The organism is Aeromonas sp. 600527 (assembly GCF_049175415.1).
Classification (GTDB): domain Bacteria; phylum Pseudomonadota; class Gammaproteobacteria; order Enterobacterales; family Aeromonadaceae; genus Aeromonas; species Aeromonas veronii_A.
In genome coordinates, this window is record NZ_JAAKVA010000017.1 from 1 (window position 1) to 56,933 (window position 56,933).

Here is a 56,933-nt window from a genome sequence, read left to right on the forward strand (position 1 = left end):
TGAAACGCGGTAGCGCCGATGGTAGTGTGGCATTCGCCATGCGAGAGTAGGACACTGCCAGGCACCCAATACAAGAAGCCCCGCTCAATGAGCGGGGTTTTTTATTGCCTGAAATTCATCACGTCGCCGGATTATTAGACTTCCCCCTTCTTGTCATTCATTGATTACCCTTCTAAAGCCCCAAAAAGACCTCTTTTTCTGTTCAATATTTGCTCACCAATTCAATATGTTGGATACAAAAAGTACAGAATGTGATGCCTCTACCTTTCTTGTGATGTCTCCTCTGGTTTAATTCTTCAGTCCATATTGATGGACCAAGGAATCACAATAATTTAAGGAATAGACTCATGTTCAAGAGAACAGTAACGATGATGCTGGCGGCGGGAACCCTGGTATTAGGCGGTTGCGCATCCAATGGTGGTGCAGAGCAGGCGGGGGCAGACAACAGCGACTTCGGTGGCAAGTCCATCTACCTGCGCGGGGAGATGAACGACTGGATGGCGACTGATGAAAGCAAGGTAGTCAAGGTAGCCGACAAGCTCTACATGGCCAAAGGCACCCTCAAGAAAGAGTGGGCCCCCTACAAGTTCAAGTTTGCTGATTCAGGCTGGAGCTGCGGTACCAACTTTGGCTACAAGAGCCCGAGTGATGGTGTTGCCGTACTGGGTGGTGAGGCGGTGCCGGTCAACCCCTGCTCCAAGTATGAGGACATGAAGTTCTCACCAGATGCTGATGGCGTCTACGAGTTCTATCTGAATATGGCGGGTGAAACACCGACCGTTTACGTCAAGAAGCCCTGATCTATCTCTGAGTGTTAAATCTCTCAGCAAATTAATCAGTTAAGTGCCCTGGCCCAGAAATCTGCTGGCCGGGGCATTTTTTTAGGTTAGAATCGGCGCCCTCATGACATCAGGTGTACTATATGTTGTGCCATTAATTTTAGATGGCACCATTAGTTGTGTTTTCTGCTGTTGTCATGATGTTGATGCATTCACATAAGGTTGATTGAAAATGGCTAAATCGAACCCGGTGCTGGAGAGTGAGCTTGGCTCCCGCCTTATCCCCATGCAGGAAACGTCCCTCGAGATCTGGGATAGCAAGTATCGCCTCAAGAGCAAGGATGGCACTCCCATCGACAGCTCTATCGATGAGACCTACCAGCGGGTAGCCCGTGCTTTGGCGGAGCAGGAGCTGGAACCGGAGGCCTGGTATGAGTCTTTCCTGTGGGCACTGCGCAATGGTGCCATTCCGGCGGGCCGGATCACCTCCAACGCCGGGGCTTTTGAACACAAGCCTGCCACTTCGACCATCAACTGTACCGTTTCAGGCACCATCGAGGATTCGATGGACGATATCCTCGGCAAGGTGCACGAGGCGGGGCTGACCCTGAAGGCTGGCTGCGGCATCGGTTATGATTTTTCGACCCTGCGTCCGCGCGGTGCCTTTGTCTCCGGTGCCGGTGCCTATACTTCCGGCCCGCTCTCCTTTATGGATATCTATGACAAGATGTGTTTCACCGTCTCGTCAGCCGGTGGCCGTCGCGGCGCCCAGATGGGCACCATGGATATCCGCCATCCCGATGTGATCGAGTTTATACAGGCCAAGCGTGAAGATGGCCGCCTGCGTCAGTTCAACCTCTCTCTGCTCATCACCGAAGATTTCGTCAAGGCGGTGAAAGAGGATGCCCCCTGGTCGCTGATCTTCCCCTACACCGCTAAAGAGGTGGAGCAGGATGGCATTGCGCTGGACGATCCCGCTCAGGTGCTATGGGCCGACTGGCCCAACAAGGAAGGGGTTGTATTCAACGAGTTGGGGCAGGTCGCCTGCAAGGTCTACAAGACCATGCCAGCCCGCAAGCTGTGGAATGTCATCATGACCTCCACCTATGACTATGCAGAGCCCGGCTTCATCCTGATCGACAAGGTCAACCAGATGAACAACAACTGGTTCTGTGAAGAGATCCGCGCGACCAACCCCTGTGGTGAGCAGCCGTTGCCGCCCTACGGTGCCTGTCTGCTGGGCTCGGTCAATCTGACCAAGTTTGTGCGCGACCCTTTTACTGAAAACGCGGCATTCGATTGGCAGGCGTTTCGCAAGGTGGTGGCCATCTTTACTCGCATGCTCGACAACGTGGTGGAGATTAACCAACTGCCACTGGCCAAACAGCGCGAGGAGATCACAGCCAAGCGCCGGCATGGCATGGGTTTCCTGGGTCTTGGTTCGACCCTCACCATGCTGCAGATCAAGTACGGCTCTGCGGCATCCGTAGCCTTTACCGAGCAGGTATCCCAGGAGCTGGCGATGACCGGCTGGCAGGAGTCCCTGCGTCTTGCCAAGGAGAAGGGCCCAGCCCCCATCATGGAGCAGGAGTTTGAAGTGACTGGCAAGATGCTGCGTCTGCGCCCGGAAATGGCGGCTGATGGCATCAAGGTGGGCGACAAGGTGAAGGGCAAGGTGCTGCATGCGCGCTACAGCCGCTACATGCAGCAGGTTGCCGAAGTGGATCCTGCGCTGGTCGCCGAGCTGGCCGAAGTGGGTGGGCGTTTCACCCATCACAGCAGTATCGCGCCGACCGGCACCATCTCGCTGTCTCTGGCCAACAACGCCAGCAACGGCATCGAGCCGAGCTTTGCCCACCACTACAGCCGCAACGTTATCAAGCCGGGCAAGAAGAGCAAGGAGAGCGTCGATGTCTACTCCTTCGAGCTGCTGGCCTACCGCGAGCTGGTGAATCCGGCCGCCATGCCCTATGCCGATGATGAGGCGAGCCGTCTGCCGGACTATTTCATTACTGCCGATGACATCACCCCGGCGCAGCATGTGGACATTCAGGCGGCGGCCCAGCGCTGGATTGACTCCTCCATCTCCAAGACCGCCAACGTGCCGACCGATTTCCCGTTCGAGCAGTTCAAGGACATCTACATGTATGCCTCGGACTCCGGTCTCAAGGGGTGCACCACCTTCCGTTTCAACCCGGAGGCCTTCCAGGGCGTGCTGGTGAAGGAGAAGGATCTGGAGAACACCCTGTACGATTTCACCCTGGAGGATGGTTCCGTCATCTCCGTCAAGGGGAACGAAGAGATCGAATACGATGGTGAGCTGCACACTGCCGCCAACCTCTACGACGCCTTGAAAGAAGGCTATTACGGTAAATTCTGAGAACGACATTATGGTCAAGAAGATCGACAAAAAAATCGTCGCCTACAAGGTGCGTACCAAGGATGAACCGCAAGAAGATCTCTCTGCGCAGGATGACGTGGTGCACATGCACGAAACCGTGCTGCGCCCGGAGCGGCTGATGGGTACTACCTACAAGCTGAAGACGCCGGAGCATGTCTCCGAGCACTCGCTGTTCATCACCATCAACGACATTATTCTCAACGAGGGCACGGTGCACGAAACTCGCCGTCCGTTCGAGATTTTCATCAACTCCAAGAGTCTGGAGCACTACCAGTGGATCGTGGCGCTGACCCGCATCATCTCGGCGGTATTCCGCAAGGGGGGGGATGTCACCTTCCTGGTCGAGGAGCTGCGTTCCGTATTCGATCCCAAGGGCGGCTACTGGAACAAGGGCAAGTATGTGCCGTCGCTGATCGCCGAAATTGGCAACGTGATCGAGAGCCATCTCACCGAGATCGGCATGCTCAAGGCGCCGGGGCTGGACGAGCATCAGCAGGCATTTCTGGCCGAGAAGCAGGCCGAGTTGAAAGCCGCTCAGGAGGCTGAAGAGCAGCAGGCGAGCAGTGGTTTTCCGGCCAATGCCGCGCTCTGCTACAAGTGCCACACCAAGGCGCTGGTGCTGAAGGATGGCTGCATGACCTGCCTCAACTGTGGCGACTCCAAGTGCGGCTGACAGACATGCCCAAGTAGTTGAACGATAGAAAAAAGACCGGCCACAGTGCCGGTCTTTGTATTGCTGTTTTTATGCGCAATCAAATCAGGCGGCCCAGTGATTTGTTGCGCGATAGTAAAATCGGGCGTAGCGTTGAGGGTAATAAAACTGTCACGGCCGTGTGGTTTCAATGACATCTGAGATTCACACACGTGGCCCTTCAGTGCCAAGGAGGATGCTTATGGACAATACGGACCGAAAGCTGTTTATCCTGGATACCAACGTTCTGCTTCACGAACCCCTCGCTATCTACTCCTTCAAAGAGCACGACGTGCTCATCCCCATGACGGTGCTGGAAGAGCTCGATAACATCAAGGATCGCAACAAGGATGTCAGCCGCGACGCGCGGGTGGCCATTCGTGCGCTGGAAGATGTGTTCCGCGATGCAACCCCGGATCAGATCACCCAGGGCGTGCCGCTGGCTGGCGAAGCGAGCGGCAATATCTGCATCTTCAGCGATCACCATCTGCCGCAGGATGCCGAGGTCTTTACCGACAAGGAGGCCGACAACCGCATCATCAACGCGGCCCTCTATCTGCAAAAGCACGAGTTGAAGCGTCAGGTGGTGCTGGTCACCAAAGACATCAACATGCGCCTCAAGGCCAAGGGGGCCGGGCTTGCTCACGTTGAAGATTACCGTAGTGACCAGCTGATCGATGATATCCGCCTGCTGGCCAAAGGCTTTCAGGTGGTGCCCGGCAGCTTCTGGGAGCGGGTTGGCGAGTGCGAGAGCGAGACCCATGGCCGCGACACCATCCATGTGATCGATGCCAATCTGCTGGAAGGGGTTCATGTAAACCAGTATCTGGTGGATGAAGAGAATTTCTTCGCCGCCCGGGTGCTCAGCCACGATGGCAACAAGATCCGCATCAAGGATCTGGGCCGCGAGCGACTGATGTCTCGCAAGGCGTGGGGTGTACACCCCAAGAATGTCTATCAGGGGATGGCGCTGGATGCACTGCTCGATCCGCACATCGATCTGGTGATCCTGACCGGCCCTGCGGGTTGCGGCAAAACCTTGCTGGCCATGGCGGCGGCTTTGGAGCTGGTGATTGAGAAGGGCATTTACGAGAAGGTGATCGTCACCCGGAATACCCCGGAAATTGCTGAGAGCATCGGCTTCCTGCCCGGCACCGAAGAGGAGAAGATGATGCCCTGGCTGGCGGCGGTGACCGACACCCTGGAGGTGCTGCACAAGCAGGACGAGAACATGAGCGGCTCGCTCAGCTACATCATGGAGAAGGCCAACATCCAGTTCAAATCGGTCAACTTCATGCGCGGGCGCAGCATCCAGAACACCTTCGTGCTGCTGGATGAGTGCCAGAACCTGACCGCGTCCCAGATCAAGACCATCATCACCCGCTGCGGCGAGGGCACCAAGATCGTCTGCTCCGGTAACCTGGCCCAGATCGACTCTAACTACCTGAGCCCGGTGACCTCGGGTCTGACCTACATCGTCGAGCGTTTCAAGGATTTTGACGGCAGTGCCAACATCTTCCTCAACGGCGTGGTACGCAGCCGACTGGCCTCGTTCGCCGAGGAAAATCTCTGATTTAGCTGACTATCTTCATATGAAAAAGGGAAGCCACTTGGCCTCCCTTTTTTTATCCCGTTACCACTTCAGTGTCCTTGGGTCACTGTCCAAGGTAGCGCAGCAGCCCCGGGTGGTTGCTGTTTTGCAGAATATCCGGTTTGCCTTGCAGGGCGATGCGTCCCTCGTCGACAAACAGCACCTGATCGGCGATAAGCTGGGCATCCTCCGGATTGTGGGAAACCATCAACACGGTAATGCCCTGTTCGCAGGCGAGGCGCGCCACTTCGGCCAGCATCTCCCGGCGCAGGGCGGGATCGAGGGCAGAGAAGGGCTCATCCAGCAGCAGCAGCGGTTTGCCGCGCACCAGCGCGCGAGCCAGCCCAACCCGCTGCTGCTGGCCGCCGGAGAGCTGCTCCGGCAGACGGTTTAGCATCTCGCCAAGACCAACCCGCTCGGCTGCATCGATCACCTGTGCCCGTTGGGCGGCACTCAGGCGCAGCCCCGGGTGCAAGCCGATGGCGATATTGTCGAACACCGACAGGTGGAGGAACAGGTTGTGATCCTGAAACAGGGTGGTGACTGGTCGCTCGGCCGGGCCCAGCGGTAGCAGATCTTCGCCATCGAAGCTGAGGCGGCCTGACTCCACCGGCACGAAGCCGGCGATCATCCCGAGCAGGGTCGACTTGCCCGCGCCGCTTGGGCCGATCAGTGCGGTGATTTCCCCCTTGGGCAGGGTTGCGCTGAAGCTGACGCGCCAGTCGGGGTAGCTGGTTGCAAGCGTATCAATGTTCAGCATGTTTTCCTCCTCAAAGGGTCCGTTCCACCAGCCGGAGCAGCCGCAGAAACGCTGGCACAGGGGCGCAAGGCGTTTAGTATCTCAATGTTGCTCGCCATTTTTTCCTCCAAGACCCCGCTCCACCAGCCAGAACAGGGAGAAACAGAGTGTCAGCAACAGCAGAGCGGTGGCGGCTGCCTCGGTCAATCGATAGCTGCCAAGCTGCTGGTAGAGCAGCCAGGGCAGGGTGGTGAGCTCCTGACTGCCAAACATGGCGATGGCACCGAGATCCCCCAGCGAGAGGATCATCGACAGCGCCATCGCTAGTGCTAGCGGGCGGCGCAGCAGCGGCCACTCCACCAGTCGCAGGCGATGCAGGCCGCGTACCCCCAAGCTATCCGCCAGCCGGTCGTATTGGCGCACCACCAGCTGCATGGGGGCGGAGAGGGTGCGCAGCACGTAGGGTAGCGCCATCAGGGCGTTGACCAGCACCACCAGCCAGGGGCCGAGGGCGAACACATCAGCGAACGGCATAAACAGGATGAAGAGACCGGTAGAGAGCACCACTGCCGGGATCATCAGGATCATCGAGCCGCTTGCCTCCCACAGAGCGGCAGCCCGCCGCTGGCGGGTGCGTACCTTGAGGTGACGGCTGGTGAGCAGCAGGCCGCTGCCGAGCAGGGTCGCCAAGGTGCCCGCCGCCAGCGCAATCAGCAGCGACTGGCCGCTCGCCTGCCACAGTTTGGCGGAAGTGAGCGCCGTCAGCAGACCGGGGTGGAGGCCAGCGACGACGATGGCCAGCAGCGGTGGCAGAAAGATGGCGAGGCCGATACAGAGCGAGAGCAGATCCACCACGGCCGTGCCCGGCTGATGACGGTCCGGCCGCAGGCAGGGGCGACGTGGGGTTACCCTGCTGGCCGGGGTACTCTGCAACTTGTGCTGCAGGGCGAGCAGGGCGGCGGTCAGGATCAGCTGCACCAGCGCCAGTCCGCCCGCGGTGGCGAGATCGAAGTCAAAGCGTAGCGCCTGATAGACGGCTACCTCCAGTGTGGTCGATTTGGGGCCGCCGCCCAGCGCCAGCACGGTAGTGAAGCTGGTGAAGCAGAGCATGAAGATAAGGCTGGCCAGCCCGGGCAATATGCCGCGGATCAGTGGCCACTCCAGCAGCCGGAAGATATGGGATGAGCGCATGCCGAGCTGGCTGGCGAGGCGCCAGCTCGATTCGGGGATGCTCTCTATGCTCTGCAGCATCAGGCGGGCCGCCAGCGGCATGTTGAAGAAGACGTGGGCCAGCAGGATGCCGAACAGGCCGTAGAGGTAGTTGCCGGGATCCAGCCCCAGTGACCGTAGCAGTTGCGGTAGCCACCCCTGTTTGCCGTGTACCGCCACGATACCGAAGATGGCGATGATGACCGGTAGTACCAGCGAGAGGCCAAACAACTTGATCAGCAGGGTTCGGCCAATGAAGCGCCGCCGTGCCAGCGCGCGAGCCATCGGAATGGCGAGCCCCAGGCTCAGCAGGGTGGAGAGCAGTGCCTGCCCCAGACTGAAGCCCAGCACATGGCGCAGATAGGGGTCTGCCAGCAAAGTGCGCGGGGCCAGCGAACCGGCCTGCCACAACAGTGCCACCAGCGGCCCGAGGGATAACAGCAGGATCAACAGGGTGGCTGCACTGCCCGGCAACCACCAGAGGGGACGAGCCTGTGGTTTCAGATGAAGGCTCACTGGGTGACGGCTTGCAGCCACTCGCGGATCCATCCTTTGCGATTGGCTGCCACCTCATCGCTGCTGAAGGCGAGCGGCTTGGCTACGGTGATCATCTGCTCGAAGCCCTTGGGTAGCGGCGTGTCGATCACCGGATACATCCAGTTGCCGGTCGGGATTTCCTGCTGGAAGGCGGGGCTCACCATAAATTGCAGGAACTGGTCAGCCAGCTTCTCCTGTTTGGCGCTCTTCAGCTTGGCAGCCACTTCTACCTGACGGTAGTGACCCTCCTCAAACGCCGCAGCCTGATACTGGGGCTTGTTCTCGGCTATCAGGTGATAGGCCGGAGAGGTGGTGTAGGAGAGCACCATGTCCGCTTCGCCATCGAGGAACATGCCATAGGCCTCTGACCAGCCCTTGGTGACGGTGACCGTCTTCTTGGCAAGCTCGGCCCAGGCTGCAGGCGCCTTGTCGCCGTAGACAGACTTCATCCACAGCATCAACCCCTGCCCCGGGGTGGAGGTACGGGGATCCTGATAGATCACCTTGAGATCGGGGCGCTCCACCAGCTCTTTCAGGCTTTTGGGCGGGGTCTTGAGCTTGCTCTTGTCGTAGACGAAGGCGAAGTAGCCATAGTCGTAGGGGACAAAGGTGTCGTCCTGCCAGCCACCTGGCACCTTGATGCCATCCAGCTTGGCGGGATGGGGGGCGAACAGGCCGCTCTGCTTGGCTTCGCTGATGAGGGCATCGTCGAGCCCCAGTACCATATCGGCCTTGCTGTGGTTGCCCTCCAGCCGCAACCGGTTGAGGATGGCTACCCCATCTTCGAGGGGAACCAGATTGAGGGTGCAGCCGCACTCTTTCTCGAAGGCCTGTTTGATCTTGGGCCCGGGTCCCCACTCGGCAGTGAAGGAGCTGTAGGTGTAGACGGTGAGAGTATCGGCGGCGAACACATTGGCCGACAGCAGGCCGGTGGTGACCAGCAGCAGGGTCTTCATGGGTGGCACTCCCTATTACTTGTTAATAACGAGGTGCCAGCGGGTGAGGGCGCAAAAAATGAGCGCCATGCCTCAAATTCCTCCGCCAGCATTATCTGGATCAGGTACACGGGTATAATCTCAGCGGTAAACCGCACCCCGTTTGAGAAACGAACCGCATTGTATTAACGTTCTTTTGGGTAGACCAGCACAATTGTGCAATACCCATGAGATGACGCCCACCCAACAGAGGATGTTTGCGTGCTTACCAATACCAAGGAAAGGCGTGCCTTTGCGCGCATGGTCATCAATGCTCCGGTCACCGTCTATCAGCAGCAGCTGGAGCTGGAGGGGATCTGCCGGGATCTCAGTGCCAACGGCATGGGGATTGCGGTCTCTGAACACCAGCTCGACATCAATCAGCCCATCCGGATCAGTCTTGCCACCAACAACAACCTGTTGCCCCCCTTTGAAGCTCATGCGCGTATTATACGGGTACTGGAGGAGGAGAGCGGGTTGCTGCTGGCGGTAGAGTTTCTGCCTCAGAGTTAAGCCGTATTCTCCCCATCGGCAGAGGGAGGGGATTACCCTTTCTCCTGAACCGGCTGCACGCTCAACTGCTTGCTATCGACCAGCGTTTTGCTGGTCGATGCTATTTGCCCCGCAGGCAAGGTGGCGGGGCCTGTGGGTTCGAGCAGCAGGTAGTTTTGCCCCTGCCAGTTGAGGGTTGCATCCCCCGGCTTGGCGGGCAGATCAACGGCCAGCAGGGCATGGCCCGGGACGAACACCATCGCCTGTTTCAGCTCGGGAAAGAGCTGGGCCAGCATGGCGGCCATCAGAGTCACCTTGCTGTCGCAATCGCCGCGGTTCTGTTCCAGTACCTGGCGGGGAGTGAGAAACCCCTTGCCCTGCCGGCCGTTCAGGCTATCGAGTTGTTGGTAGGGGATGCTCTGGATAAAGGTGAGCATATGGGCCACGGTCTTTTGCCTAGCTTCCGGTTCGCTGTTCCCTTGCTGTTTGAGCTGTTCTGCCAGCGGGGCCAGGCTGGCACGGCTCTCCAGGGCGATGCGCACATGATCCTGCTTGACGGCAAGCTTGCCGTCCGGCGGGGTAAAGTACTGAAAATAGTGTTGGTCCAGCCACTCTTGCTCAGCCTTGCTGCGTTGTGACTCCAGCCAGGCCATCGCCTCGCGCGCCTTGTCCTGGTTGCGGCTTTTCAGATGCAGCTCCAGCGAGGGCCGGGCGAGGGTGAACTGCACCTCGGGGTATTTCTGACGTACCTCTCGCAGCAACACCTGCAATATCTCTTCCTGCATCCTGGCTGGACGGTAGGCAATGAGGGGCGGCAGCTTGCCCTGTTCGAGCCGGTAGGTGAGCTGTTGTGGCTTGCCTTCGCTATCCAGCCAGCCGACGTTGATCTGGCCGAGGCTGTTGCTGAAGCCGGTTTGGCTGGCCCCCGCAGGCAGGGCAAGCAGCAGGGCACAGAGCAGAGGAATTGCTGTCGGTCTCTTCATCATCCTTTCCTGTGACGCGGACCAGTTCCGGTGGCCCAAAGTGGGAAGCGTAGCGGACAGTAAAACAGGGAGCCGAAGCTCCCTGTTGATTCTACTCGTTTTTTTGCAACTGGCGTGTTAAATCCAGCTCGGTTGCTTCGCCTCAAAGGCGCTGATGGCGGCCTCGTGCTGCAGGGTCAGACCGATGGCATCCAACCCGTTGAGCAGGCAGTAACGGCGGAACTCGTCGATCTCGAAACCGAAGCTGAGGCTACCTGCGCGCACCTGATTGGCCTCCAGATCCACCTCGATCTCGATGCCCGGCTTGGCGGCCACCAGCTGGAACAGGGCATCGACCTCCTCTTCCTTCAGGCGTACCGGCACCATGCCGTTGTTGATGGCGTTGCCGTAGAAGATGTCGGCAAAGCTCGGGGCTATGATGGTTTTGAAGCCGTAGTCCGCCAGCGCCCAGGGGGCGTGCTCGCGGCTCGAGCCGCAGCCGAAGTTCTCGCGGGCCAGCAGAATGCTGGCACCGGCGAATTGCGGTTGGTTGAGCACGAACTCGGGGTTGGGCTGCTGGCCGGCATCGTCCAGGAAGCGCCAGTCGTGGAACAGGTGCTTGCCAAAACCGATGCGGTTTACTTTTTGCAAAAACTGTTTGGGAATGATGGCGTCGGTGTCGACGTTGGCGCTGTCGAGGGGGACGACGATCCCTTTGTGTTGTTTGAATCCTGTCATCTCTCTTCCCTCTTACAGTGCGCGAATGTCGGCGAAGCGGCCGGTAACGGCGGCGGCGGCGGCCATGGCCGGGCTCACCAGATGGGTGCGGCCGGCACGGCCCTGACGTCCTTCGAAGTTGCGGTTGCTGGTGGAGGCGCAGCGCTCCCCTGGTTGCAGCCGGTCGTTGTTCATTGCCAGACACATGGAGCAGCCGGGCAGGCGCCACTCAAAACCGGCCTCGATGAAGATCTTGTCGAGCCCCTCGGCTTCGGCTTGTGCCTTCACCTGCTCGGAGCCAGGCACCACCAGCGCCTGCACGCCAGCGGCCACCTTGCGACCGCGGGCGATGGCGGCGGCAGCACGCAGATCCTCGATGCGGCTGTTGGTGCACGATCCGATAAACACCTTGTCGATGGCGACGTCGGAGAGCTTCTGGCCCGGTTGCAAGTCCATGTAGGCGAGCGCCTTGCGGGCGGATTGCTGCTCCATCAGATCGCTGAAGGATTCTGGCGCCGGAATCGGTTCATTGACGGCGATCACCTGACCCGGGTTGGTGCCCCAGGTGACCTGAGGGGCGATGTCGGCGGCGTCGAGCACCACTTCGGCATCGAATTTGGCATCGGCATCGCTCTTGAGGCTCTGCCAGTAGGCGATGGCCTGCTCCAGCACCTCGCCCTTGGGGGCGAACTCCTTGCCGCGAATGTAGTCTATGGTGGTCTGGTCGGGGGCGATCATGCCCGCCTTGGCGCCGAGCTCGATGGCCATGTTGCACACCGTCATCCGCCCTTCCATGGAGAGGCTCGCAATGGCCTCGCCAGCGAACTCCACCACGTAGCCGGTACCACCGGCGTGGCCTACCTTGCCGATAATGGCCAGTACCACGTCTTTGGCGCTGATGCCCTCGGCCAGCTTGCCATTGACCGAAATGCGCATGGTCTTGGCGCGGCCCTGTTTCAGGGTCTGGGTCGCCATCACATGCTCCACTTCGGAGGTGCCGATACCGAACGCCAGCGAACCGAAGGCGCCGTGGGTGGCAGTGTGGGAGTCACCGCAGACGATGGTGGTGCCGGGCAGGGTAATACCGAGCTCGGGGCCCATCACATGGACTATGCCCTGATATTTGTGGTTGAGATCGTAGAGGCGAACCCCGAACTCTTTGCAGTTGTCGGCCAGCGTCTCCATCTGGATGCGGGCCATCTCGCCGGAGGCGGCGATGTCCTTGGTGGTGGTGGAGACGTTGTGATCCATGGTAGCCCAAGTCAGATCCGGGCGGCGCAGCTGGCGATTCATGGCGCGCAGGCCGTCGAATGCCTGCGGGCTGGTCACTTCATGCACCAGATGGCGGTCGATGTAGATGAGGGGGGTCTCCCCTTCCACTTCCCGTACCACGTGGGCGTCGAATACTTTCTGATAGAGGGTCTTGGCCATTGCTTCTCTCTTCCTTGTTCTCTGTTATGCGGCTCAGATCCGGGCGGCGATCTGGCTACCCATCTCGGACGTGCTCTGCACCGGATGGCGGGCGCTGGCCTGATGCAGGTCGGCGGTGAAGTAACCCTCGGCCAGGGTCTGGGCCACGGCCTGCTCAATGGCCTGGGCGGCAGCCTCTTGACCCAGGCTGTAGCGCAGCATCAGGGCGGCGGAGAGGATCTGGGCGATGGGGTTGGCAATCCCTTTGCCGGCGATATCCGGGGCCGAACCACCGGCCGGTTCGAACAGGCCGAAACCCGATTCGTTGAGGCTGGCGGAGGGGAGAAGTCCCATGGAGCCGGTGATCATGGCGCACTCGTCGGAGAGGATGTCACCGAACAGGTTGGAGCAGAGCAGCACGTCGAACTGGGACGGATCCTTGATGAGCTGCATAGTGGCGTTGTCGATATACATATGGTTCAGTTCGACATCGGGATAATCCTTGGCAACTTGCGTCACCACCTCACGCCACAGAATGGAGGAGGCGAGCACGTTGGCCTTGTCGATGGAGGTGACCTTGGCCTTGCGCACGCGGGCGGATTCGAAGGCTATCTTGGCGATGCGCTCGATCTCGAAGCGATGGTATACCTCGGTGTCGAATGCCTTCTCGGTGGGGCCTTCCCCTTCACGCCCCTTGGGCTGACCGAAGTAGATGCCGCCGGTCAGCTCGCGCACGCAGGCGATGTCAAAACCGCGATCGGAGATGTCGGCACGCAGCGGGGAGAACTGTTCCAGACCGGTATAGATACGGGCCGGACGCAGGTTGCAGAACAGCTTGAAGTGGGCGCGCAGGGGCAGCAGGGCGCCACGCTCAGGCTGATCGTTGGGTGGCAGATGTTCCCATTTCGGGCCGCCCACCGAGCCGAACAGCACGGCGTCGGCCGCTTCACAGCCAGCGATGGTGCTCTGCGGCAGCGGGGTGCCGTGGTTGTCGATGGCGATGCCGCCCACGTCGTGGCGATCATATTCGAAGGCAAAGCCGAACCTGGCCTGCACCTTTTCCAGCACCTTGACGGCCTCGGCCATCACTTCCGGGCCAATGCCGTCACCCGGCAATACTGCGATCCGATAACTGCTCATACACTCTCCATCCTGATATTGTCTTTGAGATCCCTCTGCCCGTTTTTCCCGACGCTGCGCGCGGTTCCCGGTTCAGACGTTCCCCGTCCTGATGTTGTCATTCCATGCCGTCTGTGTGGCTGCGAGTCCTGCTCAGACGGTTTCCGATTTGATGCTGTCATTCCATTCCGTCTGTTTGGTATCGAGTTCGGCTCAGACGGTTTCTGATTTGATGCTGTTATTGCGTTCCATCTGCTCGGCCACCTGATCGGCGCGCCAGATGCTGTTGATCACATGGAGCAGGGCATGGGCCGAGGATTCGATGATGTCGGTAGCCAGCCCCATGCCGTGGAATTTGCGCCCTTTGTACTCGGCGACGATATCGACCTGACCGAGGGCATCTTCCCCTTCGCCCTTGCTCTTGAGGGCATATTTATCGATGCGGATCTCATAGCCGGTGATGCGGTTGATGCACTGGTAGACCGCATCCACCGGGCCGTTGCCGGTGGCCGCTTCGCAAATCAGATCCTGACCCACCTTCAATTTGACCGAGGCGGTGGCCAGTACCGAACTGCCGCTCTGGACCCCGAGGTACTCCAGCTTGAAGTGCTCCGGCTCTTCGTGGATCTGGCTGAAGAAGGCCAGCGCTTCGAGGTCGTAGTCGAACACCTGCCCCTTCTTGTCGGCCAGGGTCAGGAACTTGCCGTAGAGGTGGTCGAGGTCGTAGCTGCTCTCGGCATACCCCATGGACTCCATCCGGTGCTTGATAACGTGACGGCCGGAGCGGGAGGTCATGTTGAGGTTGTTCTGGGTCAGGCCAATGCTCTCGGGAGTGATGATTTCGTAGGTATTTTTCGCCTTGAGCACCCCATCCTGATGGATGCCGGAGCTGTGGGAGAAGGCGTTGGCCCCGACGATCGCCTTGTTGGGCTGCACCGGCATATTGCACAGCTGGCTGACCAGCGTGCTGGTACGATGAATTTCGTTGTGGCGGATATTGGTTTGCACCCCGAGCAGGTCGGCGCGGGTTTTGAGGATCATCGCCACCTCTTCCAGCGAGCAGTTGCCCGCCCGCTCGCCGATGCCGTTGATGGTGCACTCGATCTGGCGGGCACCCATTTGCACCGCGCCGATGGAGTTGGCCACCGAGAGCCCCAGATCGTCGTGGCAGTGGACCGAGATGATCGCCTTGTCGATATTGGGGACCCGGTTGAACAGGGTGTGGATGATGCCGGAGAACTCGGTCGGTACCGTGTAGCCCACGGTATCGGGGATATTGATGGTACGGGCCCCCGCCTTGATGGCGGCCTCCACCATGCGGCAGAGATTATCGATCGGCGTGCGGCCCGCATCCTCGCAGGAGAACTCCACATCATCGGTGTAGCGCAGGGCGTGCTTGATGGCGCCGATCCCCATCTCCAGCACATCCTCGAAGCTCTTTTTCAGCTTGCTCTCCACATGGATGGAGGAGGTGGAGATAAAGGTATGGATGCGAAACGCCTCGGCGACCCGCAAGGCTTCGCCGGCGGCGTCGATATCCTTGGGCAAGGCGCGGGCGAGGGCGCAGACCCGGCTGTTTTTGATGTGGCGGGCGATGGTCTGCACCGATTGAAAATCGCCGGGAGAGGAGACTGGGAAGCCCACCTCCATGACGTCGACACCGAGTCGCTCCAGTGCCTGGGCGATCTGCAGCTTCTCCTTGACTGTCAAACTGGCCGCCAGGGCCTGCTCACCATCACGCAAGGTGGTGTCGAATATGATGACCCGATCTGACATGTGACTCCCCTCTTCCTAAGTTCGGTAACGTGCATCCTGCGGCGGCATAAAAAAACCCGTGCAGGGTGCACGGGTTTTTGTAAATTCCGGCTATGCCTTAGCCCGGCTACAAGGATCCCGCGCGAGTTAACGCGATTAGGGAGATTAGTAGTAGCGGGGTGGCGATACGCATGACGTTGTTATTCCTTCCAGTCGATAACGCTTTTACCAATATCGAGATTTTTATGCTGTGTCAACACGGAAGGTCAGGGGCAATCTGCTGACGTATTTAATCGGATTGTAAAGGATTGCAAATTTCCTTGTCCCATATTCGGCCCATGACCGATTATCTGGTCATTCCTGCTGTGCTCTATTCTCTGCACAACCAGATCGACTTATCAGCATTGGCTGAATTATCTGAGGTGTTAAATGGAAAAACGTAGACCTGGTCGTCCGGTCGGACGTTCTGACATTCGTGACAAGTTGCTTGCTGCCGCCCGTGAGCGTTTTCTCAATACTCCCTATAGCAAGGTGACTACACGCGAAATCGCGGAGCTTGCTGGCTCCAATCTGGCAATGATCCACTACTACTTCGGCAGTAAAGAGGGTCTTTACAAAGCTGTGCTGGGTGATGTGGCCGAGCCTCTCGACCATGCTTGGCAAGATGAGCACAGCAATCACAGCTTGAACGAGCTGCTCAACACCTACTATCAGGTGATGTCGCCCAACAGCGAGTTGACCTCGGCTATCTCCAGCGCATTGTCGACCGAGAAGAGCCCGGGCCGGGATTTTGTGCTGAGCCGTCTGCTGGAGCGTCAGCTGCCGCAGTTTGATGCCCTGCTGGAAACCATGAAGTCCAACGGCGAGCTGGGGGACGATCTGGACCCCGAGATGTTGAAGATCTCCTTCCTCAGCATGATGTGGCAGCCGTTTGTGATGAAAGATCTCTACGAGCAGGTGTTTGGCCTGAAAGTGGATGAGCACTTCATGGCCCGTCTGGCGGATCACAACTGTCGTCTGATGGAGACCGGCCTGCGCGGCAACCACTGATTTTGTCGCTACATCGAAATTAAAAAGGGCAATTAGGCCCTTTTTTCATAAATCTGTTATCCCTTGTTCAACGTCCTGTCATCCCGCCTTCCTACTCTGCAAGCAGAATTCAGGGAAGGAGGAGATATGAACAAGATCCAGCAATGGGACCTTCAGGTGTGCCGGGTCTGCCTGCTTCACGGTTACAACCGGCAGCAGGCGAGGGTGAGTCGTCTCATTTCCCGCACCGGTGATGGCCCGCTTTACGCCGTGCTGGCCGCCTTGCTCTGGTGGCTGGGGGAGGCAGAGCGTGAACTGGTTCGACTGGCGCTGCTTGCCTTCGCCATCGAACTGCCCCTCTATCTGCTGCTGAAAAACAGCCTGAAACGGCAACGGCCAGTCGGTTTGCCGGTCTTTATCACCCCTTCCGATCGCTACAGCCTTCCCTCCGGCCATACCGCCGCAGCCTTTCTGATGGCCACCATACTGGCCACCGGTTTTCCGCTCTGGGCACCCCTGCTGTTTGGCTGGGCGGCACTGGTGGGGGCATCCCGGTTGCTGCTCGGGGTACACTACCTGAGCGATCTGGTAGCCGGTGCTCTGCTGGGGGGCGCTTGCGCCGTGCTGGCGCTCGGCTGGAGCCATTCATGAGGATACTGTTCGGGGTGCAGGGCACCGGCAACGGCCACATCAGTCGCAGTCGCACCCTGGCGCGGGCGCTGCGCACGGCAGGGGTCGAGGTGGATTATCTCTTTAGCGGCCGCTCCGCCGACTGCTACTTCGACATGGAGGAGTTTGGCGCCTACCGCGCCTTTCCCGGCCTCACTTTTGTCAGTCACGAGGGGCGAGTTTCTCCGTGGCGCACCCTGCAAGCCGCCTCGCCGCTCACCTTCTGGCGGGATCTGCGGTCTCTCGACTGCAGCGAATACGATCTGGTGGTGAGCGACTTTGAGCCGCTGACCGCCCACGCCGCCCGCCGCTATGGCAAGCCAAGCCTCACCGTCAGCCATCAGGCCAGCTTCAACTGGCCCATCCCGCGCTGGGGGGAGAATGGGATCAGCCGTCAGCTGATGCGCCACTTTGCCCCAGTGGATCAGCCGCTCGGGCTGCACTGGTTTCACTTCGGCCACCCCTTGCTACCACCGGTGATCGACCCCATCGCCGCCGCGCCGGATAACGGCGAGATCCTGGTCTATCTGCCGTTCGAGCAGAGCGAGGCGATCGCAGCCCTGTTGTCGCGCTTTGGTCAGCAGCGCTTCGTCTGCTTTCATCCCGCCATTCGCACCCCGAGCCAGTGGCGCAACCTGCGCTTCGAACCGCCGTCGCGGCAAGGATTTATCGCCGTGCTGGCCGGTTGTCGCGGCGTCATCTCCAACGCGGGTTTCGAGCTCGCTTCCGAGGCGCTCACCCTTGGCAAGAAGCTGCTGGTCAAGCCCCTTGTCGGCCAGTTCGAGCAGCTGTCCAATGGCAAGACTCTGGAGATGATGGGGCTGGCGACCCTGATGGATGTGCTCGATGCCAATCTGGTGCGTACCTGGCTCGACAGCGCCTCGCCGGGTGCGGTCTGTTACCCCGATGTGGCGGGGGAGTTGGCCCGCTGGCTGGCTGCGGGTGCTGACGAGAGCGTGGCCTCTCTGTCTCGTCGGCTCTGGGCTCGCACCCTGTTTCCGGAGGAGGTGAGTGATCGCCTGAGCGAGCTGGATGGGGGAGAGCGTTTATCCGCTGGCTGGTTATCGCAAGTGAGCGTTGTTGACTAGACTGAAAGGCGACCCCACCAAGGAGAGGATGGAGCAAATGCGCTTTACCAATGAAAACGGCGAAGTCATGAACCTGGCTGACAATCTAACCCTGCACGAACTGCTCGATATGGGCGTCAGCATTTCTGTCAGTGAAGAGACAGATCCGGATCAGCAGATCTGGCTGGCAGAGCCGGATCAGGACAACTGAATCATCATCCGGCATCAAGCCCACCGCTGAACGGTGGGCTTTTTTGTGGCTGTTTTTCTCCTCTGCGGAATGATCCACTGGCCATTCCCCGACATCCTTCCCTTTTGTCTCATGGTCGCAGCGGCAAGTCATTGAATGTTAATAGCTGGTTGAAATGTATGACTGTTCTGGTCAGATAAAGCCGTGGACAAGCGTTATGAAGCGGGTTAAGTTGTTTTTTCACCCGATTTTCGGGTCAATGATGGAAAAATCCTTTTTTTCTACTGTCGACGGGGCTGAATTGGGCCGATCTGCATTCAGATAACAACAAGAAACGGATCGGGCCGTGCCGGGAAGCACGGCATCGTCGGCGGGATTCGCTAAACGGAGCAAAGCCTGGAGGGCTTTATCATGGAGATGTTATCAGGCGCCCAGATGGTGGTTAGAGCGCTGGAAGATCAGGGAGTTGAGCACGTCTTCGGCTACCCTGGTGGCTCAGTGCTCGACATCTATGACGCTCTCTTCGAAAACGGCAAGATGGAGCATGTCTTGGTGCGGCATGAGCAAGCCGCGGTTCACATGGCGGACGGTTACGCCCGTTCCACCGGCAAGGTGGGGACTGTGCTGGTGACCTCGGGCCCGGGAGCGACCAACTGCATTACCGGTATTGCCACCGCCTATATGGATTCCATTCCGCTGGTGATCCTCTCCGGCCAGGTGCCGACCAGCATGATCGGGGAGGATGCGTTCCAGGAGACCGACATGATCGGTATCTCCCGTCCGGTGGTCAAGCACAGCTTCCTGTGCAAGAAGGCGAGCGATATTCCCGAGGCCATCAAGAAGGCCTACTACATTGCCGCCAGCGGCCGCCCGGGGCCGGTGGTGGTGGATCTGCCCAAAGATGTGCAGAACCCGAAAGAGAAATTCCCCTACCAATATCCCGAGACGGTCTCTCTGCGCTCCTACAATCCGACCAAATCCGGTCACAAGGGTCAGATCAAGCGAGCTGCCAAGCTGCTGGTGGATGCCCAGCGCCCGGTGATGTACGTGGGCGGCGGTGCCATCAATGCCAACGCGGATCATCTGGTGACCAAGCTGGCGGAGCTGCTGAATCTGCCGGTGACCACCACCCTGATGGGGTTGGGGGCCTTCCCCGGCACCCATCCGCAATTTATCGGCATGCTGGGGATGCACGGTACCTTCGAAGCCAACAAGACCATGCACAATGCGGATCTTATCTTCGCCGTGGGGGCCCGCTTCGATGACCGCGTAACCAACAACGTGGCCAAGTTCTGCCCCGATGCCACCGTGGTCCATATCGACATCGATCCCACCTCCATCTCCAAGACGGTACAGGCCCATGTGCCCATCGTCGGTTCGGTGGAAACCGTGCTTGAGCAGATGCTGGAAGTGGTCCGCGAGTGTGGCTTCGATAACGACAAGGAGGCGCTGGCGGACTGGTGGAACCAGATCAACCAGTGGCGCTCCCGTCACTGCCTGGCTTACGAAAAATCGTCCACCCAGATCAAGCCACAGCAGGTGATCGAGACTCTCTACAAGGTGACTCAGGGGCAGGCGTTCGTCGCCTCCGACGTCGGCCAGCATCAGATGTTTGCCGCTCTCTACTACCCGTTTGCCAAACCGCGCCAGTGGATCAACTCAGGGGGGCTCGGCACCATGGGCTTCGGTATTCCGGCCGCCATGGGGGCCCAGTTTGCCAACCCGGATGCGGTGGTCTGCTGCGTCACCGGCGACGGCTCGGTGCAGATGAATATTCAGGAGCTCTCTACCTGCATGCAGTACGGGGTGCCCATCAAGATCATCTCCATCAACAACCGTGCGCTGGGCATGGTCAAGCAGTGGCAGAAGATGTTCTACGGCGGTCGTCACAGCCACTCCTACATGGAGTCCCTGCCGGACTTCGTCAAACTGGCGGAAGCCTACGGCCACGTCGGTATCGCGGTGAGCGATCCGGCCGAGCTGGAGAGCGCCATGGAGAAAGCCTTCGCCATGAAGGATCGGCTGGTGTTCATGGATATCTCGGTCGACCCGGATGAGCACGTCTATCCGATGCAGATCAAGTTTGGCGCCATGGATGAGATGTGGCTGAGCAAGACGGAGAGAACCTGATGAGACACATCATTTCAGTACTGCTGGAGAACGAATCCGGCGCCCTGAGCCGCGTGGTGGGTCTCTTCTCCCAGCGCGGCTACAACATCGAGACCCTGACGGTGGCGCCGACCGAGGATCCCACCCTGTCGCGCATGACCATAGTCACCATGGGGGACGAGCGGGTGCTGGAGCAGATCCAGAAGCAGCTGCACAAGCTGGTGGATGTGCTCAAGGTGTGCGACCTGAGCGAAGGGGAGCATATCGAGCGGGAGATCGCGCTGGTCAAGGCGCGCGCCGCCGGTGGGGCCCGTGACGAGCTGAAACGGCTGGCGGATATCTTCCGTGGCCAGATCGTCGACGTCACCCCCGAGCAGTACACGGTACAGCTGGTGGGCACCAGCGAGAAGCTGGATGCCTTTATCAAGACTGCCGCCCAGACCAACGAGATCATCGAAGTGGTGCGCTCCGGCGTCTGCGGCATCTCGCGGGCGGACAAGGCGCTGCGGCCCTGATGGCTGGCGGGACAGCTGATGATGCGTCAGCTGCCACAGAGTGAAAGAAAAGAGGGCTCTGCGGAGCCCTTTTTGTTTGGTTTTTCTTTACGAGGGGAGGGGGGATGTTCGGTATTCATGATCTTGCACTGTTTATGGTCTCGGGGTTGCTGCTCAATATCATGCCGGGGCCCGACTCCCTGCTGGTCATGCTGCGCAGCGGCTCGCAAGGGTGGCGTGCCGGTTCGGTCGCGACGTTGGGCATTGGCACCGGTGTCATGGTGCATGTGCTGGCGGCGGCCCTCGGTCTGTCGGCCCTGCTTAGCGCCTCGGCCGAACTGTTTGCCCTTATCAAGCTGGCTGGCGCCATCTACCTCATCTATCTGGGGTTCTCCCTGCTGCGCCAGCAGGCTACGGGTGCAATGGAGAGAGGGGCCACCCTGCCAGCCCTCTCCTATGGTCAGATTTACCGGCAGGGGGTGCTGACCAATGTGCTCAACCCCAAGGTGGCGCTCTTTTTCCTCGCCTTCGTGCCTCAGTTCATCGCACCGGATGCCCCCGACAAGGCGTTCGCCTTTATCCTGCTCGGTTGCATCTTCAATCTGGGCGGTATCATCTGGTGTCACCTGCTGGTCTTTACCACCGTCTATGCCAGCCACAGGGTGCGGTTGTCACAGCGTCTCGGTCGCTGGCTCAATCGGGGCATCGGCACCCTGTTTGTCGGGCTCGGGATCAAGCTCGCCAGCGACTAGCGCGCGGCTTTCTGACCTGGGGCAGATTATCATGCGCCGCGCTGTGATATGGTCGGCAGTCAGCTGCGGGGCCAGCCCCGCTCTCTCTTTTTCAGGTCAGCCCCACTGGCCGCAGCAGCGAGATCCCTTGCCCAGATGAACATCGCCCGGCTCAAGAACTTTACCGAGATTGTGAAGAACAACTTCAACATCTCGGCGACGGCGGAGAAGCTCTACACCTCCCAGCCAACCCTCAGCAAGCAGATGAAGATGCTGGAAGATGAGCTGGGGCTCGCCCTCTTTACCCGCAAGGGGAAGAATCTGGTCGGCTTGACCAGCGCAGGCGAGCAGGTGATGGAGCTGGCCAAGGGGGTAGTGGCGCAGGTGGAGCAGATCAACCAGCTGTCGCTCGGGGAGCAACTGGCTACCAGCGGGGTGCTGCGTATCGCCACCACCCACACCCAGGCGCGCTACAAGCTGCCAGCGGTGATTACCGAGTTCAGCCGTCGTTATCCCGATGTGGCGATCCAGCTCCATCAGGGGGCACCTGCCCAACTGGCTCAGATGGTGCAAAGCGGCGATGTGGATATGGCGATCGCCACCGAGTCCATGTATTTGTTCGACGAGCTGGCCGCCGTCCCCTGTTATCGCTGGGGGCGCAGCGTGGTGGTGCCCCATGGTCATCCGTTGATCGACTGTCAGCCGCTGTCGATGGCGGATCTGGCCCGCTACCCCCTCATCACCTATGTGTTCGGCTTTACCGGCCGCTCCAAGATGGACAAGGCTTTCAGCCGCCACGGTCTGTCGCCGAAAATCGTGCTGACCGCCACCGATACCGACGTGATCAAGCATTACGTCCGGCTCGGGATGGGGGTCGGGGTGATTGCCAGCGTGGCCTTCGATGAGGGGGACAGGGAGGATCTGGTGAGCCTCAATATCGATCACCTGATCGCTTCGAGCGCCACCCATATTTGTTTGCGCAAACATGCTCACCTGCGCGACTACATGTATGACTTTATCCACCTCTACGCCCCCCATATCAGCCGGGAGACGGTGCAGCTGCACCTTATCAACCAGCCGCCCGCCGCCAATATGGGGGAGTTGCCGTGGCTCTAGCCGCGGGTTGTTATCGTACACAGAGCAAAAATACAGAGACAAAAAAAGAGAGGCCGTGGCCTCTCTTCTGTTTTTTCAGGATGCGTGATTAAGCGCTGCGGGTCGCCAGATTGATAAAGATCTGGGCTCCGACCAGCAGGCAGTCGTCATCGAGGTAGTAGGGGTTGGCATGCAGATAGTTGCAGATCCCCTTGGCCTGACAGCCGCTGCCGAGGAAGAACATGGCACCCTTGCGGCCACGGCAGGCGTTGACCATGTAGCTGAAATCCTCGCTGCCGGTCATCGGCTGACCCTGAGCATTGATCCCCTCAGAGGGCAATACGTCGGCGGCTGCTTGCAGCAGGCGGGCGCAGGCATCGGCGTGGTTCTCGACCGCTGGATACCCTGCATAGACCATCTTGGTCTTGAAGCCGCGCAGTTCGCTCTGGGCCACGATCTCCTTGAAGCTGTTCTTCAGGATCTGGTCGGTTTCGGCATCCATGGCACGGATGGTGCCGCGCGCCTGCACATGGTCGGCGATGGCGTTGGGGATGGTGCCGCCGTTGATCATGCCGCAGCCAAATACGGCCGGGCTGAACGGACTGGTGCGCTTGGCGACGATGTAGTCCATATCCTCGATGATCCGCACCGCTTCGCGGATGGCATCCAGCCCCTTGTGGGGGGTGGAACCGTGGGCGGAGATGCCATGCACATCCAGCGTCCAGGCGGAGCCCCAGGAGGACATCACACCGTGGTTGAACTTGATGGTGCCGGTCTCCATGGCGCCGTCGTTATGGAGGGCATAGACCTCGTCCACCCCCTTCATGCAGCCCAGTTCGACCATCTTCTCGGCGCCCGGTACCCGCATATCCTCTTCCGCCATCTGAAAGATAAAGCGGACGTTGTACTGCAGGCGATCGCGGTTGGCTGCCAGAAACCTGGCTGCGGTCAGGGAGATCGCCATATGGGAGTCGTGACCACAGTTGTGAGCCATTCCCTCGTGGGTCGACTTGAACGCAACGTCGCTCATGTCGTGCATCTCGAGGCCATCCATGTCGGCACGGAAGGCGATGGTCGGCAGCACAGGGTCAACCACCAGATCGCCGTGGAAACCGGTGAAGCCCGGGTAGTCGGTGAGACGGTAGCCAAAGCCTGCCATCAGCTCGCGGCAGTAGGCCGAGGTCTTGAACTCGACGCCGGAGGCTTCCGGAATGGTGTGCAGATGGTGGCGCACTTCCTGACTGAAGTCGCGCAGGGCCAGCAGGGCCGGTTCAATGTGGATGTTGTTCATCAGATGATCCCTTGGATGGAGAAGCCGAGCTGGGCCACCAGCGAGGCGCCGAAGAAGCAGCAGGTGGAGACGATCATGAAGATCAGGATCACTTTCCAGGACATCTTCTTCAGCTCTTCCAGTTGACCGCCCACCGAGAGACCGGCAAAGGCCAGCAGCGGTACGCAGCAGGAGAGGAAGGAGATCTTGGCTACGGCGTCGATAAAGAGGCCGCGCACCGGGGTCTCCGGCAGGCAGATGAGAATGCCGATGATGGTGGCATAGGCAAACGCCGGCAGGGAGGAGGGCAGATAGCGCTTGGCAATCAGCGAAGCGAACACCACCAGCGACATGGCGACGAAGCTGTCACCCATCAGCCAGAGCGGGGTGCCGGTGGTCAGGGTCTGGGTGAACATGGCCAGCAGGATCGCCAGAAAGACGAACCGCATATCCATTACGATGCTTTTCATGCTTTCTCTCCTTTGGCAGTCAGGGCATAGATTTTTTCAGCGAGCGGCAGACCCAGATAGGTAAGGGAGAGGGCGCCGAGGGCAGACGAGAGCAGATTCGAGGCTGCCGCGATACTCAGCACCTGCTGAGCCAGTGCTTCGTCGAGACCGTTGATCAGGGCGCCGGAAGCGGCACTCAGCATGGAGCCTGAGCCCACGCCGGAACCGGCGGCCAGTGCCAGCGGGTGCAGGCCGGTGAGCGGGGCGATACTGCCCAGCACGCTGAACCAGAGGGTGCCGATGACGGAGCCGCACAGGTAGATGGCCAGCACACCGATGTACTCCTGAGAGCCGGTGCCGAACTTGCCCTGAATTACCGCAACGGACGGCTCACGGCTGATGGAGGAGCAGGCCCCGATGGCGCGGCGGCCAAAGCCGAACTTCACCGCCAGCGGAATGGCGATCAGGATCGGCAGCAGGTTGCCAATCTCCTGCAGGAACAGCGGCACGCCGACGCTCAGGATCATCTTCAGGTTGGGGATGATCATCCCCGCGTACTGGGTACCCAGGATCAGCAGGCTGAAGCCCACCATCTTGCCGCAGAAGCCCTCTTCTTTTTCGGTGAAGAGCTGCTTCCAGCCGGGGATGCGATCCTTGACCGGTTTGGCGGAGACAATCATGCCGATGATCACGGCAAAGAGCATCGGCAGGATCGGGATGATGGCGATGCCGATCTTGATCTCCTGTTTGCCTATCAGGTACTGGGCCACAAAGATCAGCATGGCGGTTGCCAATATGCTGACCGTGACCGTCTTGAGGGGGCTGGTTTGCTTCATAGTTTTTTCTCTTGTTATTCCCATGTGTGGCCATCGTCAGGATTGTCCAGACCGATGATGGGGGCATGATAGGGAGGGGCGCGGGGGATGAATGTGACCTTCATCAAGCTGGCCATATGGCATTTTTTCATGGGGTATGCCCTTTAACCCTATGGATACCAAGGGTTAAATGCCGTTAACAGAACGTCAGCATTGGCAGGACAAGATACGCAAACAGGAGGGAGATGGTGACACCGCCCTGCAGGGCGGTGACGCGTATCAGACGGGCGTTTTGAGCCGTGCACTGCGCAGCAGCAGGGGCAGTTGGTAGAGCACCAGGGCGCCGAGCACCAGTCCGGCTCCGGCCAGTTTGGCGCCGCCGAGGGGTTCGCTATAGAAGAGGGTGCTCAGGATCAGCGTCCAGACCGGTTCCAGCAGCATCATCAGGGCTGCGTGAGCGGTAGTCATCTTGCTCAGTGCATGGGTGAGCAGCCAGTAGCGCAATGTGGTGGCGATCAAGACGCTCGCCGCAAACCAGCCCCAGACGCCGTGGCTGACACCGGCCTCGGGCCACTGCTCGGTCAGCAGGGAGAGCAGGGTGCCGAGCAGACCGGTCATCGCCAGCTGAATGCAGGTGAGCCAGGTGGGGGCAATGGATTGGGCAAAGTGGCGATGGACGGCAAGCTGGATGCCGAGGGTGGTGGCCGCCGCCAGAAACCAGAACAGCGAGAGCGACACGCCCCAGTGGGTGCAGCTGGAGAGCAGCAGCAAACCGGCGATGGCAATGGGCAGGGTGAGCCAGTAGTGGCGGCCGGGTTTGGCCCGAAAGGCTGCCCATGCGGCCAGCGGGGCCATCAGGGTCGCAACGCTCATGATAAAGGCGCCGCTGCCGAGCGCATCGCTCTGGCTGATGGCGGTGACCCACAGCAACAGGCTGGCGCCAAGCAGGGTGCCACAACCGGCCGCTCGCACCATCTGGGCTCGGCTCGGTGGTGGCTCGCGCAACCAGGCCAGGGGGAGCAAAAGCAGGGCGGCCAGCAGAAAGCGGCTGCCGATAAAGGCGGCGGGCGGCAGTTCGCGGATCGCCTCTTTCGAGAAGAGCCAGCCAGCGGCAGCCAGCAGGGTGACCAGTACCATCAGCAGCAGGGGCGTGCGGTTCATAGCGCTTGAAGTAGGGAAGTGGGAAGGGGAGCATAAAGAAAGGCGCCGGGTATTGCTACCCGGCGCCTTTCATCTTTGCCCTGTTCCGCTTGTGCGGCATCAGGCCAGCAATCAGTTCATGCCGTATTATCACACCATCTGTCTAATACTGTTTTATGCGGCCAAAAAATTTAGTCTATCCATCTGATTTATATCTTTAAAGTGACATTTATTGTCTAAAGTCATCTTAAGGTATATAAGACAAGTGTGGGTTCAAGTGTGGGTTCAAAATGGCAATCTCAGATTCAAAACTCAAAGCAATGCTGCGTGGTCACGATGATGATACACCCAGAAAGGTTGCAGACAGGGATGGGCTATCTGTTCTGTGGAGGAATAGCGGAAAAGTCAGCTTTGTGTACCGCTATCGAATTTTAGGCAAGGCAAAAAATCTGACTCTGGGATCCTATACCGGCCAAGAGGGGGGGCTGTCGCTTTCCGAGGCAAGGAAAAAGGCGGCGCAATGTCGAGCTTGGTTGGAAGAGGGCAATGATCCCGCCTTGATGACTAGGATCGGAAAAGATGAAAGGCTTAAGCCTGTCACGGTTAAAGATGCACTTGAGTATTGGCTCTGCCATCACGCCGATAAGAAAAGGTTGAACAGTGAGAAGCATCGCCAGCAATTTGCTAAGTGGGTCTATCCCCGTATCGGAGATCTTCCTTTGTCAGATTGTGATACTCGTCACTGGTTGAGCGTCTTTGACGAATACTCGAAGGTAGCACCTGTGGCTAGTGGGTATTGTTTCCAAAACTGTAAGCATGCTCTGAAGTTTTGCCGTGTCAGACAGTTTGCAGTGAGTAATGCATTGGATGACTTGACCGTCGCTGATGTTGGGCAAAAAGCAAGTAAGCGAGATAGGGTTCTGACGCTAGAAGAACTGCGAACACTATGGGATTGGGCTGAGAAGCTAGGTCCGTATTGCTACTACGGAAATTTGGCCAAGATTCTATTGTCGTTCGGTGCAAGAACTCAAGAAGCTCGGCTATCAGCACCCGAAGAATGGAATCTAGCCGAAGGTACATGGACAGTACCAGCGTCTAACTCAAAAACAGGTAATAAAATCGTGAGACCAATACCTGATTTTATTCGGCCGACGATAGACGCCTTGCTGAAAGCAGCCGCCGCACAGTCATCCCCATACTTGCTAGGGGAACTCAAGCGACCAGAAGCGGTAAGTCAGTGGGGAAGGGGGATTTGGAAGCGGCTCGGGCATAGCGCCCCCTGGACATGGCACGATCTGCGAAGGAGCTTAGCGACCCGCCTTAACGAGGCTGGGATTGCCCCCCATGTCGTGGAACAAATTCTAGGTCATGCCCTACCTGGTGTAATGGCTCACTATGTTCATACGGTTCGGTTACCGGAACAAAAAATGGCTCTGGAGTTATGGGGAGGTATTTTGAAACCATCAGAAAAACCGGCAAATAATATTGTGCATCTACAAGTGGGATAGGGGAGTACAGCAGCTCTTTTCTTAAATTCGATTTTTAGACTGTGCCTATGGAGGTTACATCGAGTGTACCCTCCATTTTTACCCAGCCTGTACAGCCATGCTGGCCATGTTAGCCGCAGTTACAGAGCTGGAGCCTGTAGGCCACACTCTATCGGCATGGCCTTATCTATTTAGACGAGGAACTCATCCAGCTGACGACCTTGTTCGAGTTGTTCAGCCAAGAACTTGGGTGTGCGGCCCTGACCGGTCCAGGTATGCTCCACCCCATTCTTGACGTAACGGTATTTCGGAGGACGAGGGGCTCGTTTAGCTTTTTTGTCGATTGCAGCAAGTAGTTCAGCTGGATCAATTCCAGCCTTGTCCATCAGCGTTTGGAACTTAGCCAGCTTTTGCTCGTGTGCTGTCGGCTTAGTTTTACCCTGTTGCGTCGAGTTGAGAACCCACCCTTTTTGTGCTCCTTTACCAAAGGTGCGAATTTTTTTGCCACTTGATAGTGTAGTATCTGCATAAGCAAGTACATCTTGAATAAACAAGTCGTGAATATCATTAAGCATTTTTTGTTGATTCGTAGCCGTTTGAAGGTTAATGCGGCTTCGTGTACCTCGATACGAAAACACATCTCCATTTTTAATCTTTTCCCGCCACATCTCACCGATTGACTCCATGATATTAAAATGTTTGCTCCAGTTCTCTTTTAAAAATAAAATCACATGCAGGTAATATCCCCTGATGGAGCAGTAATCCACCTTCCATATATAACCATCAATGTATTTCACTATGGGGTTTTTAGCACCATTTCGAAACACTGCATTTCTGCCGGTACGTAGCATCATTAGCCTGTAGTCATTTACCTGAGAGGGTGTTTTCAATCTCAATTTCAACGCCTTTTCAAACTTAATGTCATACTCATCATCAAACGGGCAATTGAACCCAAGGCAAAAGCGTATGGCATGAACGCTACCATTTTTCATGATGGCATTAGCGTGCTCCATCACTGAATTCACGTTCTCCTGCACATTAAATAGTCGTTTACTGGTTGCTTTTTTATAGGCTGGTTGATTGAATATCAAATTAAATCGGTTAACGAATGCAGTAATCAAATCTATCGAAAAGTAATTTTCAAAGTCACAGCTATTTGTTATATCTATTCTGTTTGCATTAACAGTGTTGACGAAAAGCGACACCGCTGGATGCACATTGAAGTGTTGCAAAAAATCATCATGTCCCAAAATGGCGCTCACATTCATTTTCAACAAATGCCTTATTCTCTCCTTTATATTTCTTTTTTGTGCCTTGGTGAATACACGCCGTTGATTTACATTTTCTATTTGCACGTTACTTTGAATATCTGAGTTCAAATCTTCCAGACTGTTGTATGTCTCGAGTCGGCGACCAATCCGAGGGGGTGTGTGAAAATTAAATTCTCTGATAGAGGAGATAAAGCACAGAATGTCATATATGCAAAGAAATGTATCATAGTCGACTGTCAAAAATTTTTTGTCACTGTACACTGCATCAGATGATTTGTTTTCCGCTATAAATATATCTATCTCGGCATTGTTACCTGCACTCAATCCTTTTTCACCTAATCCCTCTCGTAAAAATGCACCATGTATGTTTGTCCTTGTCCGCTTGGCGGCGGCAATCCATGCATTATTGCAATCATATATTGCATAGGGTCTCGATATATTGGGCTCACTTTTTTTCTCATTCTTTTTTTTGGGGCTTCTTCTGCGTGAGGGTTTTAAGTGTGCTTTAGGGGATGCTACTTCTCCCTCATTGGATGAGCTGCCCGCGGAGAGTGAATTACTGGATGTAAGCCTATCATCTTTACTCTCTGGCTTTCTAATACTAACTCTTCGTTGGTTTTTTGCCACTTCTCCAATTTCGCGCGCCAACTTACTTTTTACTTTTTTAGCCATCTCTTCACCGCCACTCAAACAGACAATATCAAAGTAATTAAAGTGCAGGATAGCGCATTACCTCAAGGTAAGTCACGCTTGTTGACATTATTTCAACCAGCATCACATGCAAGAGCCTTAGGTATCTTTTGGTATAACATGATTGCAGTTGACAGGTTGTGTGGAATGGTCGTTTTACATGGTGTGTGCCACCGAATGGCTATCAAAAAAACCACTCAAAACCCAGATGGAGTGGTACGTGAAGCAATGCCTGACATGCTTCCATGCAATGCTAAATAGTTGCTGGCTACAATGTAATGTTTTTATTGGGCTCTAACCCGCTAGAGCTAATCATGTGTTTTTTAACGGGCCCGCTCTTCTGATGAAACAACCCACTACATCATCAGGAGTACACACCATGAACAACACCATCAAAGTCCTGCGTATCAAGGACCTCACCAACAAGATTGGCATGGCCAGGTCTACTATCTATGACTGGCTTAATCCCAAGTCTCCTCGTTATGACGAGACATTCCCCAAACCCTTCAAGATAGGTCAGTCCTCTATTGGCTGGTTTGAGCACGATGTTGATAGCTGGCTTATTCGTAAAAGCCAGTCTTGAATGCATTTTTCCATCCCTAGTGAGCTCCATAACTTCCAGCGTTATAAATCCTACCTTGATAGGCTCATGGGTTAGGGAAATAGCCATCACCTCTTATATATGTTTTTTGATATTTTCGTAGGTGAGGCAGACGTATCACGTTTAGGTTTATTTATTATTTAACATCACTACCATTCATTAAACATCACTTCTATTCAATACTATTCCTACGCTATGTACAGCCACCCATATACAACCAATAACCATTACCACTATCGCGTACCATTACACCACTCCCATGTGGTGGTCATGCTACCACCAGCATAGTTAGCCAATACCACTCCACCAATCGCCCCTATATACGCGTGTGTCTATAACACAGCGTAGGGTTACTCCTGCCTAAGCGAGGCCACCATGTTTAATTCAGTCAGACTATTAGATATCCTATCCATAACAGACCAGCTCCAAAATACAACGCTTCCTATTGTCAGGGCTGTTAATTCAGCCCCTGGTAAGTCACGCATCACTTGCATTGACCGTAGGCTATCAACCCAACTGTTTAATGCGTTGGATACAGTGTGTGATTATTTTTATTGTCATGAGGAGGTATCGTCAGCGCATCCAACGGTAGCGCTATTCCTAACGTATATGCGAGAGGTTTATGGATTGCACCTCATCCATGAGCGATATCTTGATAGTGATGTCGGTGACGAATTAGCCAGGGATCTCAATAACGCGCTGTATGCGTTTATAAGAGAGCTCAAGAGTAAGGCGCACCGTAAGTGCCTCAAGAACCTTAAACGCGTTGAAAGTCGCAATCAGCTCAGTATAGCGACGTATGTTAATAGCCTATTCGACCAGCATGCCAAGCTATTAGTCATCCGATTGGATATCGGCTATCACGAAGACTACTACGACCAGCTCACGTTAGACCTCGTGACAAATGACCGGAATGGTTACCTTCGAGAAATACAGAGAAAATATCCTGCATTGGTAGGCTATATCTGGAAACTGGAGTACGGGGTTGATAGACGTTTCCATACCCACATTACGTTCATTTTTAATGGGGCTGTACACCAACGAGATATCTCGCTGAGTAGAGCGCTGGGGGATCTGTGGGAGGATATAACCGACAATAGCGGGGTCTATTACAACTGCCAAGTCAGGCGGGAGGAATATCAACGATGGGGCACTGATGGGATTGGGATGGTTCACTACAGCGATACAACCAAGCGCATAAACCTGATTAATGCGCTGAGTTATCTGACCAAGTTGGATACGCAAGTATTGGCGGTATTGCCAGCCGGACGTCGGACCTTCGGGCGCATGGAGAGACCATCGCGCCAACCTCGCCTTGGCAGACCACGGTTATTGTTCTGTCGGTTTGATTGAAAAAGATCTCAGATAGATATTATCAAGGGAGAGTAAACAGATATCGCTGTGAAGCTGCTTGGGAGCGCCATCGCGGCCTCCCAAGTTATTGACCCTGGCATCGGGTGTCAGTCAGTCACAGATGCGCACTGCGAGCTGTTAAGACGCCAGTCGTGCCACCAGCTTATCAACCACCTCCAGCACCAGCTCTCTGTCAGCTGTCTCGAGTTTGGCCAACTGCTGGCTGAGCACAATGCCTTGTTCGGTAGGGCGGTTGCTGGTCTCACGCAGGAAGTCTGCAAGCTCACAGCCAAACAGCTGAGCCAACTGTGCCAAGCGCACTACGGTCGGCACCACGAGACCTCGCTCCATCCGGGAGACGGCTTCCATCCCTATATCCAAGTTTACTGCCACTTGCTCCTGAGTTAGCCCCGCCAGCTGGCGTTGACGTCCAATCGCTTTGCCCACGCTCTTGGCCAGCTCTTCAGAGTTGATGTTTGTCATACGTCCTCCAGTCAACCCTAATAGTTGACTATGGACTTTCATTGACATTAAGGACCCTTTGCGATGAGGATCACCCCATTAGATCTAATTCATTGAAATAGTCACCCCAACATCGAAAGGAGTTCGACACGACCTAACCTCAACCCATCCCCTTGGTGGCATTTGGCTATCAGCCAGCACCACCATTAACCCATTACGTTTACAACCGTTAGTCCGACAGGCTCGCCTCGTCGGTCGGGCATCCCTTTGCCATTTTATTAAGGAGAGATCATGAATCGCACACTGCTTTATCCTTTGCTGCTGGCCTCTGGCTTATCACTGAGTGCCTGCAATGCAGAGTCTGCCGATGGCCCAGAATTCAATCTAGACGTGGAGTACACCGCTATTGGACGGCCTCAGATCGTCGTCACCTCGCTCAACGATCAAGTCACTATTCAGAAAGTGCTGATTAATGGCGGCAAGAGTAAATGCCGGGTGATGCTGCGCAGTGACTTGATGGGTTCGGTGGGAGGAACCTATTTCCCACTCAAGCTCAATTACACCGAAAGCTGGCGGCTGGTCATGACCGAGCCGTGCCGATTGAGGGAGGTCACCCTCTTCACCAATCTGGGCAATGCCTCTTACACCATTGAATAAGTCGTCTGGAGAGTGACATGACAGAAAGAATCAAGCTGGCACTGTGGTGCACATGGTTATCGCTGTTTGCCTTACCAACCTGGGCTGAGCCCCAGTTCACGGTGCCAACGGTCACTAAGCGGGTACCGGCCAACATTGAGGGCAGACTCAATTTCGCCAGCATGCAGTTTTGGATAGAGACCTCGAAAGGGGAACGCATCATGTTGATGCCGCTGGATGAAGATGAGCCAAGGCTCATACCCAGTGTCAGCCTGCCGGTTGCCCTGAACGGTTTTATGCTCACCTATTCAGATGGCAGTCGTTACTTCGAGCCTTCCTTTGCACCTGCGTCAGCTGCCTCAAGTACCACGTCATTTACCATCGTGAAAAATGGTGATGACAGCATCGAGATCCGGCATGGGGGTGAGGTGCTGCTGCGCACCGATGAATATGACGCCATCAAACTCACGCACAGTTTGCAGTTGGCCAACGGGCAGGCGGTCTTGTTTGAGCTGCACAGTGGCGGAGTGGCATGCCCGGTGCTCTACCAGTTGGCTGTCGCTCAGACTGGTGTGCTGACCATGCTATCACCGCCTTTTGGTACCTGTAGCGACGAAGGCAAGCTGACCCCCGACCCCAACGGTTTCACCCTCGACCTGCCCGGCAATCCTCGTCAGCGCTGGGTATGGGATGCCAGCAGCTTGACGCTGCGCAAGCAGCCCTGACCACCAGCCACCACACATTCACCACCATCAGGGCACCTTCGGGTGCCCTCTTTTTTATGTCGCATTTTATTTAAGGAACGGTTCATGCCATTACCACAATCAGGGGACCACCTCGTTTCCCCCCGCATCGGTTACCAGCACCACGGTCTCTATCTGGGGGACCATCTGGTCATCCATTACCAAGGGGTCAGTGCCGGAATACATTCCGGTCAGATAGCTATCACCACGCTTGCCGAGTTTAGCCAAGGGCGGGGCTATCGCATTCAGCACCATAGCGCACGTGCCTATAACCGGGAGGAGAGTATCGACCGCGCTTATTCCCGTCTTGGAGAGGCGCACTACAGCACGCTTTTTAACAACTGCGAACACTTCGTGCTCTGGTGTATCGAGGGCTTTCACTACAGCAAGCAGATTAACCAGCTGATTGCCACGGGGTGTATCGCACATCAGGCGCTTCGCACTGTGGCTCGGCAGCCTACCCTTGCGGCCCTGCCTGGCATGGCCACCAGCACGGCACTGAATCCGTCAGCAACTACCGCTGTGACCGCTGCAGTCGGTGCGTTGCTGGGGAGATCTGCCACCTCGCTGGCGCCGCCCTTGGCTGTCACCTACGGCCTCTACCGCGCCTGGCGCTGGTTCAGGGATTAACGCGTCTCACATTCGATACGAAAGGACACACCATGATGACCATGCCATTTCACCTGGCAGGAATGGCCCTGCCAATTTCCCCCGAGCTGCCTGACTTGCTACGCAGCGTCGTGCGGAAACAACTACTCGACCTCACCAACCTCTCGACCCTGACTTTTAACTTTCGCTACCCCGGCTACAGTGCCGAAACGGGTGGCGTCCATCCGGTAGAGCTGCGGCTTATTCGGGGATTGCACGGCTGGGTCTTCGATTACATCACCGACTTCAGTTATCAGGGGCTAGGTCAGGATGCCGAGCTCTGCAAGGAGCTCGACTTCAACCTCTCCTGTGATGAACACTATCTGCAGGGCTGGGGACCACTGCCCGACGAGGAAGCGCGGGAACTGTTCGCCCTGTGGCAGAGCAATTTCATTAGCTACGCCCGGTTGGGATATTTCACTGTCACGATCAGCGGGGAGTAGGAGATATGTGATGACTAACGAACTGCCGCTCTCCCACACCTCACGTCAGTGGCTGGGGCTGGTCGCCGCAAAGGCCAAGCTGCAGCCGACTCGCCAGGGTGAACGCTGGTTGCTGCACCTGACTCCCGATAGCCCAAATGCCCGCACTGTCACGCTGCATTTGCGTTGGTCTGGGGTGCAGTGGCAACTGCTCTCCCTCACCAATGCCGAGGACTGGCACGCCATGAGCCAGCCCGTGGATGAAATCTGTGTGGACCCCAAGCGTCGGTGTTTCTGGCGCAGCCAAGCAGGACCGGTTTCTCTCACCGAGCAACCCCGTGTGCTGGGGAGCTTTTTGAGCGACCTGCAGCGTAGCTGCATTCATCACGGCTATTGCGTGGAGAGTGACCCCTTACCCCAAGAGGAGGCACATGATGCCCAAACAACCGATCGCCGTTGAGCTTGAAGCGATTAATCGCGATGGCGAGACTCAGGTAGTACGTGATAGTGGCCTGACCGTACACGGCTACAGCGTCTACCTACGAGCAGTGGAGGCCAGTGGACTGGCACTGGCGACTTGGGTGGCTGACTACGACACAATAGGCCCTGCCTATGAACTGGGAGAACGGCTGAGTTTGGCACTCGCTATCCCGCTCACCATTCTGATCCCAGAACCGCTGCTGCCAGTGAAGAGTGAATCCGCCGCCACGCAGGCCCCATAACGGCCAGCTGAACTACCCTCAAAGTGAACCAATAACCTCTCTGCATTTAGCCCCGGTATGCCTCGCGCTGCCGGTTTTTTTCTTTTTCAGGAGACCCCATGCGTTACCACAAACTCAAAGCCGGGGAATGCACCGGCACGTATGTCGTCACCGAGCCGGTGACAGAGCAAGACTTGCTGCGCATCGCCAATCAGATTGCCCGTAAACGCCTGGCCAAAGGCACCGCCATTACCAGCACCACCAAGGCCGCAGAGCGACTGCAAACCCTGCTGCAAGACCGGGAGCATGAAGTGTTTGGCGCACTGTTCCTTGACTCCCAGCATCGCGTGCTGGCTTTTGAGGAGCTGTTTCGCGGCACCTTGGACAGCGCCAGCATCTACCCACGGGAAGTGGTCAAGCGGGCCTTGCTGCTTAACAGCGGGGCCATTATCGCGGTGCATAATCACCCCAGTGGTGACCCGGAACCCAGCTACTCTGACCGGGTCTTTACCCAAGGCCTCAAAGAGGCCTTGGCGCTGGTGGATGTCCGGTTGCTTGACCATCTGGTGGTCGGTGCTGAGGGCGTCGTCTCGCTGGCCGAGCGAGGTCTGCTATGAACATTCCCCCTGGTAAATCACACCTCACCGTCCTCGATATCCTCATCGAATTGCGCTGCTGGCTTGAAGACAACGTTCAGATGCAGGCCGAGCCCGCCATCGCGGCTCACCTGCCTAACAGCTACCTGCTCACCCAGAGCGATTGTATCGAGGCCATTGATTCGCTGCTGCATCAGCTACGCCATTAGTCGCGCCAAGAAGGAACAAACGCCATGCGATTACCTAATCCTTATTCCCTGGTGGAAACCCTCGAGAAGCTGCGCCATGGCCTGGCAGCCGCCAGCAGCCAAGGGGCGCAGGAGTTGCTGGAGAAGGCCGTCGCCAAGGCCCATGATGACGAGGCCTATGCCAGGCAGTTTGAAGAGACCTTGCTGCGGGGATCCACCATCGAGATCCGCGAGTGCCTCAGTTACTTTGGCGACTACTTCGAGCGATCCAGAGACGCGCCGCCCTATTACCCGCATCACGATGCCGTCAACTGCATTGATTGTCCGCTCTACGCCATCCTGTTTGATGCTGCTCACCCAGACGCAGAGCAGGCTCACGAATAACGCCAGCATCCCCAAACCCGGATCATCAGGTCCAACACCAAGATCCGGATATTCCGATCCCCCTAACAAGGCCACCTCACCGAAGGTGGCCTTTTGCATTTCAAGGAGTCATCCCCATGTCTGCCTTCATGATCGATCGCAAGGATTACCTAGCCTTTGCCGTACAGTTACACCGTTTTTGCAATGCCTCGCTGCCACCGCACTACACCCTTGAGCTGCTGCGCTCCCTCTGGTGGAACTCACCAATGGATGTCACCAGTACCTGGACGTGGCGGGTTGACCGGCTGGTTAGGCTGATGATGCTCGCCAACCGGCGGGCAGTCTGGCATCGCTATCAGCTGGGGCGTCAGCAGGAGCGTAAGGAACCACGCCAGCACTGCTCGACCAAGCTGGGACAGATTAAACCTGCCCACCGTTACCACCAGGGACCGCTCACCGATAGCGAGCTGGTTGCCCTCTACAAATTCACCTGCTGCGCCCTGTACCAATCGAGCGAATGGAGCGGGAGCCCTGAGCAGGCTCCCCGGCTGGTGAAAGTGATACAGCAGTTGCAACAGGCGCTGGCGCAAGACGTGCTGACTCGACTGTCACTGTGGGAGCAAGCCCCTTGGGGAGAGATGCGATGAATCTCGCCATCACCCTGACGGTGACAAACTCACCGCCGAGCTCAACGGCCCATCTAGCCCAGCGTATCGCCGATGACATGGCACACCTGCATCATCGTCTGGGTGATGGGGTCGGTGATGAATTGGGCATCAGCATCAGTTACTTGGTCGAGCAGTTTGCGCTACTGGCAGCGGCTTACCGTTCACCTGCAGAAAGAGAGAACACCCATGATCGAATTCAACGATAGCTTCACTCAGGTCGCAGTCGCTCAGGCCATGAGCGCACATGGCGATTTGCATCGGCTCATTACCTATCAGCTCACCTTCCCGAAGTGGGCACACGACTATGACGAGACCGGCAAGCGCACTGGCCCCGACAAGATCAAGCCCGTACCAACGATGCACAAGACCTCGCTGTTCGTAAGTCCACTGGACATGGTGGACAACCTGCCCCGCGAGATTAACTTTGCGTGGTGGGAGCGTGAGTGCAACGACCTCGGCTATCCCGTTGGGGAGTGGCGACGCACCATTGTGGGTGCCTACGTCAACCACGGCAGTAATGACAAGCCGGATTGGAGTAGTCACACATGAGCATCTTCGAGCACATGACATGGGGACTGGGCACCCCGAACCTGCCCAAGCTGGGGGCTCGAGCCATTTTGCAGCGTGGTTATGTGGACTTCCTGGGCGACCGTGCCGGTATGTACGGCGAGCCAGACGAGGCGTGGCGGGCCGAGTGCGACACTGTGCTGCCTCACTTCCTGCGTGAGTTAACCAAGATGGCCAAGGCATACCAGATATGCACCGACATGGACGAGGTGTTTCGCCTTGAACACAAGGGCTGGGTGTGTGAAGCCAGTCCGAGGCGCAGCTACGGCTACCTCTACCTCGACATCTACCACCCCGCTAGTTAGCGGGGTGTTTGTTTCAAGGATAAATATCATGAACAAGTTCTATCACGTGGGCACACTGGCCCGCCGTGAAGTCACCGCCCTGCTACACACGCTGACACACAATACAGCCTCCAATGCCGAGGGGATCCTCAACTACGTGGGCAGCAAGCTGAACCCCTACGACCCGTGCAAAGAGAAGGCCAAGGCACGGCACACATTGCGCCGGGTCAAGAAGGCTCTGACGGTAGGGCGTATCCCGTTTGAGCTCACCGTGACGGGTTGCCGCATCGACCGTGGCAGCCATCAGGCTGACCGTTACTACTACGACCGGACGCTGCTGGCCCAGGGCTGGCAACAATACGATACCGAGGAAGACGCCTGGTATTTCGGCATCTGGATTCACACCGAGAAGCTGGAGACCTTTACCTACGCCGAAGGGGATACCAGCCATGTGATTGCACCAAACGTTGAGGCGTTTCGTGCCGAACTGGCGCGGCTCTACCAGCACCACCCGCAAGCCCCGGCGTTTATCAGTATCGACCCGGAAGCGGGCGTTGTGACCCACCACTTTGAAGCCAAGCCGGAGGTGTGAAATGGCGAAAAACATCACCATAAAGGTACCGGGCAAGCACCCGCAGACCGGTGAGCTCACCACCTTTGAACTCAAAGGCCAGCGCATGGATATCGACATCGGTGGGCAGACCGTGCCCTTCCTCATTCACGGCAGGGGCGTCGGTACGTCGCTCACCCATATCCCGAGTGGTTACCGTATCGCGCAGCTCGGTGGCTGGCTCACCGCTCGTTACGCAATACCTGAGAATAAGCCCAGCAGAACGGTCTGCGCCCAGATGGCCATAGACCGGCTGGTGGCTCAATACGGCTCGCGGCACCTATTGGACCGGCTTATTTGCAAGCCGGTTATCAATGAGACTGAGACGGCTGACTACGCACGTTGAGGTCCCACCGTCTCGCTCATCCACACACAGCATAAAGGGCCAGCCCTCACAGGCTGGCCCTTTGCATCACTGGAATCACTGAACATGACCCGTCTTATCACCGCGCTCGAGGTGCATCGCTATGCCCCCGAACTCAACACATTGCATCTGCGCAACCGGCAGACGTTACCCGCTCCCGGCATCACCACCATCAAAGAGGCCAAAGCCAGCCTGTTTGGCCACTGGCAGCCAGGGCACCAGGTGACCATCACCGTGAAACATCCCGGCTACATCAATGGCCAAAAATCTGAAGCACCAGACCTGCCCACCCGGATCTTTGTGCTGTGGGGTTTGCCCCATACCGTCACTCCGTGTTTTGGCGATCGTCTTATCCAGGATCATCATCGCCTGTACTTTTTGTCCGACCGTGCCTTGTGGGTGAATGACAGAAGAGGCAATAGCTCAGCTGGAAGCCACCTTCTCGGCCATGATCAAGAAGTTAGAAGGAAGCTCCTCATAGGAGAATTAAATACTCGCCACCAGCTCAGCATTATCATCCTGCACGGCAGGTTTAACCTGCGGAGCTGATACCTTCGGCAGCTATGGCTATGTGAATATAGTGGTCTGTCGCAAACCTAATTCTGCCATGCCACTAGGTGTTCAGTCGTAGTGGGCAGGAGTGAAAATAAATAGCATCATAAATGACTATGATTTCAAAGGTATTTGTAAGTATTTTTATATAACTTCAGAGTTTGAACTGGCGCCCTTATCATACTTACATCCAATAGCAATTTCGTTCATGTGCCTATTGGTAGGGGAGCTCTAATACTATGCTCAGGTCGTCAGAGCTCCCCGCTTATAATCTACAACGATAAGTTGGTTTGATGGCAATCAAGCTTGCTTTTGTATAATTTTCAGTTAAGTCTAGCTTTGCCTATATTTCTCTCTTTGGGTGCAAGGATATATATGCCAAAATATATAAAGCTTGTGCACTGGCTGTATGAGGAAAATCGCATGGTTGCCTTGACAGAAGTTGCCAAGTTTATGAATGTAACTTTGAGTGGCGTTCATCATTACATCAAGTCTATCCGTAAATGCGAAGATATATTTCAAGTACGGATCAGTCAAGTTGCTATAGGTGATCGTAAACAGTTCGCGATCAGAGTGTTGGCTATTAGACCTTATAAATTGATACCTGGCAGAAGACCTGTTTTAGCGGATGATCAGCAAAAAGGTCTTCAAAGTGACTATTTCAGCATGGTAGATGTTTGGCGGATTTTAGTCAGTAAACCATGGCGTAAAATTAACTTTATTATGTAAAAAGCTGTGAGGTGTGGAGGTAGGTATGTAGTACGCGCAGTGTCGATGTTTGCTTGTTCATGAGTTGTATCCCGTGTGTGTTCCATAACGTGGAACTTTAACGGATTGCATTTGCAATCCGTTTTTTTATGTCTCCTTGATAACTGCCGAATGGCATTATGCCAAGCATTTAATACTCCTCGCATTTTATTGTGTTTATTCATTTAAATTATATTTAATTATAACGTTGGTGGATTTTTTAATGGCGTTTTTATGGCTCTCCTGCCTTGCGGGATCTGTTGTTAAATGTTTGTTTTTTAATGTATTTTTAAGTATTTTAAAGGATGTTTATTAATTGCCGAAACTTGTTAGTATTTTCGTCGTTGATTGGGCGGGGTGCGGGATAAATAAGTAGTAGAAGCCTGGCCCCATGGACCCTGGTGAGCAAAGCGACTGGAACAACCTTATATGGGGGGCTCGGTTACTTTCGCTTACTTCTTTATCATTATGATGTGTTGCCACTGCGTTTTGAAATAACAAAGCAACACACGTAATGGTAAAGCAACATACGTATATGTAGCAGTAGCAAAAGCCATGTATACAATAAATAATTGATTGATAAGGTATGTAATGATGAAAAAAACTACTATTGCTTCAGCCATGATGATGTTTATGTTCTCTGCTGCTGTATTCGCTGCTGATGACCGTGAAGCGGCTGCTGGTGCACCGACTGACCAAGGTCACGGAGTGATCAAATTTGTTGGTGCAATTATTGATGCACCTTGCTCTATTGCACCAGAAAGTGTCGATCAGACCATCCAAATGGGACAAGTTGCAAATAGTTTGCTTGAGTCTCAAGGTGAGACCCCACTGCGTCCCTTTGAAATACATCTCGAAGCCTGCTCTTTGGCTACTGCAAAAACAGCATCCATTACCTTCAACGGCGTTGCTGATGATAGCGAGAAGAAACATCTGGCCATCAATGGGTCTGCCAAGGGGGCAGCTGTTGCTATTGTCAACCAACTGGATGGATCTGAAGTCGTTCTCGGCACCCCAACCAAAGGTGCCGCCTTGCTGGTGGGTGACAACCATCTGAAATTTGGTGCCAAGATGGTCAGCAATATCAAGAGCGGTGAAAAAGCCACGCCAGGTGAGTTTACCGCTACCAGTGACTTTATCATGACTTATCAGTAAGTCATCACACTTTAATGGTTCATGGGGTAATTACACACAGGGACGTGTGTTTCCTTTAGCTTGACTCAATCAATAGAAATTTTATGAAAAAATCATTATTGTCTTTGACTATTTCTTTTATTGTTATCAGTTGGGCGAAAGGTTCTTATGCTGGTGATATTGAATTCAATACTGACCTGCTGGATGTAAAGGATAAAGAGAGCATAGATTCTGGTGCATTTAAAAAAGCCGGTTATATCCTGCCCGGTGAATACACCATGCAGGTTGTGGTAAATGATAATTTGATTGGTGAGCGAAAGGTCGCATTTTATGAGCAGTCGGAGAACAGTTCGCTATTGTGCATGACAACTGAACTGGCTAGTGAACTCGGCTTGAAAGCACCTGAGTTGGAGCGTTTGCTCGCCAGCAAGCAACTTGTCAGCAGCCTAGGGGGGGAGTGTTACAACCCCGATGTGCTGGAAGGCATTGTCATCAAGGGAGATATCAGCAAAGACACCCTCACGATCTCCATTCCGCAAGCCTATCGTGATTATGTCAGTGAGTCCTGGGATCCGCCTTCCCGCTGGGATGAGGGGGTCAGTGGTGCTTTGCTCGATTACGGTATCAATCTGCAAGAAAGTCGCACTGCCCACGGTAACGGCAAGAGTACCAATGCCAGTGCTTATGGTGTGGCAGGGGTAAACATGGGAGCTTGGCGGTTTCGAGCTGACTGGCAAGGGCGCTATCAGCGCAACGACAGTCCGGAAGGCAACGAGCGTGCGCAAAGCGAGCTTGAGGTCAATCGTGTCTATGCCTATCGGGCATTGCCCGAGATGAGTTCAAAGTTGATGCTGGGTGAGCTCGATTTAGGTAACTCCATGTTTGACAGCTTCCAGTTTACCGGGGCTTCGGTGGTGACCGATGACAACATGCTTCCTCCCAACTTGCGTGGCTACGCGCCCGAAGTGGTCGGTATTGCCAAGACTAATGCCAAGGTAGTGATCAGCCAGCAGGGACGTGTGCTTTATGAAACTCAGGTGGCTTCGGGGCCGTTTCGTATCCAGGACATCAACAGCGCCTTCAGTGGCACCCTGGATGTCAGGGTAGAAGAGCAGGATGGCAGTGTGCAGACCTTTCAGGTCAACACAGCCAACATTCCTTATCTGTCACGCCCGGGCTCGGTGCGCTACAAATTCAACAGTGGCAAGGCCAGCAGCCAGTCCCACCAGCTGGATGGTCCCGCGTTTGCCAGTGGTGAGTTCTCCTGGGGTGTCAGCAACGGTTGGTCGCTGTTGGGGGGAGCGTTGCTCAGCGATGGTTATGACGCTCTGTCCATTGGTATCGGACGTGACTTGCTGCAGTTTGGCGCCATCTCGTTTGATGTCACCGAATCACGGGCTCAACTGGCCGAGGGCACCAAGAGTGGCGGCTCTTACCGGGTCAACTACTCGAAAAACTTCGAGGAATACGACAGCCAGGTAGCGTTTGCCGGTTACCGCTTCTCGGAGCGGGATTTTATGAACATGAGTGACTTCATGGCGGCCAGAGCGGCACGTTACCCCTATCGTGGGGGAGCCAAGGAGATGTACAGCGTCATGTTGAGCAAACAGTTCAAAACCGCCCAGCTGGGAGCATACATCGACTATACCCATCAGTCTTACTGGTATCTGGTAGACAGTGATCGCATCAGCCTCTCCCTGTCTCACTACTTTGACGTGATGGAGTGGCGCGGTCTGACGGCATCGCTGACGGCGTATCGCAACGAACAGAGCAACCAGACAGACAACGGCATGTATTTCACCTTGTCGGTGCCCTTTGGTCTCAACAAGCACGTGAGTTACAGCGCCTCCTCCATGGGAGGGAAAACTACCAACAGCATGAGCTTTTTCGATCGGGTCGACGATCGCAACAGCTATTCGGTGACCGCATCGACCTCACCGAGCGGCGAAAGTGCCAGCGGTTTTTATACTCATACCGGTGACAAGACCACACTGATGGCCAACGTCAGCCACCAGGCAGGCAGCTCGACGGCTGCTGGCCTCTCCATCAATGGGGGGATCACGGCGACCGGGGAGGGGGTTGCCATGCACAGGGTGGGCATGATGGGCGGCAGCCGTATCATGGTGGATACCGACGGCGTCAGCGATGTGCCTGTGCACTCTGGTGGTCCCGCGACCTTCACCGACAAAAAGGGCAAGGCAGTGGTGGCCGATGTATCCAGCTACTACCGTCAACGTACTAGCATCGATGTGGATCAGTTGGGGGAGGATGCCGAACCCATTGGTACACCTGTTTCCATGGGCACCCTGACGGAAGGGGCCATCGGCTATCGCCACTTCGACATGCTGTCAGGTAGCAAACGGATGATCGAGATAGTCAAATCCGATGGCAAACACGTGCCGTTTGCCGCTGAGGTGTTCAACGACAGAGGGCAGCAACTGGGCATGGTGGGTGATGATGGCATGGCCTATCTGGCCGGCCTGCATGAAGGGAACGCAATCGAAGTGCGTTGGGGAGACAGTCAACATTGCCGCTTCTATCTGCCTTCACCCCTGCCCACCATGGATGGTATGGCCAGACTGACTTGCCAGTAACCGATTTTTTAAAACCAGATTGAGACAACCGAGATGACGAACAAACTGCTTTCCACTCTGCCCCTGTTGCTGACCCTGCTTGCCAACCAGGCTCAGGCCGCCGTATCGCTGGATCGTACCCGGGTGATCTACCCGGGGGCAGCCAAGTCCATGAGTCTGACCATTCGCAACAACAACAAGACCCTGCCCTATCTGGCGCAAGCCTGGCTGGAGGATGCCAACGGCAACAAGATCAACAGCCCCTTCACCCTGCTGCCCCCGGTCCAGCGGCTGGAGCCGGGGATGGAGAGCCTGCTCAAGGTGCAGGCGCTACCGGCTGTTTCCCTGCTGCCCCAGGACAAAGAGAGTCTGTTCTACTTCAACGTACGGGAGATCCCGCCGCGCAGCGACAAGCCCAACACTTTGCAGCTGGCGTTGCAGACCCGGATCAAATTCTTCTACCGTCCGGCCAGCCTGCTGGTGGAGCCGGGCAGCAAGCAAGCGCAGTGGCAAGAGAAGGTAACCCTGCAACAGGTAGCAGGCAAGTATCAGCTTACCAACCCCACCCCCTATTACGTCTCCATCGTGGAGGGGGCAAGGTCGGCCAACGCCGGCGGGGTAGAGGGGTTTGCCCCTGTGATGATAGCGCCCAACAGCAGCGCTCAGGTCAATCTCGGTGTCAGCCAGCTCGGCCAGCAGCCCACTTTCACCTACGTGGATGACTACGGTGGCCGCCGCACCCTGAGCTACCACTGCGCCGGTAGCTGCCGTTTGCAGCCTGCTAAAGATGCCCGCTAAGGAGATCATGATGCCGTGCCGCTCACACCACGCAGCCACCCGCCCGTTGCGCTGGGGCACATTGCTCCTGCTGCTGGGTATGCTGACCCAACCGTCAGTCTGGGCCGGCAGTGAGACCTTGATGTTGACCATCACCGCCGAGGTGGTTAGCCAGCCCTGTTCGCTGCGCCCCGGGGATGAAACCATCCAGGTCGATTTTGGTGGCATCGTCAACAAGGCGCTGCTGCGAGAGGGTCGTACCCCAGGCAAGCTGTTTCAGCTTCATCTGGAAGAGTGTGACCCGACCATTGCCAGCAGCGTCAAGGTGACCTTTGCCGGCCAGGGGGCCAGCGAAAACAGCAGCTTGTTGGCACTGGCGGGGGATAGCGCCGCCAAAGGCATCGCCATTGGGCTCGAACAGGGTGGGCAGCCCTTGCCACTCAACCAGGCCAGCAAGGTGCAGGCATTGGCAAGCGGCAGCAATGTGCTCGACTTCACCGCCTATGTACAACTGCTGCCCTCGGGTCAGCTCAACCTGAACCCGGGGGCCTTCAATGCCACTGCCAACTTTACCCTTGACTATGACTAACCCGTACCCTGTGCTGCATCTCGAGCACGCTTGGCAATTGGCTTATGAGTGGGTTTGCCAACGGCGATGCCACTACCCGGCCAATGCCGATATCTGGCACCTGCGCTTTCATTGGCCCGCCCTTTCAAGAAGGCTGCTGGCGTCAGTGCTGGCGGGCAACTATCGCATGAGCCCCATGCAGGTGGTGGGCAAACATGCCATCTGGTCGGCGCAAGATGCGCTGGTGCTCAAATGGGTGGCCTTGCTGTGCGCTCCCTAGCTTACCTTGCATCCACGCTGCGAAAATGGCCTTGGCATGGGGGGCAAAGCCTCCAAGCGGCGGTTGCATGCATTTTTAAATGAGGCGCAAGGAGACTATACCTTTGTGGTGCGTACCGATATTCGGGGTTATTACCAGCATATCGATAAACATCAGGTGCTGGCACGGGTGGTAGGCCCGCTCCCCTCGCCAGTCTGGCGAGATCTGACCCATCAGTACCTCTATTATAGCGTGGAGCAGGGGGGCGAGTTCCATAACCCTACCGCTGGGATAGGGCGTGGCTGCGCCTTGAGCCCGCTGATTGGCGCCAGCCTGCTCTACCACATAGACGCTGATTTTGCCGGGCAGCCGGACCTCTACTATGCCCGCTATATAGATGATTTCATTATTCTGGCACGCACCCGTTGGCGGCTGCGCCGTGCCATTGTTTCCCTGCGCGGCCATCTGGCCGAGGGGCGCTTTTCACTGCACCCGGACAAGACCCGGATTGGCAAGCTGGCCAAAGGGGTCGATTGGCTGGGTGGTTGGTTTAACCCGCAGGGGCTGGTGGGCATAGCGCCCCGCTCCCTGCAACAATACCGAACCCGATCTCTGCGGCTTTATGAGCAAGCTCTGCGTCAGGGGCACTCCGAGGAGGAGTGTCAGGCGAGAGTGCGGATCTATCGGAGGAGGTGGAGAGGATGTTTTTGATGAATGACAGTCATCAGTGTTGTGTCTGTGCCGTGGCACCCCTCGCGTACCGCCCGCGTGGCGAGGCCACGCTCCGGGTGCGCTGCCCGTCAATGCTAACCCGCGGCGGAGGCTGCAGCGCAGCGAGCTATATTTGGCAAATCAGCTCGCGACGCATGAATAGAATCTATCTCGCTCTGGCGATCGCTGTTGCCGGGATGTACCCCCTACCCAACTACGCGTTAGTTCTCCAATATCCTCCACTGACCACTGTACCTGGCGAATCCGACCTGACCGGCGGATTTTGGACTCAATCCGGGTGGTCATACCAAGACTCAGTCGGCGTTGAATTAACCCTGGGCAGCCAGACGTGCAAGCTCGTACCACAGTTCCCCGGGTCGACCGGGTGGACATACAGAGAGCTAGGCGCGAACAACTTCGCGATCGCGATTGACGAGGCCCGGAGACGACTCCTTAACCGGACCCTGACGGCGTCATCCGCCGAAAGCAACCCATCTACCGCTTGCGAGGCCATAGTAGAAGCTCGCCGGGTTGACAGGGCGTCCTTGGTAATAACCGGTAAGGACAAATATCAGGTCCATTACTGGCTCAGTGCGGTACCAACGGTACCAGGGCGCCCCGTAACGTGCTCGAGTAAAACCTCGCCACTGGACTTTGGGCGTGTCAACATCCATGAGGGAGGTGCCACTGCGGATGCGCGAATCATAACCACCTGCTCAAGCGATGCCTACGTAGCCGTCACCGTGAACAATAACAAACCATACACTGACACGGGATCAGGGGCTACGATATCTTTTACTATCCCTAACTCAGTACGCGAGAGGTGCAACGTCTGCTCCACAACCGTCCATGGAACTATGCTGACGGCGCCTAAAATCCCCGGGAGATATACTTGGGCCGTCCCGGTCACGATCGACTATGAATAGCGATTCTTGTAATACGTTCGGGGGTGAGAGGCGAGGGGGGGCGATGGGGTACTAAAGCGACAACAGACCGGAAATAGACCCAGTACTCGCGATGCTGGGTTTCTGACCACATCCGGACGAGTAAGGCGAGTGGGCTGAAATCCGGCTTGAATAAACCTGAGAACCTACCAGCCAGCTTTTCATTCCCCGATGTGACTCGACGGAACCTTCTCCTTTGCGCACCAAACGCCCCGTTTGATCCCATTACACCTACGACCACGAACTTTTTCTGAGCATACGGACGTGACAGAAGGATGTCGTGACCGTATGTGCGTTGCTGAATGACCGCCATATCAATCTGCGTCTAGTTAACGCTGCCCACCTTCTAAGCAGGCTTAAACAACCGGCAATCCGAATTGGCCGAGTGCGATGATGAAGTCGGGATCATTACCACGGCCCCTGAGTTGCCCCATATCTGACCTCCGATGATTGCTCCGTGATAGGCAGAAACCCAGCGGTAAACCAATACCACCCGTGAGCAAGTGAATTTAGTTGCGAAAACCACCACGCTAATGATTCAGAGCTTGATTCGCCGGTTATGTACTCAAGCCCCATCCTCCTCGGACTAGGCAATTACAGAGATGACCGGAGTCGATAATCCCGTCGTCCACAGATAACTGCCACGCGCTAAGGATGGCCAGGAGACGAACCGTACTCAGGCGACGTAGAACGGAGTTCTAGACCCAGCCCATGGGCCGAAACGTTCAGGCAGAACTCGACAAAGTACGCCGGTGTGAAGAATCCCAAGAATGCCATCGGGCACCAGGCGTAGCTCTCTCGCTCAGTCCCGAGTAACACGTCCGCTTAATGCTGCGGCATAGAAAAAGGGGCTGTCGATAAGCCACCATTCCGCAACGGTCAACTGGTAACGACGGGGTCTGTATACGTTTTAAGGTCTTGATAAGATATGAGATTAAAATTCATGACTATCAGGCCACAGGCTAGTGAGCCGACGCCCTTCGACCACTCGCCTACGAGTCCTGGCCCGAACATACGAACTCATGGCTTTGCCACTGGAGCCTGGACCGGAAATGGTGGGGCTGGTTCAAAGTGGGAACGATGGATTCCCCGCGGAATAACGCAAGGACAGCCCGGCTCGCAGGGGAGTGTACCCTTTGAAGAGCCAACTCCCACGCTCGGTATGGCTATGTTCCAATTACGCGTTGCATGGAGCGTCCCAGCGCCTCAGGCTAGCAATGTGGGATATTCACATCCTGTCTCTATCGCTCCAACATACTTCGCTAACCAAGATAATTCCGCCGAAAGTGGGATCGCTACGCTACCCCATAGAGCTGCTCCATCAACTCATCGACCACCTGGTGTACCCGATCAAAGATAGACACGATCCCACCACCCGCTCCCCTGCACGATTGCGCACTACTCGGTGTGTTTTCTCTCACCTCGCTGAAACTTGCGTTCAATCGGTATCATATCCGCACAGGACGGCATACGGGGCGATAAGCGGCTGAAGTACCTCCCTTATTGTCTTGGCATTCAGCCGTTCCAACTGGAAGTCAGCCAGGTGGCCTGCTCTGTCTTGCACCGTCTCCACTGGGATGTAATCTAGGGCTGTGACTCGGGTACGACCATTGCCTCCTCGATGGCGGTCCGGACGGGGCAATCCGCACTGTCCTTTGAACGACTCTAAGAAAAAGGATTCATCATCTCGACGATATCCTCTTCCCATACCGCCATAGCCTTCAGGAAGCGACGGCGCCACAAATTGGCGGTGTTTTTACAACCGCCGCAGCACATCGCCGCCTGCCGGACTGTCCGACCGTCAATGAGGGCCTGTTTATAGTCTTCCCAGCATTATGGCTTGCGAAGTCGGGCGAGAGGTGTGTTGGTGAGCACGGAATTGGTGCGCAGACATTGCTTGCAGCGATAACGGCGCAGCCCTCGAGACCAGCGCCAGGGAGCCTGCTGTGTGGCCTCGGCCTGGCAGCGAGGGCAGCATTGGCATGCGTGCAGCAGAGTGGCCAGCGAGGTGATGGGGTTAGGGGGAGTTCATGTTGCGCGATACGACGCTGACGCAAAGTGAGCAATAGGAAGAGGGACAGTAGCTGTTGAAAGGCTTCGGTATCCATGATTGAGGCCCTCAAGATGATTACCTACTTCAAGGTTAGCTTTTCAACACATTACTGGGTCAGAGCCAATAAAAAGGGCATCCATGCCCGGTACTGCATCTTCCTTGTTACTGCTCCATCACTGATTTGACACCGGTTATACGCACTTCGACACGGCGATCTGGGGCCAGGCAGCTGATGCGCTCAGCCTTGGACTTGATGCCATCACAATCACTTCCGGTGAGAGAATCTTTTGCACCACGGCCCTCGACCCTGATCTTGCCAGCCGGTAGGCCTTGAGAGACCAGGTAATCAGCCACGGCTTCTGCACGAGCTTCGGACAGGCGCTGGTTCACCTTGTTGGAGCCGATGCGATCTGTGTAACCGACCACGATGGCTTCACCGTCTTTCGGGCGGGCAGCGGCAAGATCACGATAGAGTGTTGCCAAGGCCTGCAGCCCTTCTGCTTTCAGCTCTGCCTTGCCAAAGGCAAACAGCACATCTGAGCTAAGCTCAAACGTCTTGTCGACCATGACGGGTTCGGGGGCAGGAGCGGGGGGCGTCACGGCGACCGGCTCGACATAGCTGCTGCGGAACGGGTGATAGACCATCTCCAAGGTGGTCATGTTCTGGTTCGGCTTGATTCGTGTCTGATAGTCGCTGCTGTGCAGATCGGCCACGTCCGTGATATATCGCCAGCGGGCTTGTACATCCAGCGTTTCGGTCAGCTGATAGGTGACACCGGCACCGAACAGGGAGGAGACCTTGGTATCCTTGGTTCCCAAACCATCGGTGTGGGCCCAATAACCACCTGCTTCCCCGAAGAGGGAAACGCCATCAGCCAACGGCACTCGACCGATTAGCGAGAGGGTACCGCCCTGGTTTTCGAAGCGGTTACCATCCGTGTTGCCACGCCCGCCATAGACATAGCCGAGCTCGGCACCCAGGTAGTCGTTCAGGTTGTAGCCAGCAAAGGCGTTGGCGGCTGCCGCATCTTCGGAGCCTGTCTCCACGCCTTCAATCTTGTTCAGCCCCTGGAAGTGGGTAAAACCGGCACCTGCACCGAGATAAATGTCAGGAGTGCCTTCGCTGGCAGTGGCGTGCAGTGACATCAGACCGAACAGCAGGGTGCTCAGCAAGGTTGGGGTCATGTATTTCATGCTAAATCCTCACTTTTTAAAAAATGCCCATGACTTCCTGCAAGGGAAGCAGAGACTTGGTCGTTATTGTTGCTTTTATGGGTTTAGAAATAGAACTTGGTACCGATCAGGAACTTGGTCAGTGAGCGCTTGGGATCACCACCCGACATGTGCAGATCATCGGTCGCAATGTTGTGGTTCACCTCTGCGGTCAAGGCCACATGTTCATTGACAAAGTACTTCATCCCAGCGCTGAGCTTGAGGTTCATAGCGGTGGCATCAAAAGAATCCGTGGAGGTGTGATTCTCCGCATCGTTGTAATTGGCGGTCAGCAACTGGGTGCCGATCCCCACGTAAGGTGTCCAGTCAGTTTGGTTGACAAAGTTGTATTCAGTGAACACACCCACTGCAGCTGACTTATAGGATTTGGTGGCATTGATATCCACATCGCCACCCACTTCCCAGCCATGACTCAGGAAGTAACCATAATTGGTATTGAGCAGGACTTGGTATTTGTCGGCATAATCAAAATCGACAGAGCCCTGCACGCCCACTTCCTGGGTGCCTTCAGTCAAATAGCTTTCATTGGCATGGACTATATTGGCTTCCGCCCCCCCCAGAATGAGAGTGGTCAGAAGAAGATACTTGTTGGTAAGTTTTGACATCATGCTTCTCTGATTACAGGTTTATTTTAAATAAGCGACAGGAGCCGATAACTTTATCGCTCCCCATCACCCGTCTCTCGACCGACAGAAAATTCCAAGAAATACAGTATGTCGCCGAGTCACGCTATTGTGCTGTGCTGAAAACAGCTGTTGTGCGCGATTTAGAGAAAATAAGCCATTCCAGTGGAGACGTTAAGTTCTATATAATTCATAATTTTTTGTAATATTCTATTTTGCCAGATAAAGTATCCCTCCCATGGTGTCGCTCATGAATATCCCGTAGGTGCTGTCAATGGTTGTCTGCCGGACTTCGCCTGCCGTAAATTCACCGATAATTTTAAGAATGTTGTCACTGTTGCCGACAACGTCAATGGCATCAATGTTGAAAGACGCAGGGGCATTATGAAAGATCGCCTGTTTGCTGCCATCCGGATAACTGATCTCTTGGCGTTCACTTGTTCTATCAAAGTGAAACAAGGCTGTCCCTTGGCTATCTTTGGCTGAAAAATTCTGCAGCACGGTTTTATTTTTATTGGGATGACCACTGCGTTTTACATTGAGATCCAGCAAAAAATTCTTATCCTGGCAACTGCTGAAGAAACGCATAGAAAAGAATTTGAAACTACTGCTACTAGTTGTCTCATTGGCAATGCTTGGGTTCTCATCATGAGTGATGTTGTTGACCGCACATAGTAACTCCTCACGGAAGTGGCTCAATCCATTCTCTACCAAAAAATTGGACTGCTTGTGTGCGCCATTGTGTGATATGGATACAATGGAGATGTTCTCTTTGGAGACCAGGATATAGTATTTGGCATGATCTGACATCCTGCTGAAAACATTATTGATATCATTGATGGTATGGGTGATGTCATCGAAGATCTCACCTGCAAGATCTTTTTTTATAAAAAACACTCCCAGCGGACTTTCATACCTGTCAACGCTATCAATCAATCGATAGCTATTGTCAAATGCATGGATGAAAATGAAATAAATGGACATAAGAGCCGTGATGACGGATGTCAATGCGATACATGAAAAATGCCTTCTTTTTACATGCCAAGTCCTCAACGGTTGAACCATGCTGATATCACTTTTTTCCTGACCATCAGGGCTGACTGAGCTAATGGTACTCTCATCTACCACTTGCTTGAATGCATTTATTTCGATGGCAGAGTCTGCCGGAACCGGCTTAGCTTCTAATAATAACATGTAGCCAATACGCGGGACAGTTTGTATAACATTCTTGACCCCAAACGATTCAAATTTTCGCCTCAGCATTAGAATGTTCTTGTTGAGTCCAATGTCACCTGATGCACTATTTCCCCAAATGTAGTTAAGCAAGTGGCTACGTTCAACCACAGACAGGCTGAAAGTACAAAGCGTGACTAATAGCTCAGTCTCTTTTTTGCTCAGCGGCGTTTCTTTATTATGCGTGATCAGGCGATAACGGTCTGGCTCAAGGATGAACTTATCGCCGATCAAGAAATTTTGATTCATGCTCTTGGTTCCTTAGATTTAGTATATTTTTTATAGTGCTGGTATTACATCTCGGAAAGCTATAAGTAGAAAATATGCAAGCAATAATTCAATTGTTGCTGTCAGGAGGAATAAATACATGACAATAGCCATGACTCCAGGGTATTTAAGGTTACGCTTTTTGTTTGATTTTACCAAGGTGTTTGGATGATATGCTTTATTTTTCACGATCATTACCTATTGTTTCTTGGTGTTATTGTTAAGATAGATTTCATACGTATCTTACGTGGTCTCAATAGGTTTTTAACTTACTATTGATTCATTAAAAATACCATTTAAATCATGGCTTTAGCTGCTCTCGTTGTTCTTTGTTTTGTTGGTTATTGTTTGGAATAAAAAGTAACCATGCCGATTATAGCAAGTGGCTATAGTGATTTATTCATGGCAACAAAAACAAAGGGTATATATGTATCATGGGCTTAAGATGATCTTGGCAGTTATCATTATTGCCGCTGCCGGATTGTGCTTCATTGGTTTGGCCCCTACTGCTAAAAGTAGTCATGAAACTATGATAGCCATGAGCACCTTCCTCAATCGACCATCAGTATTTTTTATGTGTGAGGGAAAGGATAATAACCTGGAGCGTGTATATAGCTAACGGTGGTTAAGAAATGGTGAGGAAATTCAGAGGAGTAAGTTCAGTATGCTGAATTTAGCTATTGACGAGTTGTTAGGGGGGGGGAAGAGCTAAAAGGTTATATCACTAGTTCTCATCGGTATAGATATATTTATGCCAGAGTATTGTGCTGTTTACCAGCAAGTAAAACAGATTTAATATAGCATCCCTCCTGAGGCTACGCTTTTTATATACACACATCCAACACATACTCTGAATGAAAAATATTATAGTTACTCATCTACATGGACTCCAGAGGAAGATGCTAAGTTTGCCTGGGTTATGAGATAAGAGAAATGTATTTATTGGCTTGATTAAAACCTACGTATTGAATGTGCAATATAGTTTGGATATGACTGATGATATGATAAGAGAAAGTATAGGGGTTCTTGTTCAGCCTAAAGTTCAACAAGGAACTATTGGGTGTAGTGATATAAAATGGTTTTTTATAAATTGTATGGAGGTGGTATTCACCTGACGGTTGCCCACAAAAGGGAGTGGTCATACGGCTTCAAACCGGATAACAAAACGATACCCCTACCGTGTTATCTGGAGTCACCGTATGACCACCAACGAGAAAGTAGCACGTTGCAAACTCAGCCCGCTAGAGCTTGCCAAAGAGCTCAATAACGTCAGCAAAGCCTGCAAGCTTATCGGCTACAGCCGTCAGCAGTTCTACGAAATTCGCCGTAATTACCAGACCTATGGCGCCGAGGGCTTGCTCGACAAATTGCCCAGCAGTAAAGGGGCGCATCCTAACCGAGGCGCGTCCGAGATTGAACAGGCCATTCTCGATTACCCCTCACCAGACCAACTTATGGCCCACAGCGGGCCGCACAAGAGCGCGCCCTGCAAGGTATCAACGTAAGTGCGGGCGAGTGTGGTGTGTGGCAACGGCACGACTTGCTCTTCAAACACGACCGTTTGTTACGTCTCAAGAAAGCCCACCAGGAGCAGACCATTGAGCTCAATGACAAGCAGATTCGCCTGCTCGAGCGTTTTAGCCCCGAGTTCCGCGAATGCCAGATTGAAGTTCACTACACCGGATAATTGGTGGCGGCGACACCTTCTTCGTTGGCGCGCTCACGGGGGTTGGCAAGGAATATCTGCAAACCGTGCTGGACTGCTACAGCCTTCACGCCTGGGGGGGGCTCTACACCCGAAAGTTGCCGGTGATCTCGGTCCATGTGTTCCAAACAGTACTGCTGTTTTTCGAAGCCCATGTGGCTCGGGTCTATACCATCCTATCGGACAACCAAGGTGCGCAGGCCGCAGAGCAACGGCTTTATCGAGTGACTGCATCGCACACTACTAGATGAACACTTTCGTATCAAGGGGACAACGACCTATAATGAGTCAGTAGAGGATGTAGACAGCCTTGGATAGTTACCTGGAGCACAACAACACTCAGCGGCCACATCAGGGCTGGATGATGGAGGGTCAGACCCCCTGCAGCATGTTCAAGAAGGGTCTGAAATTGATACCGAAGGAAGTGCGAACTAAAGTATCGTAAACAAGACACCGATTTGAGGCCGGTGTCAGGTGATAACTATATCTATACATGTCTTCTGTACATTGCGATTTTTATATTAATGATGATTTTTTGTGTAGAATAGCATGCCACCAAAAATTTCACTGATATAAAGCTGGGGTTCAAGTTGGGTATGCATGACATCATCTTGAGTTAATTCAGATAACAGTCCTGAATATAACTTATTGGTATGTATAAGATCCATGTCTATCTTTTCTGACATCACACTCTTTTGGACGAAATTCATATGTTCAGTACCATAGCCAAGATGATGGATATAGAGTTTAATATGAAAGACCACCTTTCCTGTGGGAGCCATTAACAAAAAGTCTTGCAACATCATATGATCTTTATCTGAGCCATGGGCAAGTTTGGTTCCCTTGGTATACAGAGTACCTAACTTAGACACAGTATTATTTTTGCAAAAAGAATAAAGTTCTTTGCTGCTATACATCATGCCACTAATCAGATTGTTGCTTGGCTCCTCACTTGTATTAATATTTTTTGACAGGTAATTATCGATGCATGTCACTTGCTCTTCAATATCACGAGCTTGGTTAATAGTAAATACTTTCTCATTCACTGGAAATTTATTTTCGTATAGTATAACGCTTAGGATCTCTGTTGATAGCAACGCTCTAAAATAGTATTTGTTTTCTTTAGATAGATATTTGTTAGTTCTAGTTAATAACGGCTTATCATATTTTATTGATGAGGTATATGTGATGCTAAGCCCAGTCTGATGTATGGATGTGATCACTGGACCATTATTACTATCTGAAAGCATTAGGCTGCCAATCGATGCAAATAGTATGGCAATCACAGCCGTAAAAATAACTTTACAAATGCGTTTTTTTCTATCGGCACCATCATGTTTAATTATTTTATTATAGGAAGGGTGTTTATCTGTAGTATTTTTTTCGGCAAGTGGGGGGGCATATGAGTTTTCTTCAGCGTATGACAAATCTGTAATACTTGCATTCAGAGTGTACCCCACTCTAGGAATCGTATTTATAAGGTTAGTTAAATCGTGAGACTCAAATTTTCTGCGTAATAATAAAATTGCTTTATTTAGGCCTATATCACCACTGGAACTATTTCCCCAGATAGATTCAATGAATAAATGTCGTTCTACGACGATATTGCAGTTAGCACAAAGTATCTCTAGGACTTGACATTCCTTTTGGCTCAAACGTACTTCTTTGTCATTGACGGTTATTTTATAATTAGCTGGTTCAAATCTAATTGAACCATCAATCAGATAGCCTTTGTTCATAAATAGCCTTTAATTTTTCAAATGATCGTTATTATAATTGTTGTCTAAAATAGTTCAAGTCGTGTATTTATTGGTGGGATGTTTATTCTTTTTGTCAAATATGTCTGGTGATAGCTTTATCTCAAACGATCTCACATGTCAGTCAAGAGGTTTTTTGATGAAGAGATGATTTTAATAAAACAACGAAGGAGCACTGGTGAGCACCTACCACATGGACGGTGAATCTCGTAGAATCGGCGGGCAACTATTGGGTGTTTTTCGTTGGATGTATCTGCCCGCAAGGCGGTCTTTGATGGCTCCACTGACAATGCTTCTCACAACAGTGTTTTGCTTCTTGCCCGCATCTGTTCTGGAACTTGCGTCAGGTGGATGAATTCTCTTTGTTGCATTGAGGAACTGTCCACAGGGATAAATTGCAGTGAGGTGAAGGTTTGGACTATTCATATCTCTGTGTTATCAACCTGAATAGACCACGTGCCGTGAGGAGTGTGACTTGATTTGAACAGAAAGTAAAATCGCCCACCGCTCTCTATCGCTTTGTTTAATGGATTGGGTCTAGGCTGTGTTCTTAAAGTGATAAAGGTAAATCTAATATCTTCTCAATCGCTTCAGACCTATGCCGTCTCCCGCCGCGGCCAGTTGACCAATGTATAAAGGGGGATTCTCGAGCCCCTCCCTCCACATCATCGCACAAGAGGACGCCCTACTCGTGAGCAATACCAAGTGG

Annotated in this window: 57 protein-coding genes, 3 pseudogenes and 1 riboswitch (1 of these 61 running past the window's edge); of the genes and pseudogenes, 41 read left to right on the forward strand and 19 right to left on the reverse strand. The window is 54.8% G+C overall.

The features are described from left to right. The first annotated feature begins 347 nt into the window (after positions 1-347). From G5154_RS17465 to G5154_RS17480, 4 genes are all read left to right on the forward strand, one after another. Entirely contained in the window at positions 348-800 is a 453-nt protein-coding gene (locus tag G5154_RS17465) for a pullulanase (RefSeq protein WP_005349109.1), read from the forward strand. 211 nt (positions 801-1,011) lie between these two features. After that, positions 1,012-3,159 carry an adenosylcobalamin-dependent ribonucleoside-diphosphate reductase gene (locus tag G5154_RS17470; protein WP_421251408.1) on the forward strand — a complete coding sequence of 716 codons (2,148 nt, stop codon included), beginning with the start codon at positions 1,012-1,014 and terminating at the stop codon, positions 3,157-3,159. A gap of 10 nt (positions 3,160-3,169) precedes the next feature. After that, positions 3,170-3,853: an NrdJb gene (locus G5154_RS17475; RefSeq protein WP_021231985.1), complete on the forward strand. Its 684-nt coding sequence runs from the start codon at positions 3,170-3,172 to the stop codon at positions 3,851-3,853. Between the two features lie 220 nt (positions 3,854-4,073). After that, the gene (locus G5154_RS17480) at positions 4,074-5,444 is read left to right on the forward strand and encodes a PhoH family protein (RefSeq protein WP_005358170.1); all 1,371 of its coding nucleotides are present in this window, start codon (positions 4,074-4,076) and stop codon (positions 5,442-5,444) included. Positions 5,445-5,526: 82 nt separating this feature from the next. Here G5154_RS17480 and thiQ read toward each other — a convergent pair whose 3' ends face one another. The 3 genes from thiQ to thiB all read right to left on the reverse strand — a co-directional run bounded on the left by thiQ (position 5,527) and on the right by thiB (position 8,903). Next, positions 5,527-6,222 carry a thiamine ABC transporter ATP-binding protein gene (thiQ, locus tag G5154_RS17485; RefSeq protein ID WP_421251407.1) on the reverse strand — a complete coding sequence of 232 codons (696 nt, stop codon included), beginning with the start codon at positions 6,220-6,222 and terminating at the stop codon, positions 5,527-5,529. A gap of 81 nt (positions 6,223-6,303) precedes the next feature. Next, positions 6,304-7,926: a thiamine/thiamine pyrophosphate ABC transporter permease gene (thiP, locus tag G5154_RS17490; protein WP_421251412.1), complete on the reverse strand. Its 1,623-nt coding sequence runs from the start codon at positions 7,924-7,926 to the stop codon at positions 6,304-6,306. Further along, the gene (gene thiB, locus G5154_RS17495; RefSeq protein ID WP_219264879.1) at positions 7,923-8,903 is read right to left on the reverse strand and encodes a thiamine ABC transporter substrate binding subunit; all 981 of its coding nucleotides are present in this window, start codon (positions 8,901-8,903) and stop codon (positions 7,923-7,925) included. The genes thiP and thiB overlap by 4 nt, the downstream gene beginning before the upstream one ends. Before the next feature lie 60 nt (positions 8,904-8,963). Continuing rightward, positions 8,964-9,054, reverse strand: a riboswitch (TPP riboswitch). Between the two features lie 89 nt (positions 9,055-9,143). Between thiB and G5154_RS17500 the strand changes: the two genes are divergently transcribed. Beyond that, positions 9,144-9,434, forward strand: a complete 291-nt coding sequence (locus G5154_RS17500) for a PilZ domain-containing protein (RefSeq protein WP_257123708.1) — start codon at positions 9,144-9,146, stop codon at positions 9,432-9,434. A 32-nt stretch (positions 9,435-9,466) separates the two neighbouring features. Here G5154_RS17500 and G5154_RS17505 read toward each other — a convergent pair whose 3' ends face one another. The 5 genes from G5154_RS17505 to leuA all read right to left on the reverse strand — a co-directional run bounded on the left by G5154_RS17505 (position 9,467) and on the right by leuA (position 15,397). Continuing rightward, a complete protein-coding gene (locus tag G5154_RS17505) occupies positions 9,467-10,396 on the reverse strand; it encodes a transglutaminase domain-containing protein (RefSeq protein ID WP_421251411.1) in 930 nt (309 codons plus the stop codon). 117 nt (positions 10,397-10,513) lie between these two features. Then, positions 10,514-11,113, reverse strand: a complete 600-nt coding sequence (gene leuD, locus G5154_RS17510) for a 3-isopropylmalate dehydratase small subunit (RefSeq protein WP_181223445.1) — start codon at positions 11,111-11,113, stop codon at positions 10,514-10,516. 12 nt (positions 11,114-11,125) lie between these two features. Continuing rightward, entirely contained in the window at positions 11,126-12,523 is a 1,398-nt protein-coding gene (leuC, locus tag G5154_RS17515; RefSeq protein ID WP_216980147.1) for a 3-isopropylmalate dehydratase large subunit, read from the reverse strand. A gap of 33 nt (positions 12,524-12,556) precedes the next feature. After that, positions 12,557-13,642: a 3-isopropylmalate dehydrogenase gene (gene leuB / locus G5154_RS17520; protein ID WP_288728110.1), complete on the reverse strand. Its 1,086-nt coding sequence runs from the start codon at positions 13,640-13,642 to the stop codon at positions 12,557-12,559. 192 nt (positions 13,643-13,834) lie between these two features. Next, a complete protein-coding gene (gene leuA / locus G5154_RS17525) occupies positions 13,835-15,397 on the reverse strand; it encodes a 2-isopropylmalate synthase (RefSeq protein WP_123173743.1) in 1,563 nt (520 codons plus the stop codon). 408 nt (positions 15,398-15,805) lie between these two features. Here leuA and G5154_RS17530 point away from each other — a divergent pair, with 408 nt between their 5' ends. The 8 genes from G5154_RS17530 (at position 15,806) to G5154_RS17565 (ending at position 22,781) form a co-directional block, all read left to right on the forward strand. After that, positions 15,806-16,426, forward strand: coding sequence for a TetR/AcrR family transcriptional regulator (locus tag G5154_RS17530; protein WP_236348182.1), 621 nt, complete (start codon positions 15,806-15,808; stop codon positions 16,424-16,426). A 126-nt stretch (positions 16,427-16,552) separates the two neighbouring features. After that, positions 16,553-17,056, forward strand: a complete 504-nt coding sequence (locus G5154_RS17535; RefSeq protein ID WP_042052499.1) for a phosphatase PAP2 family protein — start codon at positions 16,553-16,555, stop codon at positions 17,054-17,056. Then, positions 17,053-18,162: an MJ1255/VC2487 family glycosyltransferase gene (locus tag G5154_RS17540; RefSeq protein ID WP_421222433.1), complete on the forward strand. Its 1,110-nt coding sequence runs from the start codon at positions 17,053-17,055 to the stop codon at positions 18,160-18,162. The genes G5154_RS17535 and G5154_RS17540 overlap by 4 nt, the downstream gene beginning before the upstream one ends. 37 nt (positions 18,163-18,199) lie before the next feature. Further along, positions 18,200-18,352 (forward strand): hypothetical protein, encoded by a 153-nt coding sequence (locus G5154_RS17545; RefSeq protein ID WP_005341188.1) that lies wholly within the window; start codon positions 18,200-18,202, stop codon positions 18,350-18,352. Between the two features lie 390 nt (positions 18,353-18,742). Next, the gene (locus tag G5154_RS17550; protein WP_216980151.1) at positions 18,743-20,461 is read left to right on the forward strand and encodes an acetolactate synthase 3 large subunit; all 1,719 of its coding nucleotides are present in this window, start codon (positions 18,743-18,745) and stop codon (positions 20,459-20,461) included. Beyond that, positions 20,461-20,955 (forward strand): acetolactate synthase small subunit, encoded by a 495-nt coding sequence (gene ilvN / locus G5154_RS17555; RefSeq protein WP_005311605.1) that lies wholly within the window; start codon positions 20,461-20,463, stop codon positions 20,953-20,955. The genes G5154_RS17550 and ilvN overlap by 1 nt, the downstream gene beginning before the upstream one ends. Before the next feature lie 104 nt (positions 20,956-21,059). Then, on the forward strand, positions 21,060-21,686 hold the full coding sequence (locus G5154_RS17560) for a LysE family translocator (protein ID WP_139394086.1): 627 nt from the start codon (positions 21,060-21,062) through the stop codon (positions 21,684-21,686). A 135-nt stretch (positions 21,687-21,821) separates the two neighbouring features. Continuing rightward, positions 21,822-22,781: a LysR substrate-binding domain-containing protein gene (locus G5154_RS17565; RefSeq protein WP_421244833.1), complete on the forward strand. Its 960-nt coding sequence runs from the start codon at positions 21,822-21,824 to the stop codon at positions 22,779-22,781. A gap of 88 nt (positions 22,782-22,869) precedes the next feature. On the opposite strand, the gene G5154_RS17570 is transcribed toward G5154_RS17565, so the two are convergent. The 4 genes from G5154_RS17570 to G5154_RS17585 all read right to left on the reverse strand — a co-directional run bounded on the left by G5154_RS17570 (position 22,870) and on the right by G5154_RS17585 (position 26,455). Next, on the reverse strand, positions 22,870-24,051 hold the full coding sequence (locus G5154_RS17570; RefSeq protein ID WP_421244832.1) for a M20 metallopeptidase family protein: 1,182 nt from the start codon (positions 24,049-24,051) through the stop codon (positions 22,870-22,872). Continuing rightward, positions 24,051-24,500, reverse strand: a complete 450-nt coding sequence (locus G5154_RS17575) for a hypothetical protein (RefSeq protein WP_005349183.1) — start codon at positions 24,498-24,500, stop codon at positions 24,051-24,053. Before G5154_RS17575 ends, G5154_RS17570 begins: the two co-directional genes overlap by 1 nt. After that, entirely contained in the window at positions 24,497-25,315 is an 819-nt protein-coding gene (locus G5154_RS17580; protein WP_421251406.1) for a DUF3100 domain-containing protein, read from the reverse strand. The genes G5154_RS17575 and G5154_RS17580 overlap by 4 nt, the downstream gene beginning before the upstream one ends. Before the next feature lie 258 nt (positions 25,316-25,573). Continuing rightward, entirely contained in the window at positions 25,574-26,455 is an 882-nt protein-coding gene (locus G5154_RS17585; RefSeq protein ID WP_421251405.1) for a DMT family transporter, read from the reverse strand. 269 nt (positions 26,456-26,724) lie between these two features. On the opposite strand from G5154_RS17585, the gene G5154_RS17590 reads away from it, so the two are divergent. Beyond that, on the forward strand, positions 26,725-27,942 hold the full coding sequence (locus tag G5154_RS17590) for a tyrosine-type recombinase/integrase (RefSeq protein ID WP_421263954.1): 1,218 nt from the start codon (positions 26,725-26,727) through the stop codon (positions 27,940-27,942). A 170-nt stretch (positions 27,943-28,112) separates the two neighbouring features. On the opposite strand, the gene G5154_RS17595 is transcribed toward G5154_RS17590, so the two are convergent. Next, a complete protein-coding gene (locus G5154_RS17595) occupies positions 28,113-29,864 on the reverse strand; it encodes an H-NS family nucleoid-associated regulatory protein (protein WP_421263955.1) in 1,752 nt (583 codons plus the stop codon). A gap of 397 nt (positions 29,865-30,261) precedes the next feature. Between G5154_RS17595 and G5154_RS17600 the strand changes: the two genes are divergently transcribed. Together G5154_RS17600 and G5154_RS17605 are read left to right on the forward strand one after the other, a co-directional pair. Next, positions 30,262-30,465, forward strand: coding sequence for a helix-turn-helix transcriptional regulator (locus G5154_RS17600; RefSeq protein WP_059296207.1), 204 nt, complete (start codon positions 30,262-30,264; stop codon positions 30,463-30,465). Positions 30,466-31,110: 645 nt separating this feature from the next. Next, positions 31,111-31,836, forward strand: a complete 726-nt coding sequence (locus G5154_RS17605; protein ID WP_421263956.1) for a YagK/YfjJ domain-containing protein — start codon at positions 31,111-31,113, stop codon at positions 31,834-31,836. 138 nt (positions 31,837-31,974) lie between these two features. Here the strand turns inward: G5154_RS17605 and G5154_RS17610 are convergent, their stop codons facing one another. Beyond that, positions 31,975-32,319 (reverse strand): helix-turn-helix domain-containing protein, encoded by a 345-nt coding sequence (locus G5154_RS17610; protein ID WP_421263957.1) that lies wholly within the window; start codon positions 32,317-32,319, stop codon positions 31,975-31,977. 270 nt (positions 32,320-32,589) lie between these two features. Here G5154_RS17610 and G5154_RS17615 point away from each other — a divergent pair, with 270 nt between their 5' ends. The 23 genes from G5154_RS17615 (at position 32,590) to G5154_RS17725 (ending at position 46,409) form a co-directional block, all read left to right on the forward strand. Next, positions 32,590-32,955 carry a hypothetical protein gene (locus G5154_RS17615; RefSeq protein ID WP_411623742.1) on the forward strand — a complete coding sequence of 122 codons (366 nt, stop codon included), beginning with the start codon at positions 32,590-32,592 and terminating at the stop codon, positions 32,953-32,955. A 17-nt stretch (positions 32,956-32,972) separates the two neighbouring features. After that, complete coding sequence (locus G5154_RS17620; protein WP_421263958.1) at positions 32,973-33,659, forward strand: hypothetical protein; 687 nt, start codon at positions 32,973-32,975, stop codon at positions 33,657-33,659. Positions 33,660-33,743: 84 nt separating this feature from the next. Further along, positions 33,744-34,307, forward strand: a complete 564-nt coding sequence (locus G5154_RS17625) for a lecithin retinol acyltransferase family protein (protein WP_411623746.1) — start codon at positions 33,744-33,746, stop codon at positions 34,305-34,307. A 35-nt stretch (positions 34,308-34,342) separates the two neighbouring features. Continuing rightward, entirely contained in the window at positions 34,343-34,768 is a 426-nt protein-coding gene (locus G5154_RS17630) for a DUF2787 family protein (RefSeq protein ID WP_421263974.1), read from the forward strand. 10 nt (positions 34,769-34,778) lie between these two features. Beyond that, on the forward strand, positions 34,779-35,207 hold the full coding sequence (locus G5154_RS17635; RefSeq protein WP_411595266.1) for a hypothetical protein: 429 nt from the start codon (positions 34,779-34,781) through the stop codon (positions 35,205-35,207). Continuing rightward, positions 35,182-35,469 carry a hypothetical protein gene (locus G5154_RS17640; RefSeq protein WP_421251409.1) on the forward strand — a complete coding sequence of 96 codons (288 nt, stop codon included), beginning with the start codon at positions 35,182-35,184 and terminating at the stop codon, positions 35,467-35,469. The genes G5154_RS17635 and G5154_RS17640 overlap by 26 nt, the downstream gene beginning before the upstream one ends. Positions 35,470-35,567: 98 nt before the next feature. Continuing rightward, complete coding sequence (gene radC, locus G5154_RS17645) at positions 35,568-36,065, forward strand: RadC family protein (protein ID WP_421251396.1); 498 nt, start codon at positions 35,568-35,570, stop codon at positions 36,063-36,065. Continuing rightward, positions 36,062-36,253 (forward strand): hypothetical protein, encoded by a 192-nt coding sequence (locus G5154_RS17650; protein WP_421263959.1) that lies wholly within the window; start codon positions 36,062-36,064, stop codon positions 36,251-36,253. Before radC ends, G5154_RS17650 begins: the two co-directional genes overlap by 4 nt. Positions 36,254-36,277: 24 nt before the next feature. Next, a complete protein-coding gene (locus G5154_RS17655; protein WP_421263960.1) occupies positions 36,278-36,616 on the forward strand; it encodes a hypothetical protein in 339 nt (112 codons plus the stop codon). A gap of 116 nt (positions 36,617-36,732) precedes the next feature. Continuing rightward, entirely contained in the window at positions 36,733-37,242 is a 510-nt protein-coding gene (locus G5154_RS17660; protein WP_421263961.1) for a hypothetical protein, read from the forward strand. After that, the gene (locus G5154_RS17665) at positions 37,239-37,469 is read left to right on the forward strand and encodes a hypothetical protein (RefSeq protein WP_421263962.1); all 231 of its coding nucleotides are present in this window, start codon (positions 37,239-37,241) and stop codon (positions 37,467-37,469) included. The genes G5154_RS17660 and G5154_RS17665 overlap by 4 nt, the downstream gene beginning before the upstream one ends. Beyond that, entirely contained in the window at positions 37,450-37,812 is a 363-nt protein-coding gene (locus tag G5154_RS17670) for a hypothetical protein (RefSeq protein ID WP_042060655.1), read from the forward strand. The genes G5154_RS17665 and G5154_RS17670 overlap by 20 nt, the downstream gene beginning before the upstream one ends. After that, positions 37,809-38,135, forward strand: coding sequence for a type IV toxin-antitoxin system YeeU family antitoxin (locus tag G5154_RS17675; RefSeq protein WP_042019086.1), 327 nt, complete (start codon positions 37,809-37,811; stop codon positions 38,133-38,135). The genes G5154_RS17670 and G5154_RS17675 overlap by 4 nt, the downstream gene beginning before the upstream one ends. A 28-nt stretch (positions 38,136-38,163) precedes the next feature. Further along, the gene (locus G5154_RS17680; protein ID WP_421251390.1) at positions 38,164-38,706 is read left to right on the forward strand and encodes a hypothetical protein; all 543 of its coding nucleotides are present in this window, start codon (positions 38,164-38,166) and stop codon (positions 38,704-38,706) included. A 1-nt stretch (position 38,707) separates the two neighbouring features. Beyond that, positions 38,708-39,070: a hypothetical protein gene (locus G5154_RS17685; RefSeq protein WP_421263963.1), complete on the forward strand. Its 363-nt coding sequence runs from the start codon at positions 38,708-38,710 to the stop codon at positions 39,068-39,070. Positions 39,071-39,154: 84 nt separating this feature from the next. Beyond that, the gene (locus G5154_RS17690; RefSeq protein ID WP_421263964.1) at positions 39,155-39,637 is read left to right on the forward strand and encodes a type IV toxin-antitoxin system YeeU family antitoxin; all 483 of its coding nucleotides are present in this window, start codon (positions 39,155-39,157) and stop codon (positions 39,635-39,637) included. 378 nt (positions 39,638-40,015) lie between these two features. Then, positions 40,016-40,369 carry a hypothetical protein gene (locus G5154_RS17695; protein WP_421251388.1) on the forward strand — a complete coding sequence of 118 codons (354 nt, stop codon included), beginning with the start codon at positions 40,016-40,018 and terminating at the stop codon, positions 40,367-40,369. A gap of 609 nt (positions 40,370-40,978) precedes the next feature. After that, complete coding sequence (locus tag G5154_RS17700) at positions 40,979-41,542, forward strand: fimbrial protein (protein WP_421263965.1); 564 nt, start codon at positions 40,979-40,981, stop codon at positions 41,540-41,542. 83 nt (positions 41,543-41,625) lie between these two features. Further along, positions 41,626-44,115, forward strand: coding sequence for a fimbria/pilus outer membrane usher protein (locus G5154_RS17705; protein WP_421263966.1), 2,490 nt, complete (start codon positions 41,626-41,628; stop codon positions 44,113-44,115). A 33-nt stretch (positions 44,116-44,148) separates the two neighbouring features. Continuing rightward, on the forward strand, positions 44,149-44,892 hold the full coding sequence (locus tag G5154_RS17710) for a fimbria/pilus periplasmic chaperone (protein ID WP_421251385.1): 744 nt from the start codon (positions 44,149-44,151) through the stop codon (positions 44,890-44,892). A gap of 7 nt (positions 44,893-44,899) precedes the next feature. Further along, entirely contained in the window at positions 44,900-45,460 is a 561-nt protein-coding gene (locus G5154_RS17715; protein WP_421263967.1) for a fimbrial protein, read from the forward strand. Beyond that, positions 45,453-45,719: a hypothetical protein gene (locus tag G5154_RS17720; RefSeq protein WP_421263968.1), complete on the forward strand. Its 267-nt coding sequence runs from the start codon at positions 45,453-45,455 to the stop codon at positions 45,717-45,719. The genes G5154_RS17715 and G5154_RS17720 overlap by 8 nt, the downstream gene beginning before the upstream one ends. 36 nt (positions 45,720-45,755) lie before the next feature. Continuing rightward, the gene (locus G5154_RS17725; RefSeq protein WP_421263969.1) at positions 45,756-46,409 is read left to right on the forward strand and encodes a reverse transcriptase domain-containing protein; all 654 of its coding nucleotides are present in this window, start codon (positions 45,756-45,758) and stop codon (positions 46,407-46,409) included. A gap of 2,155 nt (positions 46,410-48,564) precedes the next feature. On the opposite strand, the pseudogene G5154_RS17730 reads toward G5154_RS17725, so the two are convergent. The 4 genes and pseudogenes from G5154_RS17730 to G5154_RS17745 form a co-directional block, all read right to left on the reverse strand. Next, positions 48,565-49,461, reverse strand: a pseudogene (locus G5154_RS17730) (IS1595 family transposase). 107 nt (positions 49,462-49,568) lie between these two features. Then, entirely contained in the window at positions 49,569-50,600 is a 1,032-nt protein-coding gene (locus tag G5154_RS17735) for an OmpA family protein (RefSeq protein WP_421263970.1), read from the reverse strand. A gap of 83 nt (positions 50,601-50,683) precedes the next feature. Then, the gene (locus G5154_RS17740; protein WP_421263971.1) at positions 50,684-51,247 is read right to left on the reverse strand and encodes an outer membrane beta-barrel protein; all 564 of its coding nucleotides are present in this window, start codon (positions 51,245-51,247) and stop codon (positions 50,684-50,686) included. A 225-nt stretch (positions 51,248-51,472) separates the two neighbouring features. Beyond that, positions 51,473-52,744, reverse strand: coding sequence for a winged helix-turn-helix domain-containing protein (locus tag G5154_RS17745; RefSeq protein ID WP_421263972.1), 1,272 nt, complete (start codon positions 52,742-52,744; stop codon positions 51,473-51,475). Between the two features lie 1,217 nt (positions 52,745-53,961). Between G5154_RS17745 and G5154_RS17750 the strand changes: the two are divergent. Further along, positions 53,962-54,912 (forward strand): annotated as a pseudogene (locus G5154_RS17750) (integrase core domain-containing protein). Between the two features lie 76 nt (positions 54,913-54,988). Here the strand turns inward: G5154_RS17750 and G5154_RS17755 are convergent. After that, positions 54,989-56,206 carry a winged helix-turn-helix domain-containing protein gene (locus G5154_RS17755; RefSeq protein ID WP_421263973.1) on the reverse strand — a complete coding sequence of 406 codons (1,218 nt, stop codon included), beginning with the start codon at positions 56,204-56,206 and terminating at the stop codon, positions 54,989-54,991. 660 nt (positions 56,207-56,866) lie between these two features. On the opposite strand from G5154_RS17755, the pseudogene G5154_RS17760 reads away from it, so the two are divergent. Further along, a pseudogene (locus G5154_RS17760) lies at positions 56,867-56,933 on the forward strand (IS5 family transposase); its annotated part runs 729 nt beyond the window's last position; the annotation flags it as partial.

Coding starts and splice junctions, on each gene's coding strand:
- thiQ (WP_421251407.1), bottom strand. CDS start 6,222: ATGCTGAACATTGATACGCTTGCAACCAGCTACCCCGACTGGCGCGTC.
- G5154_RS17715 (WP_421263967.1), top strand. CDS start 44,900: ATGATGCCGTGCCGCTCACACCACGCAGCCACCCGCCCGTTGCGCTGG.
- G5154_RS17670 (WP_042060655.1), top strand. CDS start 37,450: ATGATCGAATTCAACGATAGCTTCACTCAGGTCGCAGTCGCTCAGGCC.
- G5154_RS17740 (WP_421263971.1), bottom strand. CDS start 51,247: ATGATGTCAAAACTTACCAACAAGTATCTTCTTCTGACCACTCTCATT.
- G5154_RS17620 (WP_421263958.1), top strand. CDS start 32,973: ATGACAGAAAGAATCAAGCTGGCACTGTGGTGCACATGGTTATCGCTG.
- G5154_RS17565 (WP_421244833.1), top strand. CDS start 21,822: ATGAACATCGCCCGGCTCAAGAACTTTACCGAGATTGTGAAGAACAAC.
- G5154_RS17755 (WP_421263973.1), bottom strand. CDS start 56,206: ATGAACAAAGGCTATCTGATTGATGGTTCAATTAGATTTGAACCAGCT.
- G5154_RS17635 (WP_411595266.1), top strand. CDS start 34,779: ATGACTAACGAACTGCCGCTCTCCCACACCTCACGTCAGTGGCTGGGG.
- G5154_RS17680 (WP_421251390.1), top strand. CDS start 38,164: ATGAACAAGTTCTATCACGTGGGCACACTGGCCCGCCGTGAAGTCACC.
- G5154_RS17650 (WP_421263959.1), top strand. CDS start 36,062: ATGAACATTCCCCCTGGTAAATCACACCTCACCGTCCTCGATATCCTC.
- G5154_RS17600 (WP_059296207.1), top strand. CDS start 30,262: ATGAACAACACCATCAAAGTCCTGCGTATCAAGGACCTCACCAACAAG.
- G5154_RS17640 (WP_421251409.1), top strand. CDS start 35,182: ATGCCCAAACAACCGATCGCCGTTGAGCTTGAAGCGATTAATCGCGAT.
- G5154_RS17575 (WP_005349183.1), bottom strand. CDS start 24,500: ATGAAAAGCATCGTAATGGATATGCGGTTCGTCTTTCTGGCGATCCTG.
- G5154_RS17725 (WP_421263969.1), top strand. CDS start 45,756: ATGGGGGGCAAAGCCTCCAAGCGGCGGTTGCATGCATTTTTAAATGAG.
- G5154_RS17700 (WP_421263965.1), top strand. CDS start 40,979: ATGATGAAAAAAACTACTATTGCTTCAGCCATGATGATGTTTATGTTC.
- G5154_RS17685 (WP_421263963.1), top strand. CDS start 38,708: ATGGCGAAAAACATCACCATAAAGGTACCGGGCAAGCACCCGCAGACC.
- G5154_RS17580 (WP_421251406.1), bottom strand. CDS start 25,315: ATGAAGCAAACCAGCCCCCTCAAGACGGTCACGGTCAGCATATTGGCA.
- G5154_RS17475 (WP_021231985.1), top strand. CDS start 3,170: ATGGTCAAGAAGATCGACAAAAAAATCGTCGCCTACAAGGTGCGTACC.
- G5154_RS17710 (WP_421251385.1), top strand. CDS start 44,149: ATGACGAACAAACTGCTTTCCACTCTGCCCCTGTTGCTGACCCTGCTT.
- ilvN (WP_005311605.1), top strand. CDS start 20,461: ATGAGACACATCATTTCAGTACTGCTGGAGAACGAATCCGGCGCCCTG.
- G5154_RS17690 (WP_421263964.1), top strand. CDS start 39,155: ATGACCCGTCTTATCACCGCGCTCGAGGTGCATCGCTATGCCCCCGAA.
- G5154_RS17660 (WP_421263961.1), top strand. CDS start 36,733: ATGTCTGCCTTCATGATCGATCGCAAGGATTACCTAGCCTTTGCCGTA.
- G5154_RS17615 (WP_411623742.1), top strand. CDS start 32,590: ATGAATCGCACACTGCTTTATCCTTTGCTGCTGGCCTCTGGCTTATCA.
- leuD (WP_181223445.1), bottom strand. CDS start 11,113: ATGACAGGATTCAAACAACACAAAGGGATCGTCGTCCCCCTCGACAGC.
- G5154_RS17625 (WP_411623746.1), top strand. CDS start 33,744: ATGCCATTACCACAATCAGGGGACCACCTCGTTTCCCCCCGCATCGGT.
- G5154_RS17470 (WP_421251408.1), top strand. CDS start 1,012: ATGGCTAAATCGAACCCGGTGCTGGAGAGTGAGCTTGGCTCCCGCCTT.
- G5154_RS17535 (WP_042052499.1), top strand. CDS start 16,553: ATGAACAAGATCCAGCAATGGGACCTTCAGGTGTGCCGGGTCTGCCTG.
- G5154_RS17595 (WP_421263955.1), bottom strand. CDS start 29,864: ATGGCTAAAAAAGTAAAAAGTAAGTTGGCGCGCGAAATTGGAGAAGTG.
- G5154_RS17530 (WP_236348182.1), top strand. CDS start 15,806: ATGGAAAAACGTAGACCTGGTCGTCCGGTCGGACGTTCTGACATTCGT.
- G5154_RS17505 (WP_421251411.1), bottom strand. CDS start 10,396: ATGAAGAGACCGACAGCAATTCCTCTGCTCTGTGCCCTGCTGCTTGCC.
- G5154_RS17720 (WP_421263968.1), top strand. CDS start 45,453: ATGACTAACCCGTACCCTGTGCTGCATCTCGAGCACGCTTGGCAATTG.
- G5154_RS17540 (WP_421222433.1), top strand. CDS start 17,053: ATGAGGATACTGTTCGGGGTGCAGGGCACCGGCAACGGCCACATCAGT.
- G5154_RS17465 (WP_005349109.1), top strand. CDS start 348: ATGTTCAAGAGAACAGTAACGATGATGCTGGCGGCGGGAACCCTGGTA.
- G5154_RS17560 (WP_139394086.1), top strand. CDS start 21,060: ATGTTCGGTATTCATGATCTTGCACTGTTTATGGTCTCGGGGTTGCTG.
- G5154_RS17675 (WP_042019086.1), top strand. CDS start 37,809: ATGAGCATCTTCGAGCACATGACATGGGGACTGGGCACCCCGAACCTG.
- G5154_RS17665 (WP_421263962.1), top strand. CDS start 37,239: ATGAATCTCGCCATCACCCTGACGGTGACAAACTCACCGCCGAGCTCA.
- G5154_RS17655 (WP_421263960.1), top strand. CDS start 36,278: ATGCGATTACCTAATCCTTATTCCCTGGTGGAAACCCTCGAGAAGCTG.
- leuA (WP_123173743.1), bottom strand. CDS start 15,397: ATGTCAGATCGGGTCATCATATTCGACACCACCTTGCGTGATGGTGAG.
- G5154_RS17735 (WP_421263970.1), bottom strand. CDS start 50,600: ATGAAATACATGACCCCAACCTTGCTGAGCACCCTGCTGTTCGGTCTG.
- G5154_RS17590 (WP_421263954.1), top strand. CDS start 26,725: ATGGCAATCTCAGATTCAAAACTCAAAGCAATGCTGCGTGGTCACGAT.
- G5154_RS17610 (WP_421263957.1), bottom strand. CDS start 32,319: ATGACAAACATCAACTCTGAAGAGCTGGCCAAGAGCGTGGGCAAAGCG.
- G5154_RS17480 (WP_005358170.1), top strand. CDS start 4,074: ATGGACAATACGGACCGAAAGCTGTTTATCCTGGATACCAACGTTCTG.
- G5154_RS17745 (WP_421263972.1), bottom strand. CDS start 52,744: ATGAATCAAAATTTCTTGATCGGCGATAAGTTCATCCTTGAGCCAGAC.
- leuB (WP_288728110.1), bottom strand. CDS start 13,642: ATGAGCAGTTATCGGATCGCAGTATTGCCGGGTGACGGCATTGGCCCG.
- G5154_RS17695 (WP_421251388.1), top strand. CDS start 40,016: ATGCCAAAATATATAAAGCTTGTGCACTGGCTGTATGAGGAAAATCGC.
- thiB (WP_219264879.1), bottom strand. CDS start 8,903: ATGAAGACCCTGCTGCTGGTCACCACCGGCCTGCTGTCGGCCAATGTG.
- G5154_RS17630 (WP_421263974.1), top strand. CDS start 34,343: ATGACCATGCCATTTCACCTGGCAGGAATGGCCCTGCCAATTTCCCCC.
- G5154_RS17585 (WP_421251405.1), bottom strand. CDS start 26,455: ATGAACCGCACGCCCCTGCTGCTGATGGTACTGGTCACCCTGCTGGCT.
- G5154_RS17550 (WP_216980151.1), top strand. CDS start 18,743: ATGGAGATGTTATCAGGCGCCCAGATGGTGGTTAGAGCGCTGGAAGAT.
- G5154_RS17705 (WP_421263966.1), top strand. CDS start 41,626: ATGAAAAAATCATTATTGTCTTTGACTATTTCTTTTATTGTTATCAGT.
- G5154_RS17545 (WP_005341188.1), top strand. CDS start 18,200: ATGCGCTTTACCAATGAAAACGGCGAAGTCATGAACCTGGCTGACAAT.
- leuC (WP_216980147.1), bottom strand. CDS start 12,523: ATGGCCAAGACCCTCTATCAGAAAGTATTCGACGCCCACGTGGTACGG.
- radC (WP_421251396.1), top strand. CDS start 35,568: ATGCGTTACCACAAACTCAAAGCCGGGGAATGCACCGGCACGTATGTC.
- G5154_RS17570 (WP_421244832.1), bottom strand. CDS start 24,051: ATGAACAACATCCACATTGAACCGGCCCTGCTGGCCCTGCGCGACTTC.